We start from the raw sequence: 55,825 nt of genomic DNA, 5'->3' as shown, positions 1-55,825 counted from the left end.
GTGCTTTCGGCCTCAAGGCAGACAAGAAGTCCTACGACCAGACGGCTGGCCTCCTGGGTCTGCGTCTGCAATCCGCTCCGGTCGAGTGGTTTGCTGGCCAAACCACCTTCAGCGGATACGGCGCCTATCGCTACGGCAATCCCACCAGCCTGGACTTCACCGCATCGTTCGCCGGCGCCCCCGACGCAGGATTCCAGGTCAAGGGCATCGGCCTGCAACGCCACACCGGCTGGGTGGGCCTGGGCGCCAACTCGCAGCTCGGCAACAGCCTGTCCTGGTTCGCGAACTACGACATGCAGTTGGGTCGCGGTGGCGTCACCAACAACGTCTTCTCCGCTGGCCTGCGCTACCAGTTCCACTGATCTGCATTTCTAGGGGGGTGGCGTGCCGGCGCGCCCCCCGAGTTTGGCGAGGGCCTCACCCCTCGCCTTTTTTTTGCCTATCGCTTCTGTGAAACGCCGCTCTCACCAAAAGTTTTGCTGGCGTGGCTAGCCTCGGTAGTCTGGTTGAACAGCTCACTGACTCAGCTGAAGAGACAGTCCCCGTCGCCGCAATGGCAGCACCGGAGGACAGTTTCCGACCAACTCCACGCAAGGTTCCACATGAAAGCCATCACCTACCCCACCGTCCGAGAGGCTTCCGCATTCCTCGACGGCGTCGCCTACGTCAACGACAGTTCCATTTCCGGGCTTGGCATCCGGCAGCGCGCCGACGGCAGCGCAGAGGCACTGCTGGACGATCTGGACGCAATCGACGACTCGTCCGAGCAAGTCTTGCCTCTTTTTCCCGCGGCGTCTGAAGTGATGCACCCCTCGACGACCGAGATTCTTCGCGCCAAGCATCGCACCGCATTCGAACGTGGCTATCAACTGTCCCTGGGGGAGGCAGAACAACTCCCGGGCGACGACCGTTGCCCCTACTTCCGCGCAGGTTGCGCTGCCGCGCGGCGCGAACTGGTCGAGGGCGGCGGCCGTGACGCATCCAATTCGAGTGACGAATACTGGCTCGAGTTTCTTGAGTTGCGCCTGCTGGAGCTGGACGCCCAAGGCGTCTGATCACTGCCCAGTCTTCTATGGTCAGCGGCCTGGAGCCGCTGACCGACCTGCCACGAGGGTGTGCTGATGGAATTCTTTGGAGTTCATACGCCAGTATGTACTCTGGTTGACAGGCGGGCCCTGCATACCGCAGCCCGCACTTAGAGAAGACCACATGTCCCACGCATCCACTTCCGCCACCTGCATCTTCACAGTTCGACGGTACACCGCTGTCATTCACGCCCTGTTCGGCTCGATGGACTCGAAGCTCGAGGCCGTCCACTCCGAAGCACCTGGCTGCCGGGCCTACGCGTTCTACATGACGGACACTGATTGCGTCTGTGAAGCGGATACGGTTTGGGCAGGGCTTACATCCCTGCGCAGGACGCTCGCCATTCCTGCGACCGTCGTTGAACCGACCCGTGAAGACACTATCCGCGCCCTCTTCACTTACTTCAAGCAGCCCGACCACTCGGCGCTCCGGGTTCTTCTGGATCAAAGCGACTCGGGATTCATCCCTATCGACACCCTGTATCGCCTCGCAGAGGTGTTCCAGGATGGGCATGGGCTGTATTCCCTGTCGATCGAGCAGGGGTTCTGGGCAGACAAAGCTGACCTGGGAATCTATGGCGGAGCCGCTCACCATTGTGGATCGCACTATTCAGCCCAGGTCGATACCAATGCAATCCTGGCCGTGGCAAGCGGCCTTCAGTCTCACCTGGCTGAGGGAAGGATGTCTCAGGCAGCTGGCGCCATGGCGGCGTGCGTCCAGCAGCTGGTGGCGGGCATTCGCGATGAGCAGCAAAGAGCACAAGTCATGGACAAGCTTGTCGCCGATCTGCTATCCGCGCCTGATCCATCTGCCTCGGGTGCTGGAAACGGGCATCCTGAGCGCTTGACCACCATTGTCCTGTCCTCTGCCCATGTCCCCGATCGTGAAGCGCCCGCCCCGTACCTGGCCAGCGCAGGAGAGCCGATTCGCTACGGCTGGCTTTGGAAGGTGCCCGAGCGACTGCCGGAGGTTCGGCAACATCTTCAGCTTCCTGAGTGGATGGTGCCGATTCTCGCGTTCGCTGACTCGGTGGGCGCTCATCGAATCGAATTCGACGCGGACGGGGAGCTGGTGATCGGGCTTGCCATGTACGACTAGACCCAAGCCTTCATGCCCGGCGCTGCCCGCGCCGGCCCAACTCCGCTTACCCCCTGGCGCGCTAAGTGCGTGCCCTCTGCCGGCGCCCCCTATCTTGCTACCACAGCGGGGGCGCCTGGACGCTGCCATGCCGAATAGGAGCCGACCTCATGAAATCCGAAGACCAATACTCGTACCAGGCCTACATACAACGCCTTCGCGCGTTGCTGCTTTCCCTTGGCCCCCTTGCCGCAATAGTGGTGGGCGACGGGATCGCCGCCTCCCTGGACGCCGACGGCCGCCTATTCGGATATGCGTACAACGACTTGAACCAGGATGAATTCGATTTCGAGCAAAGCGCCTGGCATGAGACGTCCTGGACCGGTGAAACACACACGGAGACCTGGTCGGTATTCGTCGCGCCCGTTTACTTGTGCCGGCCGTCCGCGTAGCTCGCCAGCCAGCGAACTCAGGAGTCAGGTGAAGAAGTTTGGGATGGGCTGACCGTATCTGTAGTCTGGATTTCACATCCTACTCACCTAGCTGACGCGTCCCAGTTCGCCATGACCATCATCATTCAACCGCTCTCCCAGCCCCGCCTTATCGCCAACGCCCTGCTCCCTCTGGCTGCGCTGGCCGCGCAGGAGCCCGGCGCCTATCAAACCGATCCCAGCTCAATCCAGACCGGTCTGAAGGCAATCAAGCAAGACAATGTCATCTTGTTGCGTTGCTGTCAGGCCCTTGTCTCAGGCGATCCCGTCCTGATCAGTCAAGAGCAAGCCGGCGTACGGCTCGGCGTCGAACGCGTTGGGCCGGACGAGCAGCCTATGCCATTCCACGTGATCGACGCGGCCGAGGAAGAAGGCTGGATCCATATCCTCACAGCAGACCAATGGGCCTACTTCTACAAGCTTGTAGATCGCGATGAGGCCTGCGCAGTTCAAGACTGAGCCTCTCGACAATCCCGGAGCGCGTTGCTGGCGTCTCCCATCTTTTTTTGCCCTGAAGGAAAAATCATGAGCACACCCCAAATGCGTCTTTGGCGCGCTGTCCTTCCCTGGGAGCAGGCGGATGAAGGCCATTTCACATCAGAAGCGTGGGCACAGAATTCCACGGACGCCTGCATCGCCGTAGCGAGCGAGATGGCCGATGCTGACGCCACCCTCGATTTTGTCGACCTGGCGCATCGCGAAGACTGGATCAGCGCGCGAGCTGGCGAAGCCATCAGCGTGTTCGACGTGCGCATGCAGGTCAGACAAACCCTGTACGCCCTGTTTGCCGACGACCTTCAACTGCCGGCCAGGCCGGGCGGCGGCGAGATCTGCTGGTCTGCGTTGACCGCTGTGATGCGCATCCATCGTCGCGCGTTGTTCCCGGACACCGCCACCGAGCGCCCCCCTCAGTCCTTCGTACTCGACCAGGTTATCGACGGCGAAGCTCGCCAACGGGTCGGCCACCTGGTGACCGTCCACGAGGCCGTGCACGATGCGCGGATGGCCACAGGAGGCTACGCGCTCACAGTTCTTTGACGGCAACTCGGGGGGGCGGACCGAGGCGGGCCGGCGCCCTACCTTGTCTTCGTGCTCACAAAAAGTTTTGAAGTACATATGTCCATATGTATTCTGAAATTGATCTATTGCTCATACGTCGGAATGCACATGGCCAAAAAGAACAACTCTCGTCACACCGATCACCACCGCGCGGTGATCAAGCTCCTTGAGTCCTTCAGCGGGCGACACCAGATGTGGCGGGTCTGGGAAGACTTCATCGCCAGCGTCGCATGCGCCATCAGTGCTTCCGTGGACAGCGCGCGGCGGACTGCAAGGGAGCAGGAGTACCAGGCAATCAGCAAGCGGTACACGGCAGAAGAAATGAGCCACTTCGCCGAAGGCCTGGCGCACGTCGTCTTCGCTTTGGAGGAGCGCCACCAGGACTTTCTCGGAAGTCTGTTCATGGCCTTAGACCTGGGCAACAAGCATCGCGGTCAATTCTTCACGCCTTACGAGGTCAGTCGCCTCATGGCGCAGATCAATTTCGGGGGAGACGTGCAGGAGCAGGTCGCCCAAAACGGCTTTATCACTGTGCTCGATCCCTGCATTGGGGGCGGCGCCATGGTGATCGCCATGGCCGAGATCATCCTGGGTCACGATTTTCCGACGCATCGCACCATTCACGTCACCGGCGTGGACATCGACATCACGGCCGTCCAGATGGCCTTCATCCAGTTGTCCTTGCTGAACGTGCCGGCGGTGATTCTTCATGGCAATTCGCTGGGCCCCAGCCCCTACGCGGGTTGGAACACAGACAGCGCATGGCGCACGCCCGCACACTGCGTCTGGGGCTGGGAAGCCCGTCTACACGAGCGCGAGGTCCGGCGCAGGGCATCGACAGCGGCCGACGCCCAGGACGCGGCCCAGACGCCTGTCCCGCCGGCCGACCGCACCGCACCCGCAGCGGCCTCCCAAATCAACCAGGCGATCACGGCGGAAGTCCAATGAAGATGCGCACTCGCCGAATTCACCAGGTGCTAATCCTGTCCCCCCGAACGCTGGGCCGAGACCCTGGCGCTGGCGGGCTGCTGGTGGCGCTGTACCCCGCGATCCACCGAAAAGGCGGGCATCGGCATGCCCGAGTGATCAGCTCTCGACGGCGGCGCAGCTCGCGGCCGCGCCCCTAAACCATCCCGATCAGGAGCTCGACCATGACCTTGCCCTCCCCCGAAATCCTCGAACTCATCTCGCGCGGCGCGCTGTTTGTCGTGAACCACTCCGGCGGAAAGGACTCCCAGGCCATGTATCTGGTGCTGCGAGCCTTCATTCCTGCGAGCCAGATGGTCATCGTCCACGCCGACCTCGGTGCCGTCGAGTGGGCCGGCGCCGTCGACCACATCAAGGCGACCACCACCAGCGAACCTCTGCACATCTGCCGTTCGCGCCGCACACTGCTGCAAATGATCGAGGAACGCGGCATGTTCCCAAGCCCACAGCAGCGCCAATGCACGTCCGACCTCAAGCGTGGGCCCATCGAGCGGACCATCCGAACCATCGTAGAGATCCGCATCAAGAAGTGGGTCGGTCGAGGGCCGGACGCGAGGATCGGCACCCAGGAGCGCGCCGACGCCCTGGCCGCCGGCATGGGTCTTATCGTGAACTGCATGGGCATGCGCGCGGAGGAGAGCAGCGGCCGCGCCAAACTCACCCCGTTCAAACTGCATACCGGCAACAGCAAGGCCGGCCGCGAATGGTACGACTGGCTACCTATTCACGAAATGCTGGAAGACCAGGTCTACCGGTCTACCTGCAGGGCATGCGCCGTTTCAGCTGTGTTTTCTGCATTATGGCCAGCGAAGAGGACCTCCGCACGGCGGCGCGCCTGGCGACTGAGAGGCCCGAGTTGCTCAATGACCCAGATCTTTATAGAAAATATGTGGCCCTCGAACGAAAGACAGAGCACGTCATGCTGATGCCCACGAAAAAGCACGGTCGGCGGTCGCTCGAGGAAGTCACAGGCGTACTCGTTGATGTGCCATCCACTACACGCACAGAGCTCTCGACGACGTCGAGCACTGCGATCTCGTCACAACTATCGCTTTTCGTTTAGCAAGCCGACCCGCCATTCATCTTTGATGGAGAAATCATGAACCAAGTTGCCACGCCCACTGTTGGCCATGAAGCAGAAACCACCCCCGCCAAGCTGTCCTCCGTCACCCTCGGAATCCTCATCGAGTTGGCCAACGGCTGCGCCAAGGATCATGCGAACTGGGGCACGCCCGGATCCAATGATCGGCACTCCACCCACTACTACCTTGAACTGATACGCCGGCGCATCTCCAATCTGAACGGGGGCGAAACGGACAAGGCGTTGCAACGTGCGACTTTGCTGCACATCGCACGCCATGCTCTGGCCGGTATCGAGGCCTTGGACACCGAGACGCCCGATCATCGCGCTCAGGGGAGACAGCCGCGCGACGAATAGCCATGGCGCCGTGCAGCCCTGCAAACCGGGTTACCATTTCGCAAGAAAACCTGCGCCTACACATAGGCTACGAGGAAAACAATGAAAACCATCTTTCTGTCTGTGGTTCTTGTGAGCGTGCCGTTCACGGCCAGCTCGCAGCTGGACGGCCAGGCTCAAACAACACGGTGGGCGCCCACCTCAACCAACTCGTCTGACGATAGCGGCGTCTTCGAGCCGTCTGCGTCAGGAGCTGTCGAAGGCATCTATATCGAACTCCCTCCGGCGAGAATCGGGCCGAATCGGCTTGTATACAGCGCTGCATTCGCAGGAAAGCCGTGCGCGATCGAAGTTGCAAAAGACGCGGACGCGCAGCCAAGCCAATGGCAGGTAACCGAGCAAAGCTGCACTCGCTAAGCATGGGGGCGTGTGAGCGACGACCGATCCCCAACGGCTCTCAAGTATGGGGCAACTATCCATTGGCCCCAGCACCGTACAGCCCATGACCCTAGAGTTTCCGCCCCCCCTTTCGCTAAAGCAATTTGCAGCCCTGGCCGATATAGCCCGTCTGGATTCAGCTAGCACGCGAAACGCCATCCGTCAGATCGTCGTGCACGGTGCAGCGCGCTTAAGCGTGGCTGCCGAGTTGGGCGTCGGCAAGGCCACTATCAGTAACGCTGTCGGGCGCCTGCGATCGGCCCTATCCACAGCCCAAGCTGCAATTCCTGACCTGTCTGAAGCGCATGGGAGGGCCACAAGCCAGGTAGACGCCTTGTGCCAGATCGCCAGGCTACGCCCCCAGGAAGAGCTGGCCGCACGTGCGGTAGTGCTCGATGGACTCACCCTAGCCCAGGCTGCCGCCCGGGCGGACTGCTCTTGCGCAACCGCCCGTGCCTCTGTTGCGCGCCTGCTGATGGGGATAGACCTCGCGCATCAGGCTGTCGGGGGCGCTGAGTCATCCCGCCCAAGCTACGCTTGGTCCGCGCATCTCCACGAGCAGTTGGGCCACATCCCCTACCCGTTCTAGAACAAGCCTGCCCCAAAACCTGGGAAATGACCGCTCCAGACCACCAGCGCGACACTCCCAGCCCCCAAAGTAGCGCACGCGAGTCCAGTCAGCAGCCGGCGCGAGGCCCTGCGCGGCGCTGAGTCACTGTCTGCAAGACTGACTTTGGCAGCGAGGTCGTCTAGCTGCAGCTCAAGTTCGCCAGCGAGAATACTGGCGATGAAGCTCGCAATATAGGGGTGCCTTGCGCGATACAGCACCGCCTTGCCTTCTTCCCCGCCAGCGGCCCGTCGGAGATAGACCTGCAGGGCCGGGTCCCCGTCCCTCGCACGCCCCTCTACATCCCTCAGGCGCAGCGCCTGTACGAAGCGGCCGGCGTCCAGCTGCGTCCCTTGGTGATCTCGCTGCCAGATCAGCGAATCCACGACGGCCGACCACAGCGCCATGGCCTCACGCGTTGTGGTATCGGCGCCGTGGCCCAGGCCGGGTCGTGCGCCCAGCCGCCAAGCCATCCAACGCTTCAGCTGCTCTGCAGTGGCACCACCACCAGGCATTCTCTGCCGGCAGACCGCGTCAATCGCCCCCGGCTGCTGTTCAATACGCATAGCTGCAGTAAATCTGGGCGATGGCCTGAGCGAGCTTAGGATTGCCCACAGTCTGCCCCCAGTCGGGCGCATTCACCCGCACTCGCCAAAGTCCGCCGGAGTTCTCTGCCACCCATTCCCACGCCGGACGAGTGGAGTCGAACGCACGCGGCACCAGGTAGATCAGAGAGGATCCAAGGTTGCCGCAGGCAGGCTTGGGCACGGTGTCGCCGTTCATCACGATCCGTGATGCCACAAGCGTCAGCGCCGAGTACTGGTCAGACAGCTTGCGCCAGTTTCCATTGCGGCACACCAACGTTCCGGCCGTACCTTGCGCCAGAGATCCGCCCACCGTTTGCGCCCCGCAGCTGTCGCCCTCGGTGGCCACCCTCAAAAACTCCATCCAAAGGGTTCCCTGGGTGCCGGCGTCGTTGCAATAGGCAACGCCACCCTGGGTGGTCAGCGCCATCATGCCCAGTTGCTCAGCGCTGCAGGGCTGGCTGGCACGCACTGTCGCCGACGCATTGCGCAGCCGCAGCTTCTGTGCATCGAATTGCGTGCTTTCAACCCGAGTATCTGTCCCATCCTGACGACGGATAGCCACGCCTGAATTCGTACCCAGCTTGAGGTCCAGCCCCTCGTCTTCGCCCACCGCGGTCACCGACGTCCCCCGAACGCGCAGGCCGCCATCCGAGTCGACAAGACCCTTTGTCGTCACACCGACTGTGCCGTCGACCACCGTCTGCTTGCCACCGGCAAACTCGCCTCGAGATGCCTGGAGCAGGCCTTCGCAGTTGACCAGCACGCGCCCCTCGGGTCGAATTTCGACACAGTGCTTACCAGCACCGTCATCACCCACACCGAGATCGCCCTTGACGTTGACCACATTCAAGTTGGTGGTGCCCGCGACGGTCAGGTTGCCCTGCAGATCTGGATCTCGCGAGTCTCGGATGCGCACAAACTGCTCATACATGGTGGTGTCGAGCAGCGCATGCACGCCGACGATCCCATCCATCCCCAAGTCGACCGGATTCGCAAACGCCCCAGTCGCGCCGCGAAGCTCGGCGGGATTGTCGACCTGGGCCGCCATCCCATACCCGGCGGTAGACATGAGAAACTTTCCGATCATGTTCGAATCCCCGAAGCGGGCGATACCCGAATTCAATGGGCGGGACGAATAGGCCATCGCGTCGATCCGACACTGCGTCCCCGGGCAGGTCGCCCCGCCGGAACGGATCACCCTGATCAGCGGGATATTTCCCAGCGGTGCGGAGGCAGGAAACCCCGACGGCACGTTCTTGGCGCGCCGCAAGTCCAGGAGCGAAAGAGAGAACTCCTCGCTCCCGTCCCCCAAAGTCCGTTCGAGCCGAAATGACGGATAGCCCGGCCGCCCAGAACCACCGGGCCCAGGCGCCGTTCCGGCACGAATCGCATCGTACCGCCCACGGGCAATATCGTCGAACGTGCTGCTTAAGAAGGCATCCAATCCCCCTTTTACGCTGAGCATATAGGTGCCGGTGAACTCGGCCACCGTATCGTCGAGATCTGCCTTCACCTTGCTGGAACCAAGCACAGCAAGGACGGCCAGGATGGCCAACACGATCCCCAGCTCAGCCAACAGGGAGCCTGCCTGACGTTTCATCCGCGCTAGCCGTGCTCTTTGCTTCATCATGTCTACTCCGTAGCCCATAGGCTGAACCCGGGCTCAGTCGCCGATCAGGCTGCTCACTTCGAGCCGGCGCTAATTTCGTAGTTGCCCACAGTGAACACGATGGTGTTCGCTTCACCTTCCACGCACGCCGCGTCGGCATTGGTCGCGTTGAAGTTGACGGGGGTCTCAGTGTTCTTCAGCTCTTGGCCGTTGATCGAGATCTTGCTCGCATCGCGGGCCAAAATTCCCGTCAGCGGTGCGCACGCAATGTTGTGCACCTTGTCAAGCGTCAGCGTGTAGCCACGGCCGCCGTCGCTCGGGCTGTAGCGCACCACACCGCCGCTGCCTAGGTTGTGCTGAACCACAAACGTTGTCGTGTTCGAAGAGAGTGTGGTAGATCCGTTCAGCGCCAGCGCAAAAGCGCGCTGCGTACCTGACTGAAACGCGACGTTCGGATCGGCCGCGGCTGCACCATTCACGCGGCTCCTGGCCATGAACCTCCTCAGGTCGTCCGCCACCTTTGGAACCTTTCCGTCGATAAGGTATGCGTCTACCCGTGGAATCGAATAGATCGCAACGATCGCAACCAGAACGAGCACGACGCCGAACTCGACCAGGGTAAAGCCATGAGCAAGCCGAGCCCTGCGACTACCCATGATCTGCGCATCTAAGCCTGCAACGGATTGAATATTGGACTGCATGTTTATCTCACTTTTACACATGAATTTCTGAAGAAGCTGCATCACCGCATGGCGATTTGGGCATATGGACACAGCGCTAGGACGACATGTAGAACAGCTGCAGCGCACGCTTGAGGTTCTCGATTGCCGAGAAATGCCACATGGCGATTCCAATAAGCCCGGCTATCGAAATAGCGAACATCGTCCATTTGGCCACTGTCGCGCGCTTTGCAACGTCACCGAGCACGCGAACCTCCACTTGTCGCCGTGTACGTTGCAGCCCAACATCGACACCATGGGAGACACAAACGTCCGCCAAGGTGTGATAGAGACTTTTCGGCAGAATGCCGGTATCAAAGGTTTCTGCGCCCGTAAGATGCTCTTCCTCGATCTTGGCCAGCATCTTCTGAATGTGCCAGCTCAGCCAAGGATTACGGGGCTCGTCCAGCAACAAAATGCCATCCCGCATGTTGATCGTGTTTCCTTGGCGCGGCTTCAGGATGACAGCGAGGGTCATCAAGAATCGAATGGACTGAAAATCTCGGAATACCCGCCAGATGAATTGATCCTCGACTTTCTCGCGCCACGGACCCACAAAATTTCGCAACGACCAGTGCAAGAGATAGACGATGACGCCGCTCAGTCCGAGGATAAGCACCAGGTTCCCCTGGAGGAACAGCGCGGTTCGCCGAAGGCTCGAAGCGGCCCCACGCCACATATCGAGCGGCAACGACCCGAATACATCTGCCAGGCGAGGATAGGTACCGTAAGCAATCACAAAGAGCATGCCGACGAACATAAGGAGCGTGATACCACCAGCGAGAATCGTCCAGGTGAATGCGGACTTAACCCGATCCAATAGCCGCGTGTAGTCCGTCAGGTCCCGTAGACATTGCTCCAAGGCACCCGGGCCGGCCATTTCAGCAACCGCGAGAATCATCACATCTTCATCGGGCACAATATCTCGCAGGGTTTCACTAAGCTTGCCCTGCCCATCGGTGACCAAGCGCGTCGCAAGATAGTCCGACAGGTATCCTCGCGTTGTCGTCACGCCACCGTTTCGTTCACAATCATCCTGAAGAATGTTCTGCAACGTCTTCTTGCCTGCCGTGGCCTCCATCTTGTCGCAGAGACCCTCGTAGAAATCCGCGCGCCGAGATTGAAACGCGCGAACTGCAAATTCATGCTTCAGCGAGTATTGCCCGAGACTTGCAATCCAGCTTCCTAGTGCGCTGATCATCCCTTTCTCCCTTGCCCCAAAGAGCGGCCGACTTCCACCGTCTCAAACGCCTTGAATCGGGGTTCGATCTCTCGGGGATCCAGCATCCCGCGGTAGGCTTTGTAAATGGCGCAATCCATCGCGGACTTACCGGTCATGTCTTCGCTGGTGTAGTCCAAATCGGGCCTACCGAAGTAGTGGCGGTTCAGTCCAGCGTTGTCGGCGCGTCGAATGAAGTCCAACGCACGATCGTCCAGACCGGGTTCAATCATTTCGGCAACGACCGTTCTGTCATTCAGGCCGAACAGCTCTTTGAACCCCTGCTTCTTACACAGGTGGCAGCCGTCCGCGTTTCGAACCTTGACGTTTGCGCGCGCATCGATCCGGTATAGACGATCCAACCGGTCGGCATATCGCTCCCAGAAGTCGCCATTGCGGAGGTGACCCTCCGCATCCATGCCCCCTTCTATAGTTAGATGGTCGAAGTCATGCTTGCAGTCGCAGAGCTTGGGTATCAGGGCCTGATACACCACCAACTTCAGAATGCCGGCGGACGCAAGGAAGTCACGAGAAACCCCAATTACCTCCGAGGCCAGGCGATCCGGGACCTGGGCGCTGGAGCCGGCGTGGGTGGTCGTGTATAGGTTCGTTCCGGACGCCGCAAGATCCATGAATGCCCGCCCTGTCTCAATGTCGCGGATTTCGCCAATCATCAAGTCATGCATTGCACTGCGCTTTGCGGCCGCCAGCTTTCTTTCAAAGGGATCGACATCCTCCAACCGTGTGATCGTGTTCTGAATAGCGTTGGGCAGGATGTACTCGACGGGGTCTTCAAAAGTCACCACTTTTCGGTACCCCGGAATCAACTGAATCGCGGTGGCCAAGGACGTCGACTTTCCCGAGCCCACGGTTCCGGACATGACAACTGCGCCGCCGCTGGCAAGGCGGGCACGGTCCAGCATTCGAACATGAGAAGGCAGATACCCCAGCTCTTCGAAAGACTTGGGCCTCTGTTCCAGGTCAAGGTGCAAAATTCGCTGTGTCACTGATACGCCAGAGTCTGCAGCCAAGGTCGCCCACCGCAGCATGACCCGCTTGCCCTCGTCGAGGGTATGCAGGCTTCTCCCCTGCTGCTCGGTAAGCGGCTGGAGCGTTGCTTGGCCGGAGCCCTGCACTTCCATATAGGCGACGCGGAGCAGTTCCAGCAGTTGCTGGGTTGGTAGTTTGGCGAACTGATCTACTGCGACGTACTTCCCGCCGACCGTAAACCTCACTTCAGAGTATGGCCGGTCGTCGTAGACGTTCATGTGAATGTCCGCGGCATTGTGCTTGGTGCCCCACCGGATCATATCTTCGAAGATGCCCATGATGGCCGTGCGCTCGGGGTTGACCAGTGTCTTCCTACGATTGCTCAGCGTTTGCCTATTCGTGTGCCCGCGGATGATGGCGCTCAGAATGGCCGGCACCGTGACGGCTATGCGACGTGGCTCGGACATGGGCTTCTGCAGCTTATTGGCAACGAGCTTTTCAACTTCGTCTGCCAGGTCCGAGTTCATGTAGTCCGACTGGCAGAGCAGGACTACCGCGCCCGTTTCCAGCAGAATTGGGCAAACCTTGGAAGCGGACAGCGGCAACAAGTCAAGATCCTTGTAGACAGCCTCCTGAAAGCGCACGTGTTTTGCCAAGTCATTCTCGGAGCTGACGACCGCTGGCTCGCCCTGTGCTTGAGCGGCAGCCGTGGCTATAGCTCCCGTCGGCGACCCGCCCGCCTTGTGGACCACGCTCGCGGGCGCTTGGGGCCGAGAGCCTACCGTTGCCGTTCCACGGGGTACGGGCAACTTCTGTGCCTCAGGCGGTCTTCCGGGGGCAGCCCTTCGGCTGATCTCGGGTCCAGAGCCCCGCGCAGCTTTGGCAGCCCCCTTCCTCTGCTGCGCGCTGGCATCAGACTTCGATTTGCCCCCGAATAGGCTTCTGAAAAAACCCATAGTCTGGTAGTTCCCGATGCCGATTATTTGGTGAGAAAGGGAGGCGGGGGCGCGATTACCCCGAACTGGCCAGGCAGCGCCGCCGTGCTGTCTTGTCTGCTGGGCGCGGTGCCGCCACGGTTAAAGTCCGACGGGGTAGCACCAGGGCCAAGGTTCGGCTCATGGCGGTAGCACGCGGTCTTAGCGCCATCCTGAAACGTCACCGAAACGCATTGCCCACTGATCGACTTGAGGCGGGGACCACCGGAGTGGCCGACGGCATACGGGCGGCCGGCCCGGAACTCGTATTGCTGCCCGTTGTACGAGACCACGGCCGTAAGCTGGGCGGCCACACCGTAGATGGCTTCGACTTGCGGCGCCGCCGGAGGCGGCGGCGGTGCGTTGGCGATCATCTGGGCAGCTTTGGTCTGCTCGCGGGCCGCTTCGCTCTGGCGAGCTAGTTCAGCTTGCGTCGGTTGGCCCGCTTCCCGCCGCATCTTGTCGGCCGCGATCTTTGCATCCAGGTCAAGGAGGTCTGCGACCTGCCCTTTGGTGTTCTTCAGGGCGGACTTCTCTGCAGCCACTGCGGAGGGATTAACCTGGGCCTGTGCCCAGCAAAGGGAGGTGCTCACGATAAAGGTGACGCCAACGAAAAGGCGCGCAAACCCCGGGTTTCGATCACTTTGCACTTTGCACATACATTTCTCCGATCAAGATCATTTTTAGTGGGCTGGAGTTCAAAGACGCTTCAACGTCAATCCGCTCGATGTCGACTTTGCGAATGGAAGAAGGCGTCACATCGACATCCCACACTGAGAGCGAGCGCAAAGGCCCTTCCAGAATCAACGGAATCGAAGCAGGCACCAGCAGGCCAGATGGCCTGGAGATCGCCTTGCCATTTCCATCGGTCGGCGTCCCTATGGACCATGGCTCAGCGCTCGGCAGGCGGATAGCGGTGAACGCGGGCAGAATCTCTTGCAGCTGACTAACGGGCTTGCGCAGAATCTGCTCTCGCGTTGGGAGAGCCCCCACGTTTACCCCTCTGGTCGAGCCTTCGATCGCGAACCCCCAACTGCCAGTTGCGGTACCCATGGGGTCGAAACTCGCCGTCCAACCCTTTGGCACCGCGGCGTCGAAGCGGTTGTTGGTTGTCCCATACGCGTCGCGGAGATACGTCGCTGCACACAGCCATCTTTGTGCTGAGGGAGTGCACCCCGCCTTGTGTAGACGCCAGCCGTCCAGTTCCAGAGGAATTCTGGTCAGCTCCTCGTACAGCTTCTCGACGCCCTTGATATGATCGATGCGCCTGCCGGAGGCCTCTTCCGCGACAGCGCGCGCCCAAGCCAATTCCGGCTCCTGCATGTTGGCGCGCAGCTGAGCGAGCTTCTGCTCTCGCGAGTACCCTGCGTGCCAGTCGGATGCGACCTGCCACGCGAAGAACGCAGCAGTGAGATACAGGCAGACCTTTACCGGCTTCGGCAGTTGGTCGAAGCTAAATCTACGGAGTTCAAGCGGCTTGATCTCGACGTTCAGCAACTCCTCCAATGCGAGATGCTCAACGTTGTTTTCATCGACGTTTCCGTAGAACGTCCACGCGCCGCCGCCTCTGTCCGGATCTTGGGCTTCACTTTGCAGCTGGTGCAGGCGCTGCCAGGCCATGTCTTGATCGGTGTAGATCAGATCGCCATTGCGACGGACCATGCCGTTCTGCGACAGCACCACCCAGATTCGCCCATCATCCAGGATAAAGAAGCCTACTGCCGTCCCGTTTGGCCGAAACATCGCGAAGGCGGACGCCGCAGGATAGAGCTTGCGCTTTCCGATCTTCTTGAGGTCACCGCGACTAAGTCGGACCGTGCCGAGACCAGCCTGTCCGTTGTTGGATACCACGACATAATGTGAGGCCTTCAACGTCGTGGCAGTCTTTCGGGCGGCGGCATCGGTACGCCCGCCCAAAAGCGGCGCCCAGTCAGCGCCAAAGACGAGCGTACGGTTGTCGTCCGTAATCAACGCCGGCGCGAAATCCTCACGTGCGTTCGCGGCCAGGCCGCGTCTCCGGAGCTTCATTCTCAAAGGCCCTCTTCGACCTGCGCGGTGACGATGATCAGGTTGTAGGTCTTCTGGTTGTTGGTGGAATTGGACCCGCCAAAGAGGATGGGGGCCTTTTCGTCCATCCGGCGCCGTGCCGTCTGGTCTTGATCCTTCTGGAACCCGGCGATGACGAGCGGTTGGCCGGCCTGCAGCGCTACCTGTTGCACCATGCCATTGCCGCGCACTGTCAGTTGCTGGATTTCGATGCCGCTCTTGGTGTCGCCGAACTTGATCGTCTGGAGCGGATCGTTGATCGTGCTGTCGTAGGAGATGGTCAGAAGAATCTGCCCATCCTCTTGCGCATCAGGCACCAGGGTCAGAAATTGGCCGACGGTAACGTCCTTCTGACGAACGGACACGTTGGGCACCGTGGTGAAGGAGCCGCTGCTCGAGTCGCTGGAGCTCAGGCCGGTCGTCTGAACCTCATTGATGTAGGAGAACGTCTTGCGGTCCGCATACGTGATCGGCCGACGATTCAGGGCTGTCAACGGGATTGCCGTCTGCCGCGTGGTCGTGCCGATCTCGTCGAGTGCGCGGATGATTGCGTCCGACCCCTTGAAAGGACCGCTGCCCACGGTTCCCGATGCGACGGTACCCGCGGCCGCGGTGGCGCCCCCGATCGGAGAAGCACCTGCCGCGGCGGCGCTGGCGGTGGTGTAGACCAATTTCCAGTCCAGTTGGCCATCGTGCTGATCGTTCATTGCCACCGCGACTTCTTCGAACACCAGGCGCACCCGTCGGGTGAGAATCCGGTTCTCCCGTTCCAGGAATTCGTCGATGTTGGCCAGGACTTCAACGGTATCGGTCACCACGATGGAGTTGGTCCCGCTGGCCTGCGCCACGATGCTGCCGGCCTTGCTCAAGAACGGCTTGACCTTGCTCATGACCGCTTCGATCGGGGCAACCTTCTCCTCGCTCTTGAGGTCCGTCTTGGACGTAGAGTCGAAATTGCTGCCGGACTTGCTGTCGGCGGCGCCACCGCCGCTCGACTTGCCGTCCAGGCCGATGCCGGCGTTAACGGTGGCACTGGTCAGCAGCGCCCGGACGTTGAACGCCTTCGTCGCGACCCGGTAGAAGACGATTTCCGGTCGATTGTTTTTGTCCTCAAACTTCCAATGGACAGCCAGGCGACTTGCGACCGCGTCCAGAGCTTCGGGCAACGGGCGCACGCCGTCCGGCAGCTGCGCCATACTGGGCATCGGGATGAGAGGCGTCAGGTTCTCGGATTTATCACCCTCGAGCCGCGGGGCAAACGCCTCCTGCGCCATCAGCGCGTCCGGCGTCACCCGCGTGTTGATGCCGGTGGCCATTTGGATCCGCTCGGCGATCGTCTGCAGCGAGGTAGCCCCACCCTTGAACATGAGGGCGGTGTTCACGTCACGCCGCAGAGCCGTGGGTAGCGTGACTTCGCGCGCGAGCGGCACTGCCTTACCGACGATCCAGGGCTTGTCCACCATGTTGGCTTGCATCCGGCGATCGCGGTCTGTGATGCTGGTCTTGTAGTCCTTGATCCGGCCCTCCACCTCGGCACGGCTCCGCTTGGAGGTTTCCAGCGCGTTGTCGGAGTGCTGGATGGCGGAGCACCCGCTCAGCAAGGCCAAGGCCACGGCCAGGCTCATCTTCCGCAGGGCAAAGGTCTGTTCGCTATTCTTCATATGTACTCGCTGTTTCCGTAGATCGCTGGGCTGCCGCTATCGTGCCGAGGTGCGGTCGCACGACTCGGTATAGGGGACCACCCGCAGCACCTTGTTGGTGTAGAAGCATCCGTGCACCGGCGTGTCGCCCAGCTCCGTCGAGGACAGCAGATCCTGTACCGACGTCTTGAAGTCAGGGGTAAAGCTGGCCGAAGCCGTCAGCGGGATGTCGACCTTGACCTGCCAGTGTTCCGGCTCAAACACCCAGCCGGCGGCCTTCGCCCAGCGCACCAAGGTTCTGCGCAAGTTGACGTCGCTGACCGATACCGAATACGGGGGGCGTGCGGGCTCGATCACCGGCACCGGCTCTGTTGCCGCGCCAGCGGGACTGACGACCGCCAGCTGACCCGTGGGCGACTGAATGGGAGCGGCCCCGGCGACCACCGGGCGAGCGCCCGCGCCCCCGGCCAGGTCAACCACCCGGAAGGTCTTCAGGTACCGTTCGATGCGCACGCCAGCCTGCTGCGCGGCCGATGCCAGCGCCGCCTGGTAGGAGGTCCCGGTCGGCAATGCCACCAGGCGCGAGAAGGCGCTGGAATCACCGTCGAGTTGCACTGTACCGATGGCGGGCGGCACGGCCTGCATGATGGCCATCGACAACGGCATTTGGCCTGCTGCGCTGCCGGACGGTATCGGTGCCAGCCAAGCCATTTCGGGGAATGACCCGGTCAGCGCATTGGTCGATACGCCGCCGCTCACGCCGGCGCCGCTAGCTTGCGGTGCCAGTTGCGGCGCCTGCGGCGCCGTCGTGAGCGTCAGCGGCGCCCCGGCGATCGGCACGCTGGACGGTCCAGGTTGAAAGGGAACTGCCGCCGGGGGCGGGGGAGTTCGCTCATCGATGAACGCCAGGGCCGGCGCGCACAACGCAGTTGCGAGCACGCCACCCAGCAGCGTACGTAGGGTGTTGATCGGCATCGCGGTGGACTTCATTGGCGGGTTTTCCTCTTGGATTGATCGGTACTTGGCTTGGTCTTGGCGGTTGCCTTGGGGCGCTGCCGTTGTGCCGCTGGTGGACTGTCATTCGACGTCGAAGCGAAGCCAAAGGCCGCGTCTTCATCGCGCAGCAGGTCTAGCGCAGCGCTCAACGCCCGCTGGGGCGAGGTGGGCCGAGACATGCGACGCACAAGCCATAGGGGGCGCGCGTGGTAAATGCCCTGTCGGAACTTGGAGCGGAGCCTGCGTAACAGCCACCCCGGCGTGCGCCGCTTGACCCGATTCAGGTAGAGCAGCCAACCGCACAGGGCCAAGCCGATAGGCCACTTGACGTAGAACGGAATAATCCCGGGCGAAAATGCCGTGGGGACTAGCGGCGCCAGCACGTACATGGGCACATCCGTATAGGGGATGCCGACGTTGAGTGCGGTCTTAGTCCATTCAGCGCGCTTCATGCCGCGGCCTCGATGTCGTACTCGTTCGCAGGCAAGGCCTGTCCATCGATACCGTGATGCTTGAGAAACTCCATAGCCTCAGGCGCCGTCTTCCCGGTGATCGCCATGAATGTCCGTAAGGTCATCAGGTGTTCGCGCACAGGAGCAAGCGCTTGCATGCGAAACGAAGCCTCACGATCCTCCACAACCCCGCGGATCAACCGCGAGCGGTCCCTGTAGCTCACTTCTTCCAGGCGCTCCTGGCACTGTCGATCCTTGACCAGCCACGATTGAATGGAGTGCTTCCTACCGTCACGCCCCCGAAACAGCTTCTGCCCCACCACGACACGCAGCACATCGAGCAGCTGCGACGCGCGATCTGGCTGCACGTCCTCGGGGAACATGTTGACGGTACGGGTGAAGTAGTTGTCGGGCCCTTCGCAGTGCAGCGTGTGATAGGTGGCATGGCCCGTCGATGCCATTTCGAAGCATGACGCCATCGACGCACGATCGCGCGTTTCCCCAATGATGATTACGTCGCCCTTGCGTCGCATCGCATTGGGGCCAGCATTCTCGAAGGTCTTGAGGTGTTCACCGATGATCACCTGCACCGGCTCGGGCATACGCCCATTGGCCAGGCCGTCGTAGATGTATTCCTGGGTGTCCTCATAGAGAAGAATCCGGACAGGATGTTGACCTTCCAGACGAGCGCGATTCGCAGCGGCAAGCAAGGTGGTCTTACCTGAACCCGTCGTGCCGATCACGGCTGCTAGCCCGTGCGAGATCAGAAAGCTCTCACGAACCTCTTCAGGCAGGCCCAAGGTGTCAAACAATGGCGGGCGGCCTGGAATTCGCCGCAGGGTGATGGAAAATCCCTTGGACACGCCGTTGATGTAGCCCGCGGTCGCGTTGGCCCGGAACCGGATCCAGGACTCTGAGCCGGCCTCTTCCTGCAGCGTAGCAGGGAAGTCCAAGGCGTCCCGGTCCAAGAGGCGCGCCCCGCCGGTGATCGCGCCATACAGATGAGCCAGGCACTGCTCCAGCTCGGCATGTTCCAGGCGCCGGTCGTTCATACGGACCCAGGCCCCCTGGTCATGCCCGAAAACGTAGTCTTTTGACTGGAACGTCAGGTCCGAAATCCCCATGGCGTGCGCTTGCTGCAGCGCCGCGTTCAACTCCTGCAGGGTGAAGCTCGGCGGGAGGTCTAGCCTCCTCAGGGGAATTGAGCTTTGATCCAGTGCCATTTCAGCCCCTGTTCGTAGCGATGCGCAGCCGCAGGCCTGGTCGCACTTCCGCAGGTGTCAGCAACCCGTTGGTTTCGAGAAGCGACTGCCAGCTAACCCCGAAGCGTGCGGCGAGCGAGTAAGCCGTGTCACCGCCTCGCACCTCATACGTGTCGTCTGAAAACGCCTGGGCGGGCGCCGGCGGCACGTGGACGACCGGAGGCACACGCGGTGCGGCGCCGCGGCCGACCGGCGCGATGGGCGTGCTCTGTGTCGCTGCCTGGGCCGCAAACGTGCGCTGGAATTCGTCCGCGTACGCCTTTGCATAGATCTCCGCGCGCAGTCTGGCGATTTCCTCGGCCGACAGCTGCGACGGGGGCGCCTGGACGGCGGGGGCCGAGCGCACCGCGGGCAGAGGTGGCGTGGAAGGCTGGGCTACTGCGACGGCCTGCGGTTGGAGGCCGGGCGCATCAGGCGAGATGACCGCGGGACGCTCGGCCCAAACCTGCCCTGGCCGCACAGCCAACATGGCCGGCAGTTCGACATTGAAGGCGACGCTCCCTAGTCTCGCGTGGCCGGGCTGGACCGTGGCCACCGAGGGGGCGGGCCTGGGCGCATATGCCGAGGCATCGGTCACCCCCCCGTCCTGGCCGATTCGAATGCGAATCACCTGGCCAGCGGCGGGTGCGGCCGACTGAGGCGCGCCGCTCCAGGCGGAGTCTGCCGCAGGCTGGGTCGGCTGCGTCGCCGGCAGCGGAGCGGCGACGGGCGCCGTTTGGACTGCGCCGGGCGCCGATGCCTGGGCATCCATAACCCCGGGACGCTGGGCCTGCGGTTCAACTCGCTGCGCCGGCACGTAAGGCTTAAAGGCCGGATTGGCCAAATTGGTACTTTGCGCCGGAATGGCCGGCGTCGGCGCCGATCCGGCCGTCGGCTTCCAGCGACCCGTGTCGGTATTGAATGAGCTCGGAACGGTTATGCGGAAGACCGTGTCACCGACGATGATCGTGTTCGGATCCGTCTGGTTCACCACGTCTTGCGAGGTCGCCAAGCGCGGCAGCGACACCAGGCCGCGGCCATGCAGCTCGTAGAAGGTGCGCATTCCCAGGTAGGTGCGCTCCAATCCGGCCAGGTTTTCTTCAAAGATGCGCTTTGCCTGCTCGCGGCCCTGGAGGTAGGACTTCTGGATAATGTCCTGCCAGTACGCGCGTTCCTTGTCGTCCTGGGGCAATAGCTGGGGATTCGTGGGCAGCGCCGGCGCGTCAGCTTGGGCGAGCAGCCCCATGAGCAACCAGTCCCGCCAGGACGGCGCGCCGGTGAAGAACCGCGCCGGCTCTTCGATCTTGTAGACGCTGCCGGCCACCCGCATGGTCTTGCCGCTCTCGCCGAGCGAGGCGGTGTTGTGAGATGCAACCACAACGGGCGGCAGGACGCCCTGCCCCATCACGAGGTCACCGAACCTGAAGGTCCGGTCCATCGTGCCGCCCATATCATTGATCACCTGCAGGATCTCGTTGGCCGCCTCGATCATGCCGGTCTGTGTGCCGAGCGCCTGCGCGGTGGGGCGCAATATGGCCTCTCGGACGGGAGATATTCGCGGGGCGACGTTGCCGGCCTTTGCGTTCATCAGGGAGTTGAGCGCCTCGCTTTGCTGCGCCAGAGCGCATGCAGGGGCGCCCCCGAACGCAACGGCGATGGCCGTTGCGAGCAGAAGCCTGGAGATGCCCGAATTGCGGGCGCCTTGCTGTTTCGCTTGCATGCCTGTCCGCCCTATCGGTACCGCAGTTCCATGTACCCGTCGCCCAAGACGACGTTCGCCCGTTGGCCGAACTGCTTGTCGATGTCACGCAACAGGTCCAGATAGCTCGTCTGCGTCACGTTGACGTAGATGTAGATGGGCATACGCGGCTGGGGACCCGTGACGGTGAACTTCAGGAACCGTTGCCGCGCCACCTCGTTCAAGAGGACGGCGGCATCGCCCTGCCAAGCGACCGAGATGGAGTCGCTGGCGAAGTTCGGGCGAGGGGCTGCGCTGTCGGCTGCGTCGCTCCAGGTCGGCTGCGACTGAACACGGCCAAGCGCGCCTTCGAGCTGGTTCCGGACGGTCGAAGCCGTTTCACCGGGCTTGCCCAGGCCTTGGTTGTTGGTGGCGCAGCCCGACAGGGCCACCATGCCGACGACTGCGGCCGTACGCAGGAGCTGAGTGAAAGAGTGAATTTTCGAGTTTCCGTCGGGTTGGTCCATCGCTGCATCCAGGCTTTTAATAGTATGCTCGGTAATAATAACTCATACTAAGTTTGCGACTGGACGCGATGACACACAATTTTCAGGACCTGGGCGGCGTCACAAATGACAGAGGGCGCCTATGCGCCCTCCGTGCGAATCACCGAAGCATCCTGACCGCCGCCTAGCCCACTCTCATTGCACGAAGAGATCCAGGACAGGGTCCACGCTCGGCTTGCTGGATTCGGCAGCCCGACGCCCAGGTGGGTGGGCAAGCTGGGCCGGGGGCATGACCGGCGCCTCCGGCGGCGCCAGCGGCGCCGGTGCTTTTACTGCGAATGGGGGCGATGAGACAGGAGCCCTGGCATCGTGCCCATTCCACGTCTCAGTCGGCGCACGCTGACGAGGGGGAAGGTACGGCGGCTCGGCCCGACCGGCGACTTCTACCAGCTGCAGCCGGCCGTCGGCCAGCTGCTCGACGTCTCTTACCGCGATTCCGGCCGCCTCCATGGCCATGCCCAAACGAACCAAGCGGCGAATCTCCCGGACGAGTCCGCCACGTCCCTCGCCGTCCTCGAGCACCCTGTCCGCCAACGGCATGAGGTCGGGGAATTGGCTCAGCTGGAAGCGCACCGTATCCGTGTTGGGTCGCTGCTTGGCCATGGTTACCCCTTCGCGTGCATCGCTGCCATGTATGCCGCCTTGGCCATGCCGCGGGCATTCGCGAAGCTCGGATTCGGCGGAATGGTGATCGCTTCTGCCGGCAGGCCCGGGAAGATCTGATCACGGAGGCCATGGAGCAGCACCGCGCCCCCGCCGACAAAGAGCGTGCGGCCGAACTGCGACGCGTCCTGCAGACGCTTGGCCACTTCGTGACGTACCTGGTCGGCGAACTCCTGCAGCATGCCCTGGACGATCGCGCGCACGTCGTGTTGCTTGCCGTACAGCATGTAGGAGCCGGACGTTACCGCGACTTCGAGATACTTGATCGGGATGTCCCGGGTGAGCCCAAAGTCTGCGCGCAGCTTCTGGTTCAGCCGGTCATACAGCGTAAGCGCACCCACATCCGCGGTCCCCGACATTTCCTTGTACAGGCCGGTGCCACCTTCACGCACCACCGCCACATCGAGGGTCTTGCCACCAACGTCCAACACCGCGATGGGAGCCATGTCCGACAAGATCTTGAACTGCTCGTTGATGTTGCCGGCATCGTCATAGCGCTGGTCGAAGAACGCGGCGACGGCCTCGGACAGGACGTGGTGCGTATGCACCACGGGCACCGGCACATCGGCCATGCATCTGATCGGCTTCAGCAGGTTCTGACGCTTCGCCTCGATCAGTTCCTTGTTGGGCAGCTCGCCGATATAGAAGCGGTCCACCGGCAGACCCGACACCAGGCTGGTGGGACCCGCCACGCCGGCGCGCCGCAACGCGTGATGAACGAGCGCGCGGTTGAAGCCCGACGTCGGGTAGTCGTTGGTCCGCGTGTCAACGTGCTTGCCCAGCAGATCGTCGGCCGTGATCGTGACGAATTCGTTGGGGGCGGTCTCATACAGCTTGTCCAGCCCCTCGCCGGCGCTCGACTCGGTCAGGGCGGCGGATGCCACCTTGCCCTGCCACGCCCGGGCGGGCATCGAATACGTGGAAATCGGCGCGCCCGGGTTCATCACGGCGATCTTGATCGCATAGTGGCCGTCGTCGGCGCCCGCAGGGATCAGGTTCTTTTGTTCGCTCATAGGGATGCATCAGTCCAGTTGGGGTGGCGTACCACCGGGATGTTGCCGAAAAGCTGGTCCGCCCCCGGCCGGGAGCAGGTGGTGCCAGATTCGCGACAGTTTCAAATTTCCTATTGGTATGAATCATTATATTGATTCATAATGAAAAGACCAAGCAAAGAGCGGCATTTTCTTCCACTGAATGACATTCGCAATGTCATTCGATGTCAGTAAGCCAGCCGCACCGGACATCGCCAGCTGCCTGCTGGCCCTGCAAGGAATCGTGATATGCCCTCCTCTCGTGCCCTGATCGGCGACGACATACGCACCTCCTGGCGCGAATTTGCGCCGGTCCTTATCGAACTTGCGCGCCACAACCTGCCGCTTGTCGATCGGACCTGGCAATCCCATCCCGGATGGCGCCTGTTGCGCGACGGGCTGGTGCCCATGCTCCTGGGCACCCCATACAAGTTCGACGTTCATCGGCCGGGGGGGTACCACCACCAAGGCACGCTGGACCCCGACCTCGTCCCGGACGCCAACCGGTGTCTGAATCTGTTGCGGGCCAAGATCTGGCAACGCCTCGGACGTCGGTGCAGCGTCCGCAAATCCGAAGAAATGATCGAACAGATCATCCGTTGGCTGGAGCACCTCACCGTGGCTTGCTCAATGGATCTGGAGCTGATCCAGATGGACTTCTCGACCGACCTACCCGAGGTGGGCTCCGTGGTTCACCACAACAACCGCTATGGCCTGGTCCACGCATCCACCGCCGGCACCAGCTCCACGTTGGTCTCCAACATGGCGGCCACCGACCGTGTCGCCGCCCTGGTCGATGATAAGTTCCGGGCCCTGCGCGACTGGCTCGCTGCTCAGCCCAACGGGCTGGCGGATCTGACCAAACGCTTTTCCGAGCTGGCGTACGAGTTGGAGGAGCTTCGATTTGGCGGGCATCCGAATCACGCGCTTCCGGAATACATGAGCGTGTCGTTCTCCCAGTACAACGGGGAAGTGCGAACAGTCGTTCGCCAGATCAGGGCCCGAAAGCGCGAACCCAGCCCGGCGTCCCAATTTGACCAGCAGGCAGTTCTGGCCAGCTTGCACGTGCGGCGATCCTCCCTTCTCGTCCAGCGGCGACAGCGCGGTCTTGCCGGCGCCCTGGCTGCATTCGCCCCCCATCCTCAAGACGGCTTTGACTCGGTGCCGGTCATGGCCAAGCGCTGGCGCTGGCTGATCCACTACCCCCACGCCTTCACTACCCTTCGATCCATCCTGGAATCGCTCCCGGCTAAGGTGTACAGCGAGCCTCGGCACATGCTCGAGTTCATCAACCTGCAGGTGGACATTGCCGTCTTGGAGACGAACTGGGACGACGGCGGCGAATTCGCCGATCTACTCACCGAAGCTCTCGCCACCCTGGATCTTGACGCCGCGACGCAACAGCGCGAGGCCGACTGCAACACGTGGCAGGACGACCAGCGCGCATCGGCCTGGTGGCTCTGGTTCAGTGTTTCGGGGGCGCCACTGTGGGCAAAGCGCACCACGGCCTGCCTCGACGAAGCCCAGCAGCCCCTTCAGGCCGCCCTATCACGGGCCAGGCAACAGATCGCGTCGACTGGCGCCCACATCGACGCGGTTCTGGACCAGATCCTGCGGGAGAACGGTCATGCTCCCGACCGCCTATTCACGCCGACCAAGTCCGACCCCTTCTACTCAGACATGTTGAAGGCCTTTCCGCCTCCCAACCGCCTCGTTGATGCTCCGGTGATGCAGCCACTACTGCCCGAACTACGCCGGCGGCAGGCAGCATCTGCCGACGCCTGAATACCCTTTCGATCCACGGCCGGCCGGTATCTACTGCCGGCCGAATTCTTTGGGCTGCGAACCCGCACCTATATCTTGGAGCAAGGACGCCGCTGTAACGCCCGTCGCCCCATCAGCCACCGAGGAAAGCATATGACCGACCACCCAGCAGTGCAAAAGCCCAAAGCCCGCATCGCATTCGAAGCGTGGCTCGCACGCCAGAACAACGCCCCTCTGTACTGGAACCAGTCCGATGCAATGCTTTCGGCATTTGTGGCAGGCCACGCAGAGGCAACCTCCGCGATGCAGGCGATCAGCGAACCGCACCCTCCCACGGCCGTACCCCAATCGGCTGAGCACTCCGGGATCGCCGCTGACGGGCCGTTGCCGTCGGCCCACACTGGTCATCTGGTGGGAACGGCAGCGGTCCCGGTCCTCACAGCAAGTTCGCCGGGCACCGGGATGCCGCTGGCCGTGGAAGTCTGCGTCCATCGCCAAGGCAATCGAGATTTGGTCAGTGGACTTTTTCCGATGGGCACCCCGTTACTCCCTGGCACTCACACGCTGTACGCCGGTGGGCGGACACCTGTCGAGACGCCGGTCGCATCTATCCAAGTCCCCACCGGAGATTCCTGGAGAGAAGGCGCTGCCGGTCGCCGACCGGCTCCCGCTGCTGACGATGCACAGACAGCAGCTGCACGCGACGTGCTGGCCGAGCGCCACCGGCAGATCAGCGTCGAAGGCTGGACCCCCGAGCATGACGACGCCCACACAGATGGAGCGCTCGCCCAAGCGGCTGCATGCTACGCGGCCAGTTCGCAAAGCCGCGATATCTCGTACATGGCACATCTGTGGCCGTGGTCGACTGCCTGGTGGAAGCCGGGCACCTCCCGCGGTGATCTGCTCAAGGCCGGCGCCCTGATCCTCGCCGAAATAGAACGCCAGGACCGCGCCCGTGCCGCCTTCGAAGCCCAACGTAAGGGGGATGCGTGATGGAATTCAGCGTCACAAAATGCCCCCATTGCGGCGGCGTCAGCGGCGTTCTCACTACCGTCCGCTTCAAAGCTATCCGCCTCAACGGCTGGAATGGCCAGGATCAGGACACCGAAAACTTCGAGGTTCAGTCGGAAACTGATCCGCGCTGTATCGATTGCAGCAAGCCGGTGCGCGCCTACGTTGTCCGCGCCTTCCAGCAGAGCGGCCAGAGCGCGGGGAGGTAGGCGTGGCACGCAACCCATGGACACCCGTAGAAGAAGCAATCGTGTGCAGGTTCTACGCCAACGCGCCAACCAAGGTCATCGCAGCGGCCCTTTCGCGTTCCGAAACATCGGTGTATCAACTTGCGCAGCGGCTTGGGCTGCGCAAGTCCGAAGCCTATTTGTCCGGCCCAGAAAGCGGTCGCCTGGATGGTGTCCGCGGGGGCGCCAGTCGATTCCAAAAGGGCCAACAAGCCTGGAACAAGGGCCTGAACTTCCAAGCCGGCGGCAGGAGCGCTGAGACGCGCTTCAAGCCGGGGACCCGACCGCGCAACTGGCAGCCTATCGGCAGCTATCGCATCACCAAGGACGGGATGCTACAGCGAAAGATCAGCGACGCGCCGGGGAGCAACAGCAGGCGCTGGCGCGGGGTGCACGAACTCGTATGGATTGAGCACAACGGCCCGGTGCCTGCTCGCCATATCGTCGTCTTCAAACCGGGCATGCGCACCACTGATGCCGACCAGATCACCATTGAGAAAGTTGAGTGCATCAGTCTCGCCGACAACATGCGCCGTAACACCCTCCATCGCTACCCCAAAGAAATTGCCCAGGCCATTCAGATGCGCGGGGCTCTGAACCGGAAAATTAGAAATGTCGAAAAACATCAGTGATTTGCGAGATGCCATGTTCGATGCCATTCAGGCGCTCAAAGAGGGCAAGATCACCGTCGAACAAGCCAAAGCAATAAGTGATATTGGCCAGGTCATCATCAGTAGCGCCAGAGTGGAAGTCGATTACATCCGTGCTACCGACGGCGGCGAAAGCACGTTCATCGAACCTACCGAAGAATTGCCTCCGGGAGTAACTCGTCACCGTTTGGGAAGGTAAACAAGGAGGGCCGATGATCGCCACGAGCGCCCAAGCAGCATCTCAGTCGCTAGTGGCACCCCGTTCATCAACGCCACCAGCGGCCCAATTCTTTGGGCCGAATGGAGGCAACGGTATCTTGAGGTGTAGACGTCGTTGAGACGCCCCCGATCACCAATCCGCTACCGCGTAAAGAACATGACCGAGCAGAGCATCATTGCCTCCCCTAGCCGCCATCTGGAGCCGTGCCCGTTCTGCGGCGCCTCCTTATTCGCCCAATGGGATCGCAAAAATCCCAAGGCCAAGTGCCCCACCGAAGGCTGCAAGGGCGCACAACTACCCGTCCTAAACCTCGACGTTCCTGCTGATATTGCGGCCTGGAACACTCACCATGTCCCGCCCAACCCGTGTGGCACGGACCCGGCGGCTGCGGCCCCTGGCAGTTTCCGGGGCGAGCTGGACCGACTGGGAAAGATGGCGCACACGGCCATGAGCCAGGATGCGGGCGACATGCGCAATAGCATGAAAGACTTGGCCTGCCGCCTCCTGGCGTTGGCCAGGGGCACCCCCATGGCACTCGACCCCGTAGCCGCTGTCCGTGACGAAGTGCGCCACGCGCTGCTGGCTTTCACGGCGTTTGCGGCCGAGCGTCGCGCCGAACTGGGGAACCTTTCCCCCGAGATGGAGACAATTGACGTGCGCGCGTGCGCCGCCCTGGCAGACGCCCCTGTCTTGATGGCGCTGCCGCCGGTCGCGTGGCGGTATCGGCCCAACGATGGCTTGAAGCATCCCGCCTTTACCGAACTTGAGGCGCAGGCCCTAGCCTACGATCCATCACCTGTGCCCCTTTACGCCGCTCCTGCAGTGGATCCGTACGGCTTGTTCGTGGCATTACTGATGCTCAAGGAAGCGGTGGAATACACCCCTCTGGGGATCCGGGGAATCATGGCGCTGGAGCAAGCCCGAATCGCCATGGCTGCCTATAGTGGTGCCACTCCCCAAGTCGCCACCCCTGCCGGCCGGGTGGTGGCGTGGAGAATCCACGATGCAGGGCTGAACAAGGGCTATCTGACAGATAACCCGAACGTCGCAAAGGTGTTGATCGCAGAAGGCGGCAATACCGTTCTGCCGCTTGTCTATGGCGTTGGGGCGCTCCAGGCCAGTACTGCCCCAATCTTTCTGCGGATGGTGCAGCTTGCGCGAAATCAGAAGACCTACGCCGCCATGAAATTGGCGTTGGACGCAGCGCTGGACGTTGGTCACGCAAATCCCAGTGCCGACGAAGCCCAACAACCGGGTCCCGCGGCTGCGACGACCGATCAGCAGAGCACGGGGGCGTGACAGATGAGTCGATCCCTTGGACAGCATGCGCGCCACAAGGCCGCGAAACGCCTGGTAAGCCCCGAGCAGGAAGGCAGAGACGCGTTCGCCAACGGGCTTCCGGCGAGCGCAAACCCCTACACGGTCGCGGGCCACGGGAAGGGCCATGCCTGGCTGCGTGGTTGGAATCGCGCCGCCACGCTGCACGGCCGCGGCCATCGGCGAGGGAGGCAATAGGCATGGCCGGCAAGCACAAACGGAATCTCGACCGGCACACAAGCGCAGAGCAGGCCGAAAACAACATCCTGACGGCGCTATCCAAGTGGGGCGCCACGTCAGGGGAGCACTGCCGGTCACTGTCCGCCATTGGCTATGTCGCCTTCCCAGGCTACGACTTTCGGATGCCGCAGGGAGCGGCGTTCGCCGTTGCACGAATCGTGCGTAGCATGGAAAAGCGCGGCCTGGTGCGATATCACTGCGACGACTGGCGTCGAGGATATTTCTTGTGCGCACTCCCCCCAATCGGAAGAAATCATGACCGCACAGCAGCCTTTCGCGCGGGTCACGACGTCCCGACCATGACCGCTTCCACTTCGACCATCAAGGAGAGCTGATGACAAACCCAAGCGAAACGGCCTTACCTGGGCAGGACCCGATCTATGACGCCATCGTCATCTTGACCGAGGACGCGGATGCGCTCAGAGAATGCCACACGCGGGCCGCGGGCGACTGGACGGGCGAGCCCGAAGCCAAGGCCCGGTTTGACTACATGCAGACCGTAATTTCCGACCTGGCCAAGCTTCGCGCCATGCGTGCAGCCGGACCGTTGGCTACCGTCATGAGCTGCGGCACAAGCGACCACTCCGGGTCGGTGTTCCTTGACGCGATCTGCGAGCCAGGCCAGCTGGCACGCCCTGGGGACAAGCTATATCTCGTCGCCGCCCCTCTCTCGGAGGCCCGCCCGGCCGGTCCTGACGCGCTGCGCGGGCCCAACACAAGCACCGGCGCCGGTGTGGACATCGGCGGGAACACCTCCACCGGCCACGGCGAGCCTTGTGCTGCGGCCGTGCTTGATCTGGTCGAGAACGTCCCTTGCTCCTGCCCCAGTGCTGGCGGCTCTCTGCGCTGGCCATGTGCAAAACATCCGCCGAAATGACCATGCCGCCGACCAATAGCATTGCTCTCGAAATGGCGGGACGCCGAGGCCAACGCGCCAGGGACCGTGACGCTACCCTGATCACAGTCCTGCGATCCCGCATTGGGGGCCTGGCCCCGGTGGGTACCGTCCTCAAGCCCGTCTCCAACATGGACTTCCGATTCGTTTACTTTGTCGTCGGACATTATCAGGATGCATACCTGGGGGGCGACGGCCTGGTGCTGCAGGTCTGCCACCGCGTCCACGGAAAGCTGATCCGCCGGCCTGGTGAGATCTTTCGAGACGACATTCGAGCCATTCGCGGGGGCGCCTACAAATGCCTCCGGTACAAGGCGGAGAACTGCTTCGGAATCCGCATCGATCCGCCGTATTTTGTGGCCGTCACCTGGCCTGGCTCACAATTCGATATGTTCGGCGCTCCCCCCACCTGCCCGATCTCAGATAAGGCCGTTGCGGCTCGCCACACCAACGCCGCGGTCGACCAGGACTCCGCCTGCAATACAGCCCACTGGCAGCACGACCATCGCGCCGCGGTACAGATCGATCTCAACTTTATCGGGGGCGACACCCCTGGAGCCAACTGAAATGAACCAGACAATCGCGAATGCACGAGGTCTGCTGGCGACGCACGGCGTACAGCCCCACTTGAGCACCCTGTCCGCCCCCGACGTCGCCCTCGTTTTAAGCTTCATCTTTCATCGCTTCGGCGCCCCCGTCGACGCTGGAGAGCTGCCCACTCGGGTTGTGTCGGCCATCCGCCGTCTCGAAATGGCGCTCGAGGCGCCCAACTTGGGCCTGAGCCATTTTTTACTGCCGAGCACCGGCATTCCGACGCCGGGTACGTCAGACGCGGCAGTGACCGGGTCAGCCTCCGGCCCCACCGAAGATCTGTGGTCCGAGATCATGCGGTATGCGGAGTCGGGGGAGACGCCCACGCCGGATCGATTGAAAGAATGGGCTTCGCAGCATAGCCGGTGCATCCCTACAGCCGCAGCTCTGGGCACAGCCGTTGCCAAACAGGACCAGGTCGGCGATGGTCCCGCCGAGGGCGACGACGATCTCGTAGACAAGGTCTACGAGTTGCGGGCCGCCGTCCAGGACAATTCTCGAGTGTCGAGCTCCGCGCGTACCCAGCGCGTGGCCAGTGCCGCGGAACGCGAACTGATCGCGGGGATTCGCGCCATGCAAGCACGGCTGCAGGTATTCGAATGCCGCCCCCAGGCTTCGCCGATCGGCAGTACGGATGCCGACGTCCGTTCGGCCGCGATCGCACACCTAGAGGGCCTGACTTGAGACCAGATCACACAGGCTTTGGGCGGAGGGCGTCGGGCTAGACATCCTGCACTTGGTCCATGGTGCGGATAAGCTGGCGACCCTGGACCAATCCGTTGCAGCCCCGTTCAATACTCCGGTGCTCATCGCCTACGCTGGGGGCCGACTTGAACACGCTGGACGCGGTCACTGCCCTGATGCGGTGGAAGGACATGACAGCCGCGATTTCGACTGCGTGGTGTGCCAAGCAATTGGCGGCGACGTTCCGCCCGTGGCTGCGCCTGACAACGATGTCGAATCCCTCACGCACGAACTATGGTCGGCGGCGCAGCTGGGGCCGCAATAGGGCATCGCCGACAGGGCAGACCGCATCACGACCTTACTGAGCCGGCATTATCCGGCGGCTCCCAGCGCCTCTCAATCACCTCGGACTTCCGCAGGATGCATCTGGTCTCGTTCGCTAGCGGCACGATTCGCACTCCCGTGCAGGGACGGATCGTTGCCTCGCCCTCCTTGGACGGATAGCCCAGCAGCGCATCCCATATCGGGATGCGCTTCACTACTTCTTCAGCGAGGCCAGTCGTCGCTGCGAACACCTTCCAAGAAGCCACGACCGACTTCAATACGCAGAGAGGAATGGTGGCGCAAGATCTTCCGCGCTATCTCAGGCGAGGCGTAGTCCGTGAAGTCGAGGAGGTAGCTGTAGGCCATTTCACCGCTACTGCCGTCCAACTCCTCTGCTTCCACATCAGCAAGATTGCCAATCTCATGCAGTTCGAGGCCCAGCAGCTCGGCATAGGCTTGCGATCTGCTGCGTAGCGGTGGCTCGCCAACGTAGTCGTCATCACCCCAATTTGTATCGAGTTCCGCTTTGGTAACTTGGCAGTCCAGCGCACCAAAGGAATGGCGGCCCAAACGATCCACATTCAGGAAGCCTTCCACATTCACCATGTGGCCAACGTAGGGGCGTTCAGTGTCGGCGCCCAAGCCAACATGGCCATCCAGGTAGATTTCCAACAAGCCGCCAACGGGGACCTCGTCAAACTCGACCTTGAAATCGAAGCACACCTCGTCAATGCCAGAGTAATTAGCGTTGGCCATCTCGCAATTCACGTCTTCGTCTTCCCTGACGAGCTGATCTACATGCTCACGAAGATAGTTGTCGAAGTCTGCGTAAGAGGTGTGAATGTGAACATGAGGCGCTCGTTCCTTGAAGGCGGCGTCGATCAACTCATGCAGTTGGCTTGTCATGGGGGTCGCGCCAAGTTCGCTGGCGCGCTGATCGAGCTGACAGTAGTCGAGTACAACGTGGTGTACATTGCCAAAATCTTGGGGTTCGAGTACGGCTACCTGCGCAGCCTGGTAGGAGGCTAGGCTCTTGTAGCCAAGTGCCGCAACGATAAATTGCTGCGCGTGGCCAAGCCGCACAGGTGCGGCCATGGATACGCTGTTCTTGCGAACAGAATGGGCTAAGTCGGAAATGCCGATGGGCATACGATTCTCCTGATTCTAGCGTAGACCAATCGAGCGATTACTTGGCCTACGCCCAGGCGATATCGCATGGTGGTGGCAAGAAAGACGGGGGAGAAACAGAACGCAGTCTTGATTGAGCCGCTCGAAGCTCAGGCGGACAGGGCCTAGCCCACATTCTCCGCGAAAAGCCGCCCAAAGACAAATGTAGCAAAGCCCGCACGGCTGGGCACCCCCGGCCACCAGGAAAAGCCCGGGAGATGGCCGGTCGCGCTGGCGTGGTGCAGCGCCGGACCACCTTCGGTGCCTCGCCCCTGACGGGCCTCCATCGTCCCCTAGTTCCTCTCAGCTAACGCCTCCGACCCGAGTTACAGGTTCGGGCGACACGGAGGCTAACCGGGGCGGGGCCCTCGATGGGCTTGCCGTCAACCACTGGAACGCCGACAAGACGCACATCGTCCTACGCAAACGCGACGACACCGGCGAAGACCTCATCCTCGCGAGCGACCACATCGCTCTTGGCTTCCGCCATCGCGCCGCCGAGCAAGCGACTGAAGGGCCGGAGTTGCGCACCGAGCTGGCACTCCAGCAGACCTTGCGGCGCGAGGTGGTGCCGGCGCGGTGGACATCTCATGCTCGCCGGCGGAAATATGGGATGGTCGACGACGGTGAAGGGTTCAGCCCAATGTGACTGCGATCTAGCCCCGGGGGCGCTCGTACACAGCCGCCGGCGCCGGGGGAATGAGTTCGTTCTCGCTCTGAATTTCCACCGCAGACCTGGTGGCGAGACACTCGATTAGGGCGGTGGCGCTCGGAGTGGGCCTGGCGCGCTCATCCACCAATTTGACGATCGCCACGTCCTCGAGTCGGATCCAGGCGGCTTCATCCAGACCCTGGTTTTCCGGTCTACTGCGCTCCAGCTGCAGCCACTTCATCACCGCTCGAGCCTCACCCTCCGTCCACCTGGCGCCCGACCTGGCTGGCCCGATCACGCCCTGATCGCTCACGGCCGCGACTATCCAGTCGATCTGGGCGCAACTCAGCTCGGCCGCGGGATCGACCATGATCAAGGGTCGGTGCAGGACGGCGATCGGCGCCAGGCGCGGCCACGCCTGGCGAGCGTCGTACCAAGCCTGCTCACGCTCGTGGTAGATCTGCGCTCTCAGGGATAGCCAGTCTCTGGGGGTGGTGAACACCAAGACGTCGGCGCCGGCCTCGCGCGCGGCCTGAGCCAACTCGAGGCGGCTCTGCTCCACTGGGGACGCTTCTCCCAGGACTTCCCCTGAAGCGTCATCGACCAGGACGTTTCCGACCTTGGTGGTGCCCGCAGGCAGACCGAAGTCGTCAATGGAACGCCCAACCCAGCCTGGATCCGCCACCAGGGCGAATCGGCCCAAGGCGGCCCCTTCCGGATGCGAAGCCGCCCCTGGCGCGACAAACCGAAGACGGTCCGCGGCCAGGTTGGCCAGCACCTCGTTACCGGCCTCGTCCCAGGACGCCGACACCAGGGCGCGGCCGCCCCCAAAGTCGATTTCGACCGCGGTGGCGCGCACGTCCGGGCCCGATCGCACAGAGGCCCATTCGCTGGGCGAGAACGAGGACCCGAGCGGGATGTCCTCAGGCTCACCCTGGTGGAAGCGCATGGTCGCTTCGGGAGCGAAGTCGGCAGGATCGGCCTTGGGCAGCCCGCCCCGACGATCTCCCCCCGAATCCACCTCTTCATCCGGGCCGCCGTACCAAGCGGGCGGCTCATCGTCGAAAGTGTGCGTTGCTGGGGCGTCATCCAGCCATGGGGGCGGCTCTGCAGGCGGCGGGGCGTCCATGATCGGCTCCCGTTGAACTACAGCCTGCGACGCCGGCGCGACAGCTACCGGCCGCGGGCGCGGCTGCGGCGACTGCTGATGCGGCGCTGCGGCGCCAGGCCGCGCCGGTGCAGCTGGGGCAGGCGGCCGCTGTGGGCGTTGCGGCGCCGGGTGCGCCGCGGGGGGCGACGCGGCAACACGTGGCGCTGGGTCTGTCTCCGGTCCGACTAGGCCGGCGCCAGGGATGTTGAAGCGGATCACCATTTTTACGCTCCCAAGGAAGTTGAACGCCCGGCGACCTTAATTACCCGCGCTCGCGCGGGCGCTCGATCTGTTGGGGCGGCGGGGGCGCGTCGTCGGCGAAGAAGCCTTCGTCAGCAGGCGGCAGCGCCGGCGCTTCGGGAACCTGCGCGGACGAATCGACCTCCGGCGCCTGGGTCAGCTTCTGTTGCTCGACGGGGATCTGCGCTGCAGCTTCCATCTCAACAGCCTGGGGGGCGTACGGCGCGCCGACGCTCTCCAACTGAAACGCCGACGGATGGCCCACAGAGAACACCAGGTCGCGCATGGCGCGGTCTTGCGCGACCAGATCCGCGTATGCCTGCGCCAATTCCACCGAAGGCGCGAATACACGCATCAGCAGAGTTCCGTCTGCCCGATCTTGCGTCGCATCGACCGGATTGCTCGCGGCGCGCGCCTCGAGCGAACCAAAGGCGGCGTCTTCGGGGCACGGCGCGATGTCGCCCCCGCGGGAAAGCGTGACGCCGGCGTGCATCTTGCCGAAGGGCTGCTCCTGCAGCGTCCAATCCGGGTCAACTTCGTCATCTTCCCCGGTCGGCAGCGAGGTGGGAATGGTCGTACGCCACTTGACCAGCAGCCCCTTGGCCTGCATCGGGCTGATGAAGGCCTGCGTCGCCCCTGTTTCCGCCACAATCGCATCCATCGCCTGGCGCGCCAGCGCTTCGTCGTTGTTCAGCATCTGCGCCATGGCGCTGTTCGCCTGGCTGGGGCCTCGCAGGCTGTTGTACAGGTCGGCCCAGCGTGCCTTCAGCGTTGCGGCCAGGTTGGCCTTGACCACCGGCAGCAGATGCCGGGGCAGATCCAGAACGATCACGCCCCCGGGCTCGGAGTAGCGCAGCTCTGCCGGGAGAAACCGCTCGTCCGCGCGCCGCAGGGCGGGATCAATGACGAAGCAGCCATCCTGATAGGACCCGTACGCGCCTTTCAGAATGTTGGAGAGCTGCGTGCTACCCGGGCCGTGGACGGCCTCGATGACCGCCAGTTGCACGAGCGATTCGGGTGCGGGGGCGCCGGAGGCGGGTTGGGTATCTGCAAGTTCGGGCACAGGCGGCTCCTAAGGTGAAATCGACCCGCATTGCGGGCCAGGTGAATTCGAATTCGACGGGGCGACTGGCGCCCCCCTCTGACGCTACGGACGATCGCTCATCGACATAGATCGGGTGTTGGTCTCGGTGGGTGCGAGCTGGCGGCGCAGACGCTCCTGATCCATCCAGGCAACCAGGCCAGGATTGGGGCGAACGCAGTGCTGGGCCCGGGAGAGCGCGACGTACAGCAGGTTGATTTCCTGCTCGTCATCGCTGTCGGCCTGGCCGGCCTGATATGCAGCCAGCGCACGGTAGAAAAAGCTGTCAAAGTCGTCGCACAGGACCACTTGGGGAAATTCGAGACCCTTTGCCCCATGGCCAGTGCCCAAGCCAATGCCCGCATCCTCAATGGTCTCGGCGATCTGGCCGTTGATCTTTTCGACGATCTCGGGCATTCGGTGACGGTATTGGTCAACGAGAGATTCCAGAATCCTCGCGTCAGGATCACCCGTGGTTTCCGCGTACTTGGACAGTTCCTTCCAGCTGTAGAAGCCGCGAAAGAACTCGTCCTGTACATCGTTCACCCGGCCTTCCCACAAGGCATAGGCATCCAGCAGCATATGCACGCGGTACTTGCCTACGCCCCCCACCCAATAGATGGGCGTGCGCTTGGACTCCGCGTGCGCGACCGCAATTTCGAACAGCTTGGAGTTGGTGCGAGCAAGATAGGTCGTGGGGACCGCCTCATTCCACGGCAGGTCCTGGCCACATCCAACCAAGCGAGCTGGCTCTTCCGGATTGAAACCATCCATCAGCAGGTTGACCTTGTCGGCCGTCTGCGGGCCGAAGCGCCACGTATTGGTCATTGTGTGCTCGGAAGCACCGCCCGGAAGATCGTTGAAGATGTTGTAGGCGCCACGGAACTTGTAGATCGACTGGTACGGGTCGCCAATGATCAAGAGCTTGGCGCCATAGTCCAGTTGTTGGAGTACCAGCGCCGCCATCAGCGGGTTGCCATCCTGGGCTTCCTCAAAGATCAGTCTGTCGTAGCCCAGGTTGGGCCGGCCCAGGATGAAACGCTTCAGGTAGGCGTCGTGAGGCAGCCGCGCACGCCCATTCAGGTCGCACATGTCTGCCCAGAGCAGATTGGCCTTTGCAGCACAATCCTCCAGCTTGGCCCGGGCCAGCCGAGGATCCTGCGCGAGCGCGCGCGCGCTGTGAAGGTCAACGCTCACGTGGGGGGATGTGTCGGCAAAGAACTCCTGGAACAGACGCGAGATGACCGCGGCATCCGTCCAGCTCGGCCGGGAACCGGTGAGCCCGTGCAGGTCATCGACGAGCACTCTGGCATTCCAGTACTTGAGCACCCGCGCCTTGGTCCGCGCATCCAGGCTTCGGTACGCGATCGCGTGGCCTGTTGAGCAATCCACGTGCCGCGGAAATCGCGGCCTGGCCTGCTTGGCATTCTCCCTGGCAAAGCAGATATATAGCGCCTTCTCGTGGGGTCTGGCGACGGTGAACGCAACCGACGTTGTGGTCTTGCCGCTGCCGGCCAGCGCCTTGACCACGACAACGTCGGCATCATCGTCGATGACCCCCTGCTGTTCGGGTGTCGGCGTGATGGCCGATTGCGCCGCCGGCGCGCGGCTCGACGGCGGCCGCAGCACAGGCGAACGGCCCGAACCAGTCCCTGCGCCAGGTTGACCGTAGCTGGGGGCGCGCGTCGCCGGCGCCGGGCGGGTTGAATTGAGATAGCTTGAACCTGCCGGCGGCGTCCCCGCAGCGATGGTCGAAGCCGCCCCCCGTGGTGACAAGGGAGCGGGCCTTGCCGCAGGCGAAGCCTGTTGAGCCTGCACCAGGCCAACGCCGGGCACCACAAAGCGAAAGCGCGGTTGAGCGGTCGTCGGGCTGTCCGATTCCGGGGACACCAACTCGTCTGCGCCGATATCCTGGGGTGCGTCACCGCCGCGCACGATGGCCATAGATTGAACTCCGCCCAATTATTTGTATGAATAGTAAGTTTAATTCATACCAATAAGGTCGAAAGACTGGACGCCCTTGATTCGACAGGGCCGCCCCGCGACCACCGCAGTGCAACGCCCTCGCAGCCGTCTCGGGGGGCGCCGCGGCAGACTCCCATTCGCCAGAGTCCGGTCGCCCGTTTCCGTCTGCCTCGGAACCTGTCCGAAAGTTTTAGGGGTGCGCCCCCAATCCGTAGGCTGGATCTCAGAACCAATTAATCAGGAGCCCGCAGCGTGATCACCTACACCTTCCATCAACTGGGTGAGAACCTGCCCAACCTGCAAGCTGAGAGCAATACCGAGTACGGCGCCGCACTCGCCATTCGCGATCGGATTGGCGGCGGCCAGGTGCACCGCTGCGGTAAAGGGCACGACGCCATCAGCAGTCACTGCGGGACGGGCCTTTCCCAAATCATGCTCATGACCGCAGGCGCCCCCACCTGAACAGGGCGGCTGCCGCCGCGCCCCCACGGACGGCGCCCGGCAGCCTCGCTAGCGTCGGGCGTTTGCCTTGAACCCAGCGGCTGGTCGGCGACGCGTGGTAAAGCCACCGGCCGGCACGGACTTCGAGCCCACGCCGGCCTGCCTTCGTGGAGCTTTCCCCCCGGGTGGCCCTGAACGCATCCGCTCCAGCGATCCTGGCAAGGCAATGCGATGCCGCCAAACAAGATCACCCGAACCAGCCGCATGGCCTCCAATGGCCGAAGGCCCCCGACCCAGCAACTAGGCCTGGCCTTGCACCATTTCAGCCAGGCCGCCCAGGGCCGTATGGTTGTCCCAACCTGTCGCACCAGGCAGGCGCGAGCTTTGGGCAGTGCCGTGAGGCGCGGTGAACACTGCCCACAGCGACTCACCCATCTCACCCCCAATGCCCAACGCCTCAGACAGAGCGGGCTTGCTCGCCGGTAGATGGGCAGCACTGAAGGCCCTGCAACCCGCTAAGAGAGCGCCGCCTGCCTCCACCCCTGGCCGCGGCTCCGGGTGATGCACCTTGATCGCCTCTATAGCCTAGAAGAAACCGGTATCGACGCTTTCACCATGGGCGGGGGGCGGCGGGGGCGCTTGCGGCGCCGGCGACTCCTGATGGCGCTGCTGCTCAGAAGGACGGTCCTTCGAGCGCACCACCCCTGGGCGAGCCTTGCCGATAGGACCGTAGTATGCGGAAGCCTTCCGGGGCGAATTCCCCATCTCAATCGCCGCGGCGTGCAACCCATCGCGCTTCTTGCGGTCTGCGCCGAACTGACCCCGCGCCATATAGAAGGTGAGCGTGATGCCCAGCTGCTGACACACGTCATAGCGCTTGCGGTCCATGGCCTCGTAGAACGCTCGATACCCACCAGGTTGCGCGTACGCGCGCGCCACATAGGCGAGAAACAGGTCGACCCACAGACGATCTTGGGGGTCGACCCTCACGATGCGCTCCCGCGGCAGTTCCGGGGCCGGCTCAGCCCCGACCATGGACGGAAGCGTCTGGAGTGCTTGCCGTCGCTTTGAATTTCGCACTTTGAGTTCCAGCGCCCCCGGCGAGACCCACTCCGCCCGCGGCCATTCATTCGGTCGCAATCCTGCCGCCTGAAACGCTCGCATGGCGACGGTCACGCACGAACTGGGATCGAGGCGACCGCCCTTGCGCGGGCGCGCCTGGAGCGCCAAACGCTGAGTGAGTAGCCGCAGATGAGCGGGCAACACGTGGCGCCTCTTGGTGGATGCCGCGGCGTAGAGGCGCTGCGTCGTGCCCGGACGCACCCCCTTGAATCCGTCCCGGGGCGAAAGCGCCTCCAGGCGTGCGTCCGCATCCAGGGCTTCCTGCGAGCCCTCCCGTGCGAAGTAGTCCCGTAGGGCCGCGCGCCTGATCATCCACGTCCCTGGGCGAATACTGGGGGCGTGATGCACCAACCAATCGACGAGCGCCTGGAAGTATCCGGGCCGGGCCGGCACATGTCCGGTGTGTGCCACCGCGCGTTGGATACGTACCAGTGCGCGCGCGTAGGTCTCGGTCGTAGACGTCATCAAGACGCGCGCGGCCGCGGGGGGCGGCTCCGCCTGGACGTCTGAATCGGGGGCGCTTGCGACCAGGGCGGGGGCGGACTGGGCGAGGGCATCGGCCGGCGAATGCGCCTCCAGGCCGGGGGCGCCATAGACGAGAACACCGAGGGGGCGCGGCTCCATCAAACCCCCTCCAGACTTGCGCAATAGCGACCAGGGCGCGCGGAGGGACCGACCAGGGCGAATCCGACCCCAGGAATGAAAGCGGCCCAGAGCGGGTCCTGCTGGTGCGCAGAGGCACCAATTCGAATCTGCCCAGGGGCGCGAGCGCACAGTTGAGTGGCGGCGTCTTGGACGGAAGCGTGGGGGGCGAATGCGTCGGAGGGAAGCCCTATGGGGGGCGTAGGCGACCGGAAGAATGCGATGGGGGTGCGAACGTCTTCGGGCGCGCGGTGCCGCTGGTAGGGCCGGAAACGGCCCTGGCGCGAATGCAGAGCCACCCGTATCCGACGAGGGGCGCGGGCGCAGTGGTCGGGTCCACCAGGCGCGCATTCCACGTGTGCGGAAGCACCAGACAGCGGGCGTACACGGCGCAAGCGCAGCGGAGCGGTCACGCAGAGGGCGGCGGCGCAGGGGGCGGGCGCGACCGTGTGCGGGGCCTGCTGGGGCGTATGCGCGTCTGGAAGCGGCTTGTAGGGGGCGCGGTGACGCACTGGGGCGGTCGCGCTTGGAACGCCCGCGTAGGGGACGAATGTAGCCCGTGAACGGCCTGCCAGGGGTGATTGCGAGCAGGAGCGGGCCAAAACAGGCGTGATTTCGAACGAGAGCGGATTCTTCCCCATTAGTGGGAAGGGAAATTTTCGGAGTAATGCGACGTGCGGCAAGAAATCACCTCGGAGATGGCCTTTTCAGCGGGTAGCCACCCGCCAGAAATTCGCGATTTCCGGCAATTATCGGCGCTTTGCGCAGCGCGCCCGGAGCAAATGGCACACGATTTTCGGATGTAAGTGTCACCTCTCAAGTTCAGTGAATTCCACATGGGGTCATAGAAATTCACCTCTTATTCCCTAACGCCATGATTTGGCAAATGAATCGTGCGAGAAGAAATTGCCGACCGTCGATTCGTTCCATGACGCAGCGCAATTTCCTGTTTTTGTTGGCCTTTTCCTAGATGGCAGTGAATGCCAGTGAAGGGCATTCAAACCGCTCCGCGAATCGCGCTGCCATTCAATGCCATTCACTGACGATCAGGGCGCCGCTACCCCAGGAGAACGGTCCTTACTGGCTTCCGCAGCACCAACGAGCTGACCGAATGCTCTCGCCTACCGATACCCCTTCGATCACCAGGCAGCTGGCCTTGTTCGAGCCACCACCACCAGCACGGACAGCCCCAGCCAGGCCCGCGGCGCCGAGTGCGACCTGGTTGCCGAGCGTGATCACTGCCGGCACCTTGGAACGGCTTATACTGTGTTTTTAGACAGGTGTTTTATGGGCGCCCTTCTCTGTTCCGTTGTCCGGACACATCGCCTTGGCGCACGGCTTGATGACTCCGAATGGGAGCCCCAAGACGCCAGGGGCGTGCGCATGTCCTCTACTCGTAGTCCGAGCCTGAACCGCGAGGTCGCCAGACCTGACCGCTCAGGACATGGCCAAGTTCGGCCGCTTTGAGCCTGCGCCCTTCCCGGATCTATTCGACCCTGTCCTACTGACGTTCCAGTCGCACCGCGGCATGATGGTGTGCGGCTTTGAAGACATCGACGGCCGCCGGTACTACCAGGGCTGGTGGTTGCAATGGAAGACAGGGGGCGCCGGCCTGCTCTGTTCGGTCGTAAGGACCCACCGGCTTGGCGAGAAATTGAGGGATACCGATTGGGGCGCGCCGGTCGTCGGCTCGGTCAGCATGAGCTCGGTGATGAACAAGAGCCTGAATCGGTTCGTCATGACCATGGCCATGACACGCCATGGGAAGTTCGGCAGCGTCGAGAACTCACCAATTCCAGCTCTCTACGAGCCAGAGCTGCTGACCTTCGATTCCGAAAGGGGCATGATGGTCTGCGGCTTCGAAGAAATCGCCAACTGTCGCCACTACCAGGGCTGGTGGTTTCAGTGGAAGCGCGACGACGCCGCTGGCGCCAACGCTACCGTCCCCTAGACCAGGCGCATCGCGACGGTCCTGCCCGCGCGGACAGCCCGGCGAGTTGCCCAGCTCGTCAGACTTGACTGCCCGACCGATTCAAGTGGATTTCCAAACCTGCCGCGCGAACGCCACCGCCGGCGGCCGCCGGCCAGCCAAAGAGAAACCTGCCATACCCCGCCTCGAGCGCGGCCAACTTGTGCTCCACTCGCCTGGCCTGCCATGGCGAGTCGGGCTGCCCGATCAAAGTCTGCTCCAAACGGCGCACCAGGCCTTCCCGCTGCCAGAGAAGCGGCGATGCCAGCACCAGGCAGAATTCCCGTTGACCGCTGCGCACCGCGCCATCCAGCACCTGCAGCGCCACTTGCTCCAAAGTGGCCATCAGCCTGCGCGTATCCGAGTAGGTGTTCAGGAGTCGAAAATTTCCCCTGCGCCGGCGACATAGCACGAGCAGGCGATGCTTCACCGCGCGTAGTAGCGTCGGCAAATCCGCACCTGAAAAATGCAACGACCAAAGGTGGGGTCCATCCCAGGCTTTGGTAATCAGGATCCTGCCAAGGCCTGCTCCAAACGTCTCCACCGTCCAGTTCAAGCGGCCGATGAAATAGAGAAGTACCCCACCATACAAACCGGTGATCAGTACAGCACCGACTATGTAGGTCAGGATGAGTGGCAATCTCTCGTCCCCAGCCATTTCATCAATAAGCAACGGCAGCAACGCAGCGGCGATCAGTAAGGTAAATCGATAATGCTTGGGGTGGGCGCGGAATGCACGTCGACCTTGAGCCATGTCCTTTAGGCACAGGCCGTGTGCTGCCCACCAGCCCCAGACGATCACGATCATCGAGGCGGCACAAAGGACCAAAGCAAAGGCCAGGGGCGGCCCCTGGTATAGGGCGATGAGCCAATCAGAAATCAGGGCGAGCATGGTGAGCTGTTGGGGAGGGATCCAATTGTGCGGGCGCCTAACGGGTCGGCTTCATCGAACCGACCGGCGAGAGCCTTGAAGCCGCAAAGCGCGTCGCGCAGCTGGCGAGGCAAACGCCCCTACCTCATACCCTATACGACTGCATAACGCACCGGCTTAAGGAAACTTCCTACAAAATCGACATGCAGGTAGCTCTTAGAATTGTCGATTGTGCATTCCACGTATTATTCAAACACCAGCAGGAACCACGCGAGCTATTCAGCCGGGACGTCGCCCAGCTCTAGAAGCTCTTCGCGGACCTTGTCCAATACGTCATTGGCTCCGGCCGGCGCCCCACCGCCATAAGCCAGCGCCAGCAATGTTACCGGGTGAATATCCAACACTTCGCAGATGTCTGATAACTTGCTAAGGGTCGGACTTTTCAAATCCCGTTCGAGTACGCTCATATACGTCCTGCTCGAGACGTCCGAGAAGTCTTCCTGGCTTAAGCCACGGGCTTTTCTCACCGTTCTCAATGCCGACGCAAGAGAGTGCTTTGCTGCCACTAATGGGTTCCCCTGTAAACCCGCATAGCAACGCATTGCGCTCTATAGAGCTACAAACTATAGTGTTCATTTCAAAATTTTACCGTTTGCGTCCTTTCTTGTAACTAGCAAGGCAATTCACCCCGGCAACCTCGTCATGACCTCTCGCTCTAACAATGCTCCGCTACCCTCGATCGCCCATTCGCTGACTTGGCCACCACCGGCCCGCAATGGCGCGCGCCACTTCACCAACCTCTCGCCGCTCCCCGCAAATGGCCCGGGTCAAACCGTCAACGGTTGGACGTCAGTACCAGAAGGCCTGGTGGATATGCTTGAGGATTTTGACAACGCGTTCATCGCTTCAGCAGCAGCCGCCGTCGACCCTCGAGAAAGACGTTTTTGGCATGAGCGAATGGAGCAGTTGCAAGCACTACGCCAGCGACTGGACGCAGCCAACCCGGCACGTAGCGTCCCTCTGGTACCTCGCTGATTCAAAATTTTCTCGCCTGAGATGGGCAGCGTAGTATCTGGATCTATCGCGATCCGGATCGTCGGCGATCGTCCGGGCCAAAGAGACAGGAGTGTGAGATGAAGAAATACAAAGCGCGCTGCAAAGAAAAAAATGAGCTTGCTGCCGCGGCCAATGGCCACAGCCACATCTATCCAGAAGCCGACTGCTTGATCAGCGGCGACACGGCGATCTTCAGCCGTCAGGGTAAGGAAATCTGGCGCTGCAGCGCAATTTACGCGCGCGCGCAGTTTGGACTATCCCCCGCTAGGGGAGACCAACCATGAGGTATATCGCCTGCCTGATCCTGGCGATGGGGGCGGCTCTGGCCGGCTGCTCGAAGGCAGATGACGCCCAGCAGTTCGTGCCCACGCAGGAAATGCAGTACAAGAAATAGCGCTGAATCCACCGCCCAACGCACACAGTCGAGCCGGAAATGCCATTCAGAACGTCCGATCAGATGCTGTGCCCCGATCCCATCACGTCATCCGGCATCATCGATGAGGCCAAGAGGCGGCCACCAGCAGACATGTCTGAATATCACGCCATCGTTGCCGGCCTCGCGTTAGCTGCAGGAGCGCCAGCGGATGTAGAAGTGTGCTATGACCGGGCCCGGAGCATCCTGCTGTACGCATGGCTCGACTACGACCTCTTCATCCCTGCTCAGACCCAGGCTCTCTCCGCGGTGGAACTTGCGCTCCACCATAGAGTCCATGGGAATGGCGGTCCAACGAGTTCGACCATGGGGAAATTGATCATTAAGGCGCGCGAAGACACAGTACTTCCGGCGCTGGGCAAGTCGGTGGAGGAGCGCAGGGGCGACCTGTACGAAAGACTGCTGGACATGCGCAACGGGCTCGCCCACGGCACGGCTGACCGGGTTCCCCCATCTCAAACCGTCGACGTCTTCCAGATCTGCTGCGCGGTGATCGCCGACCTATACCCGCAGTGCTAAACGGACCAGGCCGCAAGCCCCTTCGGCAACACGCCCCTACCCAGTTCTAACTGGCGCGCTTTCGCGGCTTACGCGAACGATGGCGAGCTGCTTCCAAGTCAGCCTTGGCCGTGGCATAGTCGGTCGGTGACAAGGGCTTTTCGCCATCGGGGTAAAACCACCCGAGGATGCAAGTGTCATCTCTCACCGCAATCTGAATGTGGGTGTCGAACCGAAATCCCGAATTGGCGGCGATCGGTTGCCCTTGAGGAAACGCCGCCCGCACAGCCTGGTATGGCAGCATCGGCACCTCGTCACGCACTTCGTGCAGATGCGTGAATACTGCGTTGTCCAGTTTCCGCAGCAGGATATCGGCGTCATCGTCATTCGCCCGGACGTTCTCCGGATGCTGCACACCCTTATGATCGAATAGCCTGATGAAAGCCGCGTGCGCTAAAGCAAACTCCTGCAGCCCCTCTTGCGTCGTCATATCCAACCAGTGCTGGACGCACAATACAACGCCGACAGACGCCGGCAATAGAATCGGTTCTTTCGTATAGAGCCTTTCAGGGTGCTCGTGTGAAGCCCGCGCAAACTTCAACGCACGAGCTGAATCACCCTCGAAGAAATATGCCCCCGGGCCAAGCCAGTCGTACTCGTTGCGGCTATGGCTCAAATGCGAAATGCGCCGCGAGACAAGATCGTCCCGAACCACCGCGTCACACCCGTGATACGCAACTACCAGGTGGCCCGCGCTCACTTGAACAATTTCGCGAGTTTTCCGGTCGGGGTCAGCACACCCGCCCGCTTCAAGGCCTTCACGCCTTTGTCAACACCGATCCAATACGGATTGGCGGCGTTGGCGCCCGCTTTGACCTTCATGAACACCCCGCTAGCGCTATTTTTCGCGACCGATCCTCGCCCCGTGCTCTGAGAGCGCGGAGTCGCCATTGTCGCCTTTTTGCTGAGGGGTGCTTGCTTAGCCATGCGCATATTTTTGCACAAACATCCGCGGATGTCCTCTCCGGCACCAGCCCCAGTTGCAGCCCATCAACACCTCTTCCTCGGGACAGTCAAGATACATCAGATTTGAGGCCTCAGAAAACTCTTGTTACCTTAGCCAATCCTACGCTGGGCGGCGTACACGCCGAGCGCTTCATCCAACACTTTGGCCACTATGGACCACCACCTCTTGAAAGCCCTCCAGGACTTGTGGGCAGCAGCGCCGCGATACAAGGGGGGCATATTGTCCACGCCCGAACTGGCGCGACTCATTGAAGCCTGCGGCCCGTACACAGAAGGCCCAGCTCATTATTTCGGGCAACAATTCGCCTTCTTCAACGCGCTACGCTCTCTTGGCCTTCCCTCCCAAGAGGACGGCGAACAAGCGTCGACGGATCTAGAAGACGTCGCCGCCCAATTGATCGACGCCTGCACGTGCACTCACCGCGTCCGCACACACTTTTGCCCTTTGGACTTGGCCGATGACTGGCCGGACCTTGCCTTCGGCAATGCGGTGGTGCGCACGTTCTCGCCTGAAGAACTCGCTCTGGAGTTAGACATGGCCAGGCTTACCGAATTTCATACCGGTGAAGGAGTGGACCTCGAACGTCTCTCTATGGTGAAGTGGTTGGTGGTCAAAGACCCGTATCCCATTCAAGGCTCGCCCGCTCGACGATCAGGTTCATTTATGGACCAGGTTCTTCCCAAGGATTGGGGAGCCGTCAAACCGCACGAAAATGGCTGGCCACAGGCGGTTGAAGATGCCGTCTTCTTCCTTTTGCTCGCCCCGTGGGAAGAATGGGTCGCCTTCCCCCAAGAGAACATTTTTGGCTTCCAAATTCCATGGGTCTACACGGTGGAATCGGACATTTTCGTGCCACCGCTCTCACCACCAATTCCGGACAGACTTAGCATCCACTGGCACCTCGAAGTCTATCCTGATGGCAGCGAGCACGAGGAGCAAAGTCCCACCAAGGCCCATCTGCATTTCAAGGTGCAGGGCAAAATCGCCCTTCTGAATTCCGACTACTGGCAGAATATAGAGAACGCCAAGAGCACTTCCCTCTTCGCCACCCCAGTCCAACACTTCCTTGTCCGCGCATTTCAAGCCAAGGGGATCGACGAACTCCTCGCGCACATCACAGCGATAGAGGCAGCCGTTGGTACCCAAGCTGACTACGGCAGACGCACCAAGTACAAAGAACTATCTGCAAGCCTGCGAGTCGCCGCTAGATTGGCCGGTCTGCTCGGCGACGACTGCGCGGCACACGAGTATGACTCGCTGTTTGACCTGAGGAGCAAATTTCTTCACGGAAGGGCTGGGATAGACACTGTCTCGAGCACGCAAAGAGTTGCCGCCCGCCGGCTTGCCAGACGAGCCGCATTTAAGCTGGCCGAGCGTGCTGCAAATCTCCCCACGAGCAGAGACGCGTTACTGGAACAGCTGCTAGAGTCGGGCGTCGATTTGGTACGCCGCACGCATCACGGCCCACCGCCGCCCATCAGTTCCGACCAGCGACTGGACAGCACATCGAAGAAGAGTGCAGGAGCGATCGAACCGTAGGCACCCACCGAAAAGCCATCGTTCACTTCGACCAGAACGGTGGCTCCGCTGGTCGCCAGTACCCCCACCTCACTACACCAAACGGGTCGAGCCTTGGAGTACCCCTGAAAGCGAAGATCCCCGATCTCGATCAGCGAATCGGCCACGAAGCCGGTAAACCGCTTCCAATTATCTGCAGGCTTGATGAACAACGGTCGCGGATGCACCAATGCCGAGGCCAGGCGCTCCTCGCGCCAGACTCGGCGCCCAAGCGCGAACCTAGCCGCGGCAGGATAGGGGTCGTCCACCGGCAAGGAAACACCTGCGTGCTGGAACGCCTCTCGCGTCCATGGCACACCGCCATAAGCCAGGGCAGCGTCCTGCAGCACCGCTCTGCTCAGGTCAGACCGACCAACAATTGCCACTTCATGGCCCCGGGCCAGCGCTTCCGTCCGCAGTATCTGTTCCCCGAAGCCGAGCCGACCCCTACCCTCCAACACGACCACGCCCATATCGCTACCTGGATCCCCCGTGGACTGCGCAGTAGCCCCCGGCCGCGCGCTGCGCCTTCCACGACTGAGGCGCCAGATGCCTGGCGCCCACAATGTACTGCCGGCAGGGCATACCTTTGGTTGTAGTGCCCGAGCAATAGACCGCGCCTTGGTCCCCTTGCCATAGCAGGTATTCCTCGCGCTCAAGCCCCATCAGCTCGGCAAACACACCCTGCTTATCCTGTGGCAGGCGTAGTGCCTGTTCTGCGGTCGCTACTCTCGTCGCCACGCCGCCGATGCCGGGCACCTGCACAGCAAATTCACACCCCGCATTTTGCAGAGACTTCAACAACGTCAACGCGTCCATGCACCACTCCGATCAGTTAAAAGGGTTATCAGCACGTGTAGCGAACAATTCACATTCTGCCAGAATGAATCGAATCCAACCGCAGCGGCTGATCAGTAATTGTCTAGGCAATATGCTCGCACACGCAACTCACTCGACAAAATATTTGACGGAGACGCCGCAATGGTTTTCAAGTCAGTCGACAACATGCTAAGCGCTGATCCCCGCAACAGCGGTACGGTCATCCATGATGCACAGGGATTGCGTCAGGCCGACATGGTTGGCCACCACGCCAAAATCGCCGAATTGACACTTAAAGGCTCGCCGCCAGGCGCTGTTCGTGCGTCCTTCGACCGCACTCGTAACATTCTTCTCTATTCCTGGTTCGACTATGAGTTGCTTCTGGTAGCGGAACTCCTCGCCTGCACCACATTCGAGCTCGCACTCAAGCATCGCCTCCGACAACTTGGGCAAGCTCCCAAAAAGCAAGGCACCCTCCGCGTTCTTATGGACAAAGGGCGCAGCATTGGGCTCTTGCCAAAGTTAGCCGCCGTACCAGGCGACGCAGCAGTGCCCGCGCCTCCAGACGCCTATGAAGCGATGCTGATCTTGCGAAACGACTTCGCTCATGGCACCGCAGACATCCATACGCCGGCCATGGCATTTCAGTTCATAAGATTCTGCACTGACGCAATAAATGCTTTATCCCCACCAAAGTAGGTAAAATTCGCATATAGAATTCTCCTCTTAAATATCCAGGATTTCGGAGAGACAGTGGACAAAATACGCGCGAACGATGACCTGCCGATGACCTTTGATGAAGTCAGAGTCATCCAAGCGCTGAGTTATCACCTCGCCGACCAGCTGCACCAGAACTTCAACCCAAAGATCACCGTGAATCTTAACGATCTGTTGAAAAATACGGCACATAGTGCCCTCGACGATCAGGATATACAGTGGTTAGCTGCCCTCTTGGGTAAGACGTGGCGCTTTTCGAAAAAAATCAAGGATGGGGCCCAAGTTGAATTTTTTCAACTCGCTACGCAGTACCGCCTGGTCGACAATGGCCACAGCCTTCATATTCAGCTTTCGCCAGCAGCGATTACTGTGCTTGGTGACCTAATTCAAAATGGCACATTCAGCCGTAGCAGTGACTAGAAAATGCTCACACCACAAGAACTGGGATCGGCTGAAGTAGCCGAGACACCTGACACGTCGCCATCAAAGAAGCTGCTACCTCCCGTGTTTTTGGCGTTTCAAGGGGGCGGTGCTAAGGGAATTGCGCACGTAGGTGGCCTCGCCGCAGTCAATGAACTCAAGCTCGAAATCAAGGGGGTGGCCGGCACCTCCGCTGGGGCGATCATCGCAGCCCTGATCGCTGCGGGATATTCGGCAAAGGAAATATTTGACATCGAGACCAAATCTCATCTGTTAAAAATTGTGGCCCCCGGCGAATACTCCAGGCCAATTGACCTATTCACCGACCGCGGTTGGAAAGCGATATCTAGGGTTATGGGGCACGCCCAGACACTGTCACGCTTTACATCGTGGTGTAAGAAGGAGCGCCCAAAGCAGCTGGTTTGGGGTTTAAAGCTCTTAGCCGCTGCGCTCGGTTCGATCACGCTCGGCGCACTGGTAGCTTGGCCGTTCCTCACCCTATTCTTACTAGCTGGGCTTGTCGTATTAGTTGCACTAGCGAAAGGGTATATTCAAAAAATCCACACGGGCCTAGCGCCCTTGGATGCCGTACGATCCGTTATTGACATCGCACTGGCAAAAAAAATCGGACTCAAAAAAAAGAATATAACCTTTGAAGACTTAAAGAAATCGGGCGCAACTTCTCTAAAGTTGATTGCCACCAACCTCAGCGATCAATCACTGCAGCTGTTTTCATTCGAAACCACACCGCATACCGCAGTCGCAGATGCAGTAGCCGCATCCATCCGCCTCCCCTTTATCTTTCAGCCGCTGGAAATAGAGATGCAAGGCCCGCAGGATACCAGCCCTAGTCGGCGTTCGTTCCTTGATGGAGGTTTGCTCTCAAACCTGCCGGTGTGGGCCTTTGATGAAGAGCGAGAACTAAATCCAAACGCCGCAACAATTGCATTCGGACTGAAGGCCTCACCTCAGAACGGGAGATACTGGCTGCACGCAGCTATGGACGCTGTTGTTGCCGGCCCGCCTCAAATTCACAGGCGCGGAGTCAAAAGGCTCATCTATGTCCAGCTTGAATGTTCTCTGGGAGTATTAGACTTTAACGCGTCATTTTCTCAATTTAGCGAAGAGATACAGGCTGCCCGAAAGAAAACAGTTAACCTCCTCAACGATGAACTGACCGAAATTCCACATCTGGTTAATCAGCAATTGGAAGCTTTACGCGACTACGTGGCACGAGGGATAGATATGCGACGTCGATTGTGGAAAATCCCCTCGCCTGGAGTATCGTTTCGCATTGCTCTGGCGGTGCAGCGCCCCGACGACAATTTGTCGATGACTATCGTCTACGCGGTGGGCCATCCTGCAGACGTGCTCGGGCTCCGCATATCGCTCGATCACCCCGTGGTAGGCGCCGCCTGGACACATCGTGACACCGCGGTCAGCTTTTTGACTGCTTTCCGCCTCGACACTCCGATGCCGTCGGCCCAAGAAGCAGACCGCGTCTTCAAGGACAGTCGCTGGATAGCGGCGGTGGCGGTAGCTCCAGTTGCGACTGGCTACACCCCAGGCGCACTCACATCGAACGCCGTCGTAGCCGTGATCGACTCCCCTGATGAATTGGGGACGCTTTTAGAGACGAACTCAGAACGCCTTGTTCAGTACGCCGGCATCCTAAGGGCACTTGCACTACAATCAATTGACAAAGCCGAATTCGGCAAGCTCGCAAGAAGGAGCGTCTCATGGCTGTAAGAATTTATGAGAAAGACGGTAGTGTCCGTACCGTAAACGAAACGCCAGCGCAGGCATCAAAGGCAGAGTCGGCTGTCAGGAAAAGCAGATTCCTCCGCGACCGCCGCATGGTAGAAGTGAACGCGGCGGTTGAGACTGCAGCGCAGCGCCTCAAAGAGGCGTTAGACAAGTCAGATCTCGCCAAGGCTCAGTACCAAAAAAGCAAGCTGACGTTCCAGCGTTAGGAACCGTCGGCTGCATGCGTTTCACAAATACGGCATTCAACATCCCGCACGATGTTGAATGCCGGATTGCGGCGAGTCTGCGCGCTACACACTGTCGAACACGGCAGGCAACCACTCACCGCATACCACCACTGCCCGAGACACAAGACGTCCCATCCCCGGCAGGTCGTCAAGATCGTCCGGGCCAGAGAATGTCAGCGCTCGCACCACGCCCCTGGTCCAAGCTGATTGATATCCGATCAACCGGTTCATGTTATTCACGCACGCCGAATTCGATCAGCTCAGATTCATCGCCATTGATAGCGCTCTGACCAGGCCTGCGTGCCCGGGCAGACGCCGGCCCCGCATACAATTGCCAGACAGGCGCGGTGCCCCCAACGCCTGCTCTTTGCCAACATAGGCCGCCGGAAGCATGCTCGGAGTGTTTGCTAGCAAGAACCGCGAAATAATCATCAGCAACAGCGAGATCGACGCTGCCATGGCGCATTTGCGCGCCATGCCGCACCGTTCACCGATGCCCCCTAGCTGGGACCGCCAGCGCTTCCTGAACCAGTTGCGGGCGGCTGTTGGCAGCCATCCCAAAGTCGACCACCACTACGCCGTTGCCCCTGGCGTGTACGCGATCCTCATGCCGTTCGGCTGCGACAGACTTGGCGCGGCCGATTCGGCTGACGATCGCCTGCAGGCTTGGCTGCTAATCCGCCCCATGCCTGATGGCACTGATCGCCTAACCACGTTGTAGCCGGACCGTCCAGCGCACGAACGTCAGGTCAACTCGATGCGTTGCTTGAGCAATGCCTCAGTCGGAAGGTTCACTTGAGGCCTCGCCGCTTTGCCGCGAACGACACCAGCCGGCCAGTATGTTGATCCAAGCGCCATCACGGCTTCACGGACACCGAATTCCTCGATCAAGCGTTGCCGAATCGAGGCCGGGATAAAACCAGCATCGGCCAATGCCGCCTGGACGTACTCCTCGAAATACGGGTGGTCCGGCCAGCGGTTGTCCGAGATCGCAGCGTCGAGCGAGCGGTCAAAGTGCGAAAGCAGAATTGCCAGGGCGCCCTCGCGTTGCTGAGCAGCATTCGCCGACCGCATCCACTCGTAACCTTGGCGTTTCAGCCGCTCGCGCTCGGCGTACTGGGCAGGCAGATAGTTGCGCACCAGGCTGACCTCTTCGTAGCGTTGGTGCTGCGCGCGGTGCAGCTGCTGGTCTTGCGCCTCTCCACCGTCAAATTCCAACCCACAAAGACGGCAGCGATGGACGGGCCCACGCTTGTCGACGCACGCGTCGACCACCGCCTCATAGCGCTGCTGCAACTCGTAGAAATGTCGAACACCGAACTCGGACGCCGCCAAGGCATCCATGCGCTGTGTGTGCGAAAGGTGGGGATAGGTCGTCTTGGCAGCCTTGGCGGCCTTCTTCAGACGGGCCAGAACGGCCCATGTGATTTCGATTGCAGTCATTGGTCTCTCGATCGAAAGACTCCTAGGGTCCGCTCAGTAGGAATCCGATCCAGATTCCAAGGGGGTACTGCAGAATGTGGTAGTGACTCAACTTTGCCATTGCGGACGGCCAGCACCTACCAGTGCATGCCCGAGAATTTACCACGATGTCTGGCCGGGCTCATCAGCAATGGCCTGCGCAGGCCGGCTCATGTTCAATCGGGTGTCTATCATGAACCTCAAGCCTCCCAACCGGCGACGCCCGCGGCGCCGGCCGGGCACCATCTATCGAACTCAGCTGCGCTCGATGGTAAGGAACGATCCTTCGATCAGGATTCCGGTCTTGCGCAGGAAATCGTCGCCCACCAGCATCGGGCGATACGCGAATCCCCTCAGGGTATCGGGATGGCTCGCGATCACACCACCGTGCCCATCCTTGCGGTTTTGCAGCACGGCGAAGCTGGTTGCCAGTGACACGTCGATCACCTCCAGAGAAGGCAGCGTGACCCAGGCGTGCAACCCAATCTCCCCGCCAGGATGGCCATTGGCGAGCTTCTCGGCGATAAACGCGTCATCGAACTGGAACAGTGGCGCGCCGGCGTCAGTGTCCACCCAGCCAATCGTGTAGTAGACCTCGCAGCCCAGCCACTCCTGAAGCACCGCCCGCAGGCGAATGTTGATGGCCATACACTGACAAACCAGGTCATCCACGGTCAAGTCGCCCAACGCACGGCGAATCACATAGGGAAACTCGGCCTGGCGCTGGCTCGTCAGATAGCGCTCTTCCCCCGGCGCCACCATCTCGGGAACCTTCAGCCCAAATCGTGCGGAACGGTCCAGAGCTTCTGTCCAGTCTGCAGCGTAGCTACGCGTACTCATTTCCAACCTTCCTCCATATCGTGCCCAGTTTGGGCGTCTACACTACCTGCGCACCAGGCTGGCCATGCCCGACCGGAACACGAAGTCTGGCCCGACCAGCATCGGCTTCAACACCACCTGGCCAGTGTCATCCGGATCCCCGGCGAGAACCCCGCCCTTCCCCTCCGTACCCAGCGTCACAGCAAGCGACGTCATGAAGACGTCGTCGAATTGACACCACTGCCGATTGGGTCCGAGTTGACATCTTTTCCGGAGGTGGGCAAATGTGAGGCAGAACAAGAAATACACCGCGATATCCCGCTTTCTCATCCGTTCGATTTCATCAAACCCAGACTAAGATCCGCTGGCATAGCGATTAATTGAGAGGGCTGAGACATGAGCAAGTTCATCACCAGTTGGTTTTATGCTTCCGTAGGCAAATACAAAAACGTGACTACCGAAGGCTTTTTTTGGAACAGGAAAGAAAGAGTCGAGGAAGTAGCTCAACCACGGACGGCGAACTATCAAGAGTTTGCAGACGAATTGGCCAAGATCTACAACCACTTCGATGCGGAAGGATACGATGTAGTGAACGTAGTGCCTCTGGCCATCGGTGCCAGTGAGCCAGTTCATGCACAGTTGTCCGGCGGTGCCAGAAACTATCTGGGCGATACGGGATTCTCCGTGACCCGCGGCGCAGTCGTCGTTGGAAAGCGCCGAGACGATCGAAAATGATCCGCAGGTAAGATCTTGCTGCCGAAGCGCCCAGAAGCGTAGCCGGAGCGGGCGGAACACCACTTCCGCCCATCATTTTCTCAAGCGCGGCAGTGCTCACTGTGGATCACAGGCCGCCGCGCAGCATCACCCCGTCCGCCATGCATCCCCGGGCATAATACGTTTCATGAACTCATCGAATAGCGGAACCGTGAACGCGGTATCGCCGTGCGTCGGGCTCCAGATCATGCCCTTTGCTATAAGGGTGCTGCGCACTGGGCCAAACGAAGCGACAGCGCGCCCTAGTTGCTGGGCGATGTCCCCCGAACGATGTGGCCCAGGGCCCAACTCTGCCATAGCGCGGAGGTACTTCTTTTCCGCTGGCGTCAGTCGATCGAAGCGAACGCGAAAGAAGCTCTCGTCCAATGCCGCTACAGCTTCCTTCGACGCTGTTCGGACGTCGTCGACGGTAATCGGACTCTCCACCGCGACGTCCCAGGCCGATTTCCCCCATTCCTGAAGAAAATACGGATATCCCTGCGTTTCGGCGGTGATCAGCGCGATCGCAGCGGGATCAACAGCAACATCTTCCTCCTTCGCGGGCAAGGTAATGGCAAGAGCCGCATCGCTTTCGCTTAACGCGCCGATTTCCGAAAAATTGAACAACCGCTCGGCATAAGACTTCGCCTCGCCCATTCGCCCACGCAGTTGAGGCAGACCAGCACCGACTACCGTGACCGGCAGCTTCTGCTGAGCGCAGCGATGGAGTGCGGAAATCAGCGCAGCTAACTGATCTTCTTCCACATATTGCAGTTCGTCGATGAACAGTACGGCCACCGTCCCAGCGGCTTGAGCGGCACGCCCAACCTGTTCGAGCAACGCTGAAAGGTCGCCCTCGAGATCGCCATTGTCGGCCAGCCCCGGCTCCGCGTCATAGTCGATACCGACCTCGATGTCGCCAAACGTGACCTTCAATTTACCCACAAAGCCGGCCAACGCGCGAAGCCCTCTGATGGCGTAGTCTTGGGCGGCCTCCACGCGGCTCAATCGGAGAAGCGCCAGGCGCAATTGAGGAGCGAGCAAGGCCGGCAGGGATTTCTTTTCCGGAGCCTCGATACGGACAGTGTGAAATCCGGCCGCCTCGGCGTCGTGCCGCATCTGATCCAGCAGCACAGTTTTCCCGACGCCACGCAAACCGATGAGGAGCACGCTTTTAGCCTGCTTTGCGAGACGTAGCCGCTCCAAGCAGATGCGTACCTCTTCGCGAATTTCATCCCGGCCTGCCAACTCGGGAGGTGGACTGCCAGCACCAGGCGCGAACGGATTGCGGATGGGATCCATATCTAGGGAAATTAGCTAAATTATCGTTCCAACATAATTTCACTAATTTCCCTATAAAGCAAGATGGATTCGGTGATCCTGAATACGCACCAAGCGTGCAGATAAAAGGGGACGCAACACCAATAACCATCGTCTCAGGTCTGACACGCCGATGACCCTAACCCAGTTTTTAG

General features: G+C 61.4%; 61 protein-coding genes (1 of these 61 cut by a window edge). 31 read left to right on the top strand and 30 right to left on the bottom strand.

The window, feature by feature from the left end; translation table 11 throughout:
• From U858_RS0123725 to U858_RS36255, 10 genes are all read left to right on the top strand, one after another.
• A protein-coding gene (locus tag U858_RS0123725) for an autotransporter serine protease (protein WP_025139639.1) crosses the window boundary here: on the top strand, positions 1–362 show its end. The gene continues 2,410 nt to the left of window position 1, outside the view; the window shows 362 of its 2,772 coding nt (coding positions 2,411–2,772); its start codon lies off the left edge, out of view; its stop codon occupies positions 360–362.
• A gap of 240 nt (positions 363–602) precedes the next feature.
• Positions 603–1,055, top strand: coding sequence for a hypothetical protein (locus tag U858_RS0123720; RefSeq protein ID WP_025139638.1), 453 nt, complete (start codon positions 603–605; stop codon positions 1,053–1,055).
• A gap of 154 nt (positions 1,056–1,209) precedes the next feature.
• Positions 1,210–2,184, top strand: a complete 975-nt coding sequence (locus U858_RS0123715) for a hypothetical protein (protein ID WP_025139637.1) — start codon at positions 1,210–1,212, stop codon at positions 2,182–2,184.
• 149 nt (positions 2,185–2,333) lie between these two features.
• The gene (locus U858_RS0123710; protein ID WP_025139636.1) at positions 2,334–2,615 is read left to right on the top strand and encodes a hypothetical protein; all 282 of its coding nucleotides are present in this window, start codon (positions 2,334–2,336) and stop codon (positions 2,613–2,615) included.
• Positions 2,616–2,726: 111 nt separating this feature from the next.
• The gene (locus U858_RS0123705) at positions 2,727–3,113 is read left to right on the top strand and encodes a hypothetical protein (protein ID WP_025139635.1); all 387 of its coding nucleotides are present in this window, start codon (positions 2,727–2,729) and stop codon (positions 3,111–3,113) included.
• Positions 3,114–3,179: 66 nt separating this feature from the next.
• On the top strand, positions 3,180–3,692 hold the full coding sequence (locus tag U858_RS0123700; RefSeq protein WP_025139634.1) for a hypothetical protein: 513 nt from the start codon (positions 3,180–3,182) through the stop codon (positions 3,690–3,692).
• Positions 3,693–3,821: 129 nt separating this feature from the next.
• Positions 3,822–4,661: an N-6 DNA methylase gene (locus tag U858_RS0123695; RefSeq protein WP_081821720.1), complete on the top strand. Its 840-nt coding sequence runs from the start codon at positions 3,822–3,824 to the stop codon at positions 4,659–4,661.
• 203 nt (positions 4,662–4,864) lie between these two features.
• Positions 4,865–5,626 carry a phosphoadenosine phosphosulfate reductase family protein gene (locus U858_RS33880; RefSeq protein ID WP_198529756.1) on the top strand — a complete coding sequence of 254 codons (762 nt, stop codon included), beginning with the start codon at positions 4,865–4,867 and terminating at the stop codon, positions 5,624–5,626.
• Between the two features lie 173 nt (positions 5,627–5,799).
• Positions 5,800–6,138: a hypothetical protein gene (locus U858_RS0123685; protein WP_025139632.1), complete on the top strand. Its 339-nt coding sequence runs from the start codon at positions 5,800–5,802 to the stop codon at positions 6,136–6,138.
• 442 nt (positions 6,139–6,580) lie between these two features.
• Positions 6,581–7,144 (top strand): TrfB-related DNA-binding protein, encoded by a 564-nt coding sequence (locus U858_RS36255; protein ID WP_025139631.1) that lies wholly within the window; start codon positions 6,581–6,583, stop codon positions 7,142–7,144.
• Here the strand turns inward: U858_RS36255 and U858_RS0123675 are convergent.
• The 15 genes from U858_RS0123675 to parM all read right to left on the bottom strand — a co-directional run bounded on the left by U858_RS0123675 (position 7,141) and on the right by parM (position 23,555).
• Entirely contained in the window at positions 7,141–7,728 is a 588-nt protein-coding gene (locus U858_RS0123675; RefSeq protein ID WP_157838850.1) for a hypothetical protein, read from the bottom strand. The genes U858_RS36255 and U858_RS0123675 overlap by 4 nt on opposite strands.
• Positions 7,718–9,379 (bottom strand): hypothetical protein, encoded by a 1,662-nt coding sequence (locus U858_RS0123670; protein ID WP_025139629.1) that lies wholly within the window; start codon positions 9,377–9,379, stop codon positions 7,718–7,720. Before U858_RS0123670 ends, U858_RS0123675 begins: the two co-directional genes overlap by 11 nt.
• A gap of 53 nt (positions 9,380–9,432) precedes the next feature.
• Complete coding sequence (locus tag U858_RS0123665) at positions 9,433–10,059, bottom strand: type 4 pilus major pilin (protein ID WP_157838849.1); 627 nt, start codon at positions 10,057–10,059, stop codon at positions 9,433–9,435.
• Positions 10,060–10,135: 76 nt separating this feature from the next.
• Positions 10,136–11,278 (bottom strand): hypothetical protein, encoded by a 1,143-nt coding sequence (locus tag U858_RS0123660; RefSeq protein ID WP_025139627.1) that lies wholly within the window; start codon positions 11,276–11,278, stop codon positions 10,136–10,138.
• Positions 11,275–12,942 carry an ATPase, T2SS/T4P/T4SS family gene (locus U858_RS0123655; RefSeq protein ID WP_232786590.1) on the bottom strand — a complete coding sequence of 556 codons (1,668 nt, stop codon included), beginning with the start codon at positions 12,940–12,942 and terminating at the stop codon, positions 11,275–11,277. Before U858_RS0123655 ends, U858_RS0123660 begins: the two co-directional genes overlap by 4 nt.
• A gap of 323 nt (positions 12,943–13,265) precedes the next feature.
• Positions 13,266–13,919, bottom strand: coding sequence for a hypothetical protein (locus U858_RS0123650; protein WP_025139625.1), 654 nt, complete (start codon positions 13,917–13,919; stop codon positions 13,266–13,268).
• Positions 13,900–15,288, bottom strand: coding sequence for a type 4b pilus protein PilO2 (pilO2, locus tag U858_RS0123645; RefSeq protein ID WP_025139624.1), 1,389 nt, complete (start codon positions 15,286–15,288; stop codon positions 13,900–13,902). The genes U858_RS0123650 and pilO2 overlap by 20 nt, the downstream gene beginning before the upstream one ends.
• Positions 15,289–15,290: 2 nt before the next feature.
• Entirely contained in the window at positions 15,291–16,967 is a 1,677-nt protein-coding gene (locus tag U858_RS0123640; RefSeq protein ID WP_051593667.1) for a type II secretion system protein GspD, read from the bottom strand.
• 36 nt (positions 16,968–17,003) lie between these two features.
• Entirely contained in the window at positions 17,004–17,936 is a 933-nt protein-coding gene (locus U858_RS34365) for a toxin co-regulated pilus biosynthesis Q family protein (protein ID WP_025139622.1), read from the bottom strand.
• On the bottom strand, positions 17,933–18,394 hold the full coding sequence (locus tag U858_RS0123630) for a hypothetical protein (RefSeq protein WP_025139621.1): 462 nt from the start codon (positions 18,392–18,394) through the stop codon (positions 17,933–17,935). The genes U858_RS34365 and U858_RS0123630 overlap by 4 nt, the downstream gene beginning before the upstream one ends.
• Positions 18,391–19,617, bottom strand: coding sequence for an ATPase, T2SS/T4P/T4SS family (locus U858_RS0123625; protein WP_025139620.1), 1,227 nt, complete (start codon positions 19,615–19,617; stop codon positions 18,391–18,393). The genes U858_RS0123630 and U858_RS0123625 overlap by 4 nt, the downstream gene beginning before the upstream one ends.
• A 1-nt stretch (position 19,618) precedes the next feature.
• Positions 19,619–21,355 carry a type IV secretory system conjugative DNA transfer family protein gene (locus U858_RS34360; RefSeq protein ID WP_025139619.1) on the bottom strand — a complete coding sequence of 579 codons (1,737 nt, stop codon included), beginning with the start codon at positions 21,353–21,355 and terminating at the stop codon, positions 19,619–19,621.
• A gap of 11 nt (positions 21,356–21,366) precedes the next feature.
• Positions 21,367–21,840: a DotD/TraH family lipoprotein gene (locus tag U858_RS34355; protein WP_081821701.1), complete on the bottom strand. Its 474-nt coding sequence runs from the start codon at positions 21,838–21,840 to the stop codon at positions 21,367–21,369.
• 174 nt (positions 21,841–22,014) lie between these two features.
• Positions 22,015–22,482, bottom strand: coding sequence for a hypothetical protein (locus tag U858_RS35995; RefSeq protein ID WP_025139617.1), 468 nt, complete (start codon positions 22,480–22,482; stop codon positions 22,015–22,017).
• A gap of 2 nt (positions 22,483–22,484) precedes the next feature.
• A complete protein-coding gene (gene parM / locus U858_RS0123605; protein ID WP_025139616.1) occupies positions 22,485–23,555 on the bottom strand; it encodes a ParM/StbA family protein in 1,071 nt (356 codons plus the stop codon).
• A 267-nt stretch (positions 23,556–23,822) separates the two neighbouring features.
• Between parM and U858_RS0123600 the strand changes: the two genes are divergently transcribed.
• From U858_RS0123600 to U858_RS0123555, 10 genes are all read left to right on the top strand, one after another.
• Positions 23,823–25,358: a hypothetical protein gene (locus U858_RS0123600; protein WP_025139615.1), complete on the top strand. Its 1,536-nt coding sequence runs from the start codon at positions 23,823–23,825 to the stop codon at positions 25,356–25,358.
• A gap of 132 nt (positions 25,359–25,490) precedes the next feature.
• Positions 25,491–26,330 carry a hypothetical protein gene (locus U858_RS34350; RefSeq protein WP_025139614.1) on the top strand — a complete coding sequence of 280 codons (840 nt, stop codon included), beginning with the start codon at positions 25,491–25,493 and terminating at the stop codon, positions 26,328–26,330.
• On the top strand, positions 26,330–26,557 hold the full coding sequence (locus U858_RS0123590) for a hypothetical protein (RefSeq protein ID WP_025139613.1): 228 nt from the start codon (positions 26,330–26,332) through the stop codon (positions 26,555–26,557). Before U858_RS34350 ends, U858_RS0123590 begins: the two co-directional genes overlap by 1 nt.
• A 2-nt stretch (positions 26,558–26,559) precedes the next feature.
• Positions 26,560–27,207: a hypothetical protein gene (locus tag U858_RS0123585; protein WP_029954249.1), complete on the top strand. Its 648-nt coding sequence runs from the start codon at positions 26,560–26,562 to the stop codon at positions 27,205–27,207.
• Positions 27,188–27,424: a hypothetical protein gene (locus tag U858_RS0123580; protein WP_025139611.1), complete on the top strand. Its 237-nt coding sequence runs from the start codon at positions 27,188–27,190 to the stop codon at positions 27,422–27,424. Before U858_RS0123585 ends, U858_RS0123580 begins: the two co-directional genes overlap by 20 nt.
• 177 nt (positions 27,425–27,601) lie before the next feature.
• A complete protein-coding gene (locus tag U858_RS0123575; protein WP_157838848.1) occupies positions 27,602–28,744 on the top strand; it encodes a hypothetical protein in 1,143 nt (380 codons plus the stop codon).
• A 218-nt stretch (positions 28,745–28,962) separates the two neighbouring features.
• On the top strand, positions 28,963–29,337 hold the full coding sequence (locus U858_RS0123570) for a hypothetical protein (RefSeq protein ID WP_025139609.1): 375 nt from the start codon (positions 28,963–28,965) through the stop codon (positions 29,335–29,337).
• Positions 29,337–29,879 (top strand): hypothetical protein, encoded by a 543-nt coding sequence (locus tag U858_RS0123565; RefSeq protein ID WP_025139608.1) that lies wholly within the window; start codon positions 29,337–29,339, stop codon positions 29,877–29,879. The genes U858_RS0123570 and U858_RS0123565 overlap by 1 nt, the downstream gene beginning before the upstream one ends.
• Positions 29,880–29,881: 2 nt before the next feature.
• A complete protein-coding gene (locus tag U858_RS0123560) occupies positions 29,882–30,463 on the top strand; it encodes a hypothetical protein (RefSeq protein ID WP_157838847.1) in 582 nt (193 codons plus the stop codon).
• A gap of 1 nt (position 30,464) precedes the next feature.
• Positions 30,465–31,172: a hypothetical protein gene (locus U858_RS0123555; RefSeq protein WP_025139606.1), complete on the top strand. Its 708-nt coding sequence runs from the start codon at positions 30,465–30,467 to the stop codon at positions 31,170–31,172.
• Positions 31,173–31,718: 546 nt separating this feature from the next.
• Here U858_RS0123555 and U858_RS0123545 read toward each other — a convergent pair.
• The 4 genes from U858_RS0123545 to U858_RS0123515 all read right to left on the bottom strand — a co-directional run bounded on the left by U858_RS0123545 (position 31,719) and on the right by U858_RS0123515 (position 37,730).
• Positions 31,719–32,645 (bottom strand): hypothetical protein, encoded by a 927-nt coding sequence (locus U858_RS0123545; RefSeq protein WP_025139605.1) that lies wholly within the window; start codon positions 32,643–32,645, stop codon positions 31,719–31,721.
• Between the two features lie 674 nt (positions 32,646–33,319).
• Positions 33,320–34,444, bottom strand: coding sequence for a hypothetical protein (locus U858_RS0123530; RefSeq protein ID WP_025139604.1), 1,125 nt, complete (start codon positions 34,442–34,444; stop codon positions 33,320–33,322).
• A 283-nt stretch (positions 34,445–34,727) separates the two neighbouring features.
• Positions 34,728–35,768: a hypothetical protein gene (locus U858_RS0123520; RefSeq protein WP_025139603.1), complete on the bottom strand. Its 1,041-nt coding sequence runs from the start codon at positions 35,766–35,768 to the stop codon at positions 34,728–34,730.
• An 84-nt stretch (positions 35,769–35,852) separates the two neighbouring features.
• Entirely contained in the window at positions 35,853–37,730 is a 1,878-nt protein-coding gene (locus U858_RS0123515; RefSeq protein WP_081821699.1) for a UvrD-helicase domain-containing protein, read from the bottom strand.
• 273 nt (positions 37,731–38,003) lie between these two features.
• Here U858_RS0123515 and U858_RS0123510 point away from each other — a divergent pair, with 273 nt between their 5' ends.
• On the top strand, positions 38,004–38,213 hold the full coding sequence (locus U858_RS0123510; protein ID WP_025139601.1) for a hypothetical protein: 210 nt from the start codon (positions 38,004–38,006) through the stop codon (positions 38,211–38,213).
• A 564-nt stretch (positions 38,214–38,777) separates the two neighbouring features.
• On the opposite strand, the gene U858_RS0123505 is transcribed toward U858_RS0123510, so the two are convergent.
• Positions 38,778–39,938 (bottom strand): hypothetical protein, encoded by a 1,161-nt coding sequence (locus U858_RS0123505; protein ID WP_025139600.1) that lies wholly within the window; start codon positions 39,936–39,938, stop codon positions 38,778–38,780.
• Positions 39,939–41,400: 1,462 nt separating this feature from the next.
• Here U858_RS0123505 and U858_RS36245 point away from each other — a divergent pair.
• Positions 41,401–41,907, top strand: a complete 507-nt coding sequence (locus tag U858_RS36245; protein WP_232786589.1) for a hypothetical protein — start codon at positions 41,401–41,403, stop codon at positions 41,905–41,907.
• Positions 41,908–41,965: 58 nt separating this feature from the next.
• On the opposite strand, the gene U858_RS0123490 is transcribed toward U858_RS36245, so the two are convergent.
• On the bottom strand, positions 41,966–42,817 hold the full coding sequence (locus U858_RS0123490; RefSeq protein ID WP_025139599.1) for a hypothetical protein: 852 nt from the start codon (positions 42,815–42,817) through the stop codon (positions 41,966–41,968).
• 254 nt (positions 42,818–43,071) lie between these two features.
• Entirely contained in the window at positions 43,072–43,362 is a 291-nt protein-coding gene (locus U858_RS0123485) for a helix-turn-helix domain-containing protein (RefSeq protein ID WP_025139598.1), read from the bottom strand.
• Between the two features lie 567 nt (positions 43,363–43,929).
• Between U858_RS0123485 and U858_RS34980 the strand changes: the two genes are divergently transcribed.
• Positions 43,930–44,136: a hypothetical protein gene (locus tag U858_RS34980; protein WP_081821698.1), complete on the top strand. Its 207-nt coding sequence runs from the start codon at positions 43,930–43,932 to the stop codon at positions 44,134–44,136.
• A gap of 149 nt (positions 44,137–44,285) precedes the next feature.
• The gene (locus U858_RS0123475) at positions 44,286–44,804 is read left to right on the top strand and encodes a hypothetical protein (protein WP_157838846.1); all 519 of its coding nucleotides are present in this window, start codon (positions 44,286–44,288) and stop codon (positions 44,802–44,804) included.
• Between the two features lie 46 nt (positions 44,805–44,850).
• Here the strand turns inward: U858_RS0123475 and U858_RS0123470 are convergent, their stop codons facing one another.
• Complete coding sequence (locus U858_RS0123470; RefSeq protein WP_025139596.1) at positions 44,851–45,543, bottom strand: hypothetical protein; 693 nt, start codon at positions 45,541–45,543, stop codon at positions 44,851–44,853.
• A complete protein-coding gene (locus U858_RS0123465; protein ID WP_157838845.1) occupies positions 45,540–45,770 on the bottom strand; it encodes a hypothetical protein in 231 nt (76 codons plus the stop codon). Before U858_RS0123465 ends, U858_RS0123470 begins: the two co-directional genes overlap by 4 nt.
• A gap of 259 nt (positions 45,771–46,029) precedes the next feature.
• Between U858_RS0123465 and U858_RS0123460 the strand changes: the two genes are divergently transcribed.
• A complete protein-coding gene (locus tag U858_RS0123460) occupies positions 46,030–47,349 on the top strand; it encodes a hypothetical protein (RefSeq protein WP_157838844.1) in 1,320 nt (439 codons plus the stop codon).
• Here U858_RS0123460 and U858_RS35725 read toward each other — a convergent pair.
• On the bottom strand, positions 47,268–47,717 hold the full coding sequence (locus U858_RS35725; protein WP_232786588.1) for an ATP-grasp domain-containing protein: 450 nt from the start codon (positions 47,715–47,717) through the stop codon (positions 47,268–47,270). The two genes, U858_RS0123460 and U858_RS35725, sit on opposite strands and share 82 nt — an antisense overlap.
• Before the next feature lie 127 nt (positions 47,718–47,844).
• Positions 47,845–48,186: a hypothetical protein gene (locus U858_RS0123450; protein ID WP_025139592.1), complete on the bottom strand. Its 342-nt coding sequence runs from the start codon at positions 48,184–48,186 to the stop codon at positions 47,845–47,847.
• Between the two features lie 162 nt (positions 48,187–48,348).
• Between U858_RS0123450 and U858_RS35720 the strand changes: the two genes are divergently transcribed.
• The 5 genes from U858_RS35720 to U858_RS0123425 all read left to right on the top strand — a co-directional run bounded on the left by U858_RS35720 (position 48,349) and on the right by U858_RS0123425 (position 52,038).
• Positions 48,349–48,885: a hypothetical protein gene (locus U858_RS35720; RefSeq protein WP_157838843.1), complete on the top strand. Its 537-nt coding sequence runs from the start codon at positions 48,349–48,351 to the stop codon at positions 48,883–48,885.
• A 54-nt stretch (positions 48,886–48,939) separates the two neighbouring features.
• A complete protein-coding gene (locus U858_RS0123440; RefSeq protein WP_025139590.1) occupies positions 48,940–49,323 on the top strand; it encodes a hypothetical protein in 384 nt (127 codons plus the stop codon).
• Positions 49,324–49,326: 3 nt separating this feature from the next.
• Positions 49,327–51,072 (top strand): patatin-like phospholipase family protein, encoded by a 1,746-nt coding sequence (locus U858_RS34975; RefSeq protein ID WP_081821697.1) that lies wholly within the window; start codon positions 49,327–49,329, stop codon positions 51,070–51,072.
• Positions 51,063–51,296, top strand: coding sequence for a hypothetical protein (locus tag U858_RS35715; protein WP_157838842.1), 234 nt, complete (start codon positions 51,063–51,065; stop codon positions 51,294–51,296). Before U858_RS34975 ends, U858_RS35715 begins: the two co-directional genes overlap by 10 nt.
• Before the next feature lie 412 nt (positions 51,297–51,708).
• Positions 51,709–52,038, top strand: coding sequence for a hypothetical protein (locus U858_RS0123425; protein ID WP_025139588.1), 330 nt, complete (start codon positions 51,709–51,711; stop codon positions 52,036–52,038).
• Positions 52,039–52,061: 23 nt separating this feature from the next.
• On the opposite strand, the gene U858_RS0123420 is transcribed toward U858_RS0123425, so the two are convergent.
• The 3 genes from U858_RS0123420 to U858_RS35710 all read right to left on the bottom strand — a co-directional run bounded on the left by U858_RS0123420 (position 52,062) and on the right by U858_RS35710 (position 53,813).
• Positions 52,062–52,760 carry a hypothetical protein gene (locus tag U858_RS0123420; RefSeq protein ID WP_025139587.1) on the bottom strand — a complete coding sequence of 233 codons (699 nt, stop codon included), beginning with the start codon at positions 52,758–52,760 and terminating at the stop codon, positions 52,062–52,064.
• 273 nt (positions 52,761–53,033) lie between these two features.
• The gene (locus tag U858_RS0123415) at positions 53,034–53,618 is read right to left on the bottom strand and encodes a hypothetical protein (RefSeq protein ID WP_025139586.1); all 585 of its coding nucleotides are present in this window, start codon (positions 53,616–53,618) and stop codon (positions 53,034–53,036) included.
• Positions 53,619–53,660: 42 nt separating this feature from the next.
• Positions 53,661–53,813 (bottom strand): hypothetical protein, encoded by a 153-nt coding sequence (locus tag U858_RS35710; RefSeq protein ID WP_157838841.1) that lies wholly within the window; start codon positions 53,811–53,813, stop codon positions 53,661–53,663.
• A 180-nt stretch (positions 53,814–53,993) separates the two neighbouring features.
• Between U858_RS35710 and U858_RS34970 the strand changes: the two genes are divergently transcribed.
• A complete protein-coding gene (locus tag U858_RS34970; RefSeq protein ID WP_081821696.1) occupies positions 53,994–54,332 on the top strand; it encodes a hypothetical protein in 339 nt (112 codons plus the stop codon).
• 126 nt (positions 54,333–54,458) lie between these two features.
• Here the strand turns inward: U858_RS34970 and U858_RS0123405 are convergent, their stop codons facing one another.
• Positions 54,459–55,652: an ATP-binding protein gene (locus U858_RS0123405; RefSeq protein ID WP_025139584.1), complete on the bottom strand. Its 1,194-nt coding sequence runs from the start codon at positions 55,650–55,652 to the stop codon at positions 54,459–54,461.
• Between the last annotated feature and the right edge of the window lie 173 nt (positions 55,653–55,825).

The organism is Achromobacter sp. DH1f, from assembly GCF_000633435.1.
Lineage (GTDB): Bacteria > Pseudomonadota > Gammaproteobacteria > Burkholderiales > Burkholderiaceae_B > Achromobacter > Achromobacter deleyi.
This window is presented reverse-complemented; position numbering and strand designations above follow the sequence as displayed.

What these genes read in the sequence shown, in the direction of transcription:
- U858_RS0123720 (WP_025139638.1), top strand. Translation starts at nt 603, where the DNA reads ATGAAAGCCATCACCTACCCCACCGTCCGAGAGGCTTCCGCATTCCTC.
- U858_RS0123715 (WP_025139637.1), top strand. Translation starts at nt 1,210, where the DNA reads ATGTCCCACGCATCCACTTCCGCCACCTGCATCTTCACAGTTCGACGG.
- U858_RS0123710 (WP_025139636.1), top strand. Translation starts at nt 2,334, where the DNA reads ATGAAATCCGAAGACCAATACTCGTACCAGGCCTACATACAACGCCTT.
- U858_RS0123705 (WP_025139635.1), top strand. Translation starts at nt 2,727, where the DNA reads ATGACCATCATCATTCAACCGCTCTCCCAGCCCCGCCTTATCGCCAAC.
- U858_RS0123700 (WP_025139634.1), top strand. Translation starts at nt 3,180, where the DNA reads ATGAGCACACCCCAAATGCGTCTTTGGCGCGCTGTCCTTCCCTGGGAG.
- U858_RS0123695 (WP_081821720.1), top strand. Translation starts at nt 3,822, where the DNA reads ATGGCCAAAAAGAACAACTCTCGTCACACCGATCACCACCGCGCGGTG.
- U858_RS33880 (WP_198529756.1), top strand. Translation starts at nt 4,865, where the DNA reads ATGACCTTGCCCTCCCCCGAAATCCTCGAACTCATCTCGCGCGGCGCG.
- U858_RS0123685 (WP_025139632.1), top strand. Translation starts at nt 5,800, where the DNA reads ATGAACCAAGTTGCCACGCCCACTGTTGGCCATGAAGCAGAAACCACC.
- U858_RS36255 (WP_025139631.1), top strand. Translation starts at nt 6,581, where the DNA reads ATGGGGCAACTATCCATTGGCCCCAGCACCGTACAGCCCATGACCCTA.
- U858_RS0123675 (WP_157838850.1), bottom strand. Translation starts at nt 7,728, where the DNA reads ATGCGTATTGAACAGCAGCCGGGGGCGATTGACGCGGTCTGCCGGCAG.
- U858_RS0123670 (WP_025139629.1), bottom strand. Translation starts at nt 9,379, where the DNA reads ATGATGAAGCAAAGAGCACGGCTAGCGCGGATGAAACGTCAGGCAGGC.
- U858_RS0123665 (WP_157838849.1), bottom strand. Translation starts at nt 10,059, where the DNA reads ATGCAGTCCAATATTCAATCCGTTGCAGGCTTAGATGCGCAGATCATG.
- U858_RS0123660 (WP_025139627.1), bottom strand. Translation starts at nt 11,278, where the DNA reads ATGATCAGCGCACTAGGAAGCTGGATTGCAAGTCTCGGGCAATACTCG.
- U858_RS0123650 (WP_025139625.1), bottom strand. Translation starts at nt 13,919, where the DNA reads ATGTGCAAAGTGCAAAGTGATCGAAACCCGGGGTTTGCGCGCCTTTTC.
- pilO2 (WP_025139624.1), bottom strand. Translation starts at nt 15,288, where the DNA reads ATGAAGCTCCGGAGACGCGGCCTGGCCGCGAACGCACGTGAGGATTTC.
- U858_RS0123640 (WP_051593667.1), bottom strand. Translation starts at nt 16,967, where the DNA reads ATGAAGAATAGCGAACAGACCTTTGCCCTGCGGAAGATGAGCCTGGCC.
- U858_RS34365 (WP_025139622.1), bottom strand. Translation starts at nt 17,936, where the DNA reads ATGAAGTCCACCGCGATGCCGATCAACACCCTACGTACGCTGCTGGGT.
- U858_RS0123630 (WP_025139621.1), bottom strand. Translation starts at nt 18,394, where the DNA reads ATGAAGCGCGCTGAATGGACTAAGACCGCACTCAACGTCGGCATCCCC.
- U858_RS0123625 (WP_025139620.1), bottom strand. Translation starts at nt 19,617, where the DNA reads ATGGCACTGGATCAAAGCTCAATTCCCCTGAGGAGGCTAGACCTCCCG.
- U858_RS34360 (WP_025139619.1), bottom strand. Translation starts at nt 21,355, where the DNA reads ATGCAAGCGAAACAGCAAGGCGCCCGCAATTCGGGCATCTCCAGGCTT.
- U858_RS34355 (WP_081821701.1), bottom strand. Translation starts at nt 21,840, where the DNA reads ATGGACCAACCCGACGGAAACTCGAAAATTCACTCTTTCACTCAGCTC.
- U858_RS35995 (WP_025139617.1), bottom strand. Translation starts at nt 22,482, where the DNA reads ATGGCCAAGCAGCGACCCAACACGGATACGGTGCGCTTCCAGCTGAGC.
- parM (WP_025139616.1), bottom strand. Translation starts at nt 23,555, where the DNA reads ATGAGCGAACAAAAGAACCTGATCCCTGCGGGCGCCGACGACGGCCAC.
- U858_RS0123600 (WP_025139615.1), top strand. Translation starts at nt 23,823, where the DNA reads ATGCCCTCCTCTCGTGCCCTGATCGGCGACGACATACGCACCTCCTGG.
- U858_RS34350 (WP_025139614.1), top strand. Translation starts at nt 25,491, where the DNA reads ATGACCGACCACCCAGCAGTGCAAAAGCCCAAAGCCCGCATCGCATTC.
- U858_RS0123590 (WP_025139613.1), top strand. Translation starts at nt 26,330, where the DNA reads ATGGAATTCAGCGTCACAAAATGCCCCCATTGCGGCGGCGTCAGCGGC.
- U858_RS0123580 (WP_025139611.1), top strand. Translation starts at nt 27,188, where the DNA reads ATGTCGAAAAACATCAGTGATTTGCGAGATGCCATGTTCGATGCCATT.
- U858_RS0123575 (WP_157838848.1), top strand. Translation starts at nt 27,602, where the DNA reads ATGACCGAGCAGAGCATCATTGCCTCCCCTAGCCGCCATCTGGAGCCG.
- U858_RS0123570 (WP_025139609.1), top strand. Translation starts at nt 28,963, where the DNA reads ATGGCCGGCAAGCACAAACGGAATCTCGACCGGCACACAAGCGCAGAG.
- U858_RS0123565 (WP_025139608.1), top strand. Translation starts at nt 29,337, where the DNA reads ATGACAAACCCAAGCGAAACGGCCTTACCTGGGCAGGACCCGATCTAT.
- U858_RS0123560 (WP_157838847.1), top strand. Translation starts at nt 29,882, where the DNA reads ATGCCGCCGACCAATAGCATTGCTCTCGAAATGGCGGGACGCCGAGGC.
- U858_RS0123555 (WP_025139606.1), top strand. Translation starts at nt 30,465, where the DNA reads ATGAACCAGACAATCGCGAATGCACGAGGTCTGCTGGCGACGCACGGC.
- U858_RS0123545 (WP_025139605.1), bottom strand. Translation starts at nt 32,645, where the DNA reads ATGCCCATCGGCATTTCCGACTTAGCCCATTCTGTTCGCAAGAACAGC.
- U858_RS0123530 (WP_025139604.1), bottom strand. Translation starts at nt 34,444, where the DNA reads ATGGACGCCCCGCCGCCTGCAGAGCCGCCCCCATGGCTGGATGACGCC.
- U858_RS0123515 (WP_081821699.1), bottom strand. Translation starts at nt 37,730, where the DNA reads ATGGCCATCGTGCGCGGCGGTGACGCACCCCAGGATATCGGCGCAGAC.
- U858_RS0123505 (WP_025139600.1), bottom strand. Translation starts at nt 39,938, where the DNA reads ATGGAGCCGCGCCCCCTCGGTGTTCTCGTCTATGGCGCCCCCGGCCTG.
- U858_RS36245 (WP_232786589.1), top strand. Translation starts at nt 41,401, where the DNA reads ATGGCCAAGTTCGGCCGCTTTGAGCCTGCGCCCTTCCCGGATCTATTC.
- U858_RS0123490 (WP_025139599.1), bottom strand. Translation starts at nt 42,817, where the DNA reads ATGCTCGCCCTGATTTCTGATTGGCTCATCGCCCTATACCAGGGGCCG.
- U858_RS34980 (WP_081821698.1), top strand. Translation starts at nt 43,930, where the DNA reads ATGAAGAAATACAAAGCGCGCTGCAAAGAAAAAAATGAGCTTGCTGCC.
- U858_RS0123475 (WP_157838846.1), top strand. Translation starts at nt 44,286, where the DNA reads ATGCCATTCAGAACGTCCGATCAGATGCTGTGCCCCGATCCCATCACG.
- U858_RS0123465 (WP_157838845.1), bottom strand. Translation starts at nt 45,770, where the DNA reads ATGGCTAAGCAAGCACCCCTCAGCAAAAAGGCGACAATGGCGACTCCG.
- U858_RS0123450 (WP_025139592.1), bottom strand. Translation starts at nt 48,186, where the DNA reads ATGGACGCGTTGACGTTGTTGAAGTCTCTGCAAAATGCGGGGTGTGAA.
- U858_RS35720 (WP_157838843.1), top strand. Translation starts at nt 48,349, where the DNA reads ATGGTTTTCAAGTCAGTCGACAACATGCTAAGCGCTGATCCCCGCAAC.
- U858_RS34975 (WP_081821697.1), top strand. Translation starts at nt 49,327, where the DNA reads ATGCTCACACCACAAGAACTGGGATCGGCTGAAGTAGCCGAGACACCT.
- U858_RS35715 (WP_157838842.1), top strand. Translation starts at nt 51,063, where the DNA reads ATGGCTGTAAGAATTTATGAGAAAGACGGTAGTGTCCGTACCGTAAAC.
- U858_RS0123425 (WP_025139588.1), top strand. Translation starts at nt 51,709, where the DNA reads ATGCTCGGAGTGTTTGCTAGCAAGAACCGCGAAATAATCATCAGCAAC.
- U858_RS0123420 (WP_025139587.1), bottom strand. Translation starts at nt 52,760, where the DNA reads ATGACTGCAATCGAAATCACATGGGCCGTTCTGGCCCGTCTGAAGAAG.
- U858_RS0123415 (WP_025139586.1), bottom strand. Translation starts at nt 53,618, where the DNA reads ATGAGTACGCGTAGCTACGCTGCAGACTGGACAGAAGCTCTGGACCGT.
- U858_RS35710 (WP_157838841.1), bottom strand. Translation starts at nt 53,813, where the DNA reads ATGACGTCGCTTGCTGTGACGCTGGGTACGGAGGGGAAGGGCGGGGTT.
- U858_RS34970 (WP_081821696.1), top strand. Translation starts at nt 53,994, where the DNA reads ATGAGCAAGTTCATCACCAGTTGGTTTTATGCTTCCGTAGGCAAATAC.
- U858_RS0123405 (WP_025139584.1), bottom strand. Translation starts at nt 55,652, where the DNA reads ATGGATCCCATCCGCAATCCGTTCGCGCCTGGTGCTGGCAGTCCACCT.